The organism is Candidatus Poriferisodalis sp. (assembly GCF_965215815.1).
In the GTDB taxonomy this organism is placed as follows: Bacteria; Actinomycetota; Acidimicrobiia; order Acidimicrobiales; family Poriferisodalaceae; genus Poriferisodalis.
In genome coordinates this window covers 919,001-975,357 of the sequence record NZ_CBDCEO010000013.1, presented here as the reverse complement: position 1 = coordinate 975,357, position 56,357 = coordinate 919,001, and the positions used below count along the sequence as shown (strand labels likewise).

Below are 56,357 nucleotides of genomic sequence, written 5' to 3'. Positions count from 1 at the left end.
GGTGGGCACGGTGTTCGCCGCCGGCTACCTGCTGTGGCTCTTCCAGCGCAGCGCCTTCGGCGAGCCGCCCCCCGAGTGGGAAGGCCACGTCATCGCAGACGTGAACCGCTACGAGTGGATGGCGTGGGCGCCGCTGATCGTGGCGATGGTGCTGTTCGGCATCTTCCCGAACCTGATCTTCGGCATGGTCGATGACGTGTCGACCCGCATCGCCGAGAACATCGAAGCTGCCGTGGGACGGAGCTGACGATGGCGCTGACCATGGACCTCGGGGCGGTTCTCGCGTTTGTACGGCCGGCACTTGACTGGCACGCGCTCGCACCCGAGCTGACCCTGCTTGGCGTCGGCACGCTTGTCACGGTCGCCGACATTGCGTTCGACGACCGGGCCAAGCGCATCATGCCGATGCTGGCCGGCGTCGGACTGCTGGTCACGCTGATACCGATCCTGACCCTCGCTGCCGACGGTGCCGAGCGGCCCATGTTCGGCGGGGCGTACGTCGTCGATGACTTCTCGCTCGTGCTCAAGGCCCTGTTCATCGTGGCCGGCTACATCGTGGTGCTGATGTCCGTCGACTACGTGCGCGACGGCGACTACTACGAGAACGAGTACTACACGCTGCTGCTGACGTCACTGCTGGGCATGGTGATGATGGCCAGCTCGCGTGACCTGGTGAGCGTGTTCGTGGCGCTGGAGCTGCTGTCGATCCCCGCGTACATGCTGGCTGCGTGGCGCAAGGGCGGCCCGCGCTCCAACGAGGCCGGTTTGAAGTACTACCTGATGGGGGTTTTCGCTTCGGCGGTGATGCTCTACGGGATGTCGCTGCTGTTCGGCGTGTCCGGCGGCACTGACTTCGGGACAATTGCAGAAGCACTGAAGGGCGAGGGCTCGAGCCCGATCGTCATCGTGGCAGTTCTGTTCGTGCTGATTGGCTTTGCGTTCAAGGTGTCGGCCGTGCCCTTCCACACGTGGGCTCCCGATACCTATGAGGGCGCCCCGACGCCGGTGACGGCGTTCTTGTCGGTGGCATCCAAGGCGGCGGGCATGGTCGCGCTGCTCGGGCTGGTGTTCGTGGCGTTCGAGGGCGCTGCCGATGTCGTTCAGCCGTTCTTCTGGGCGCTGGCTGTGGTGACGATGACGGTGGGCAACCTGATCGCGCTGCGCCAGACCAACATCGTGCGCATGCTGGCGTACTCGGGTGTGGCACAGGGCGGCTTCATGCTCGTGCCGTTTGCGGTTGCCTACGAGGAGAGCACCGCGGGCACCTTGGCGAGTGCCCGCGAGGCTGTGATCGTCTACCTCATCATCTACGCCTTCATGAACCTGGGGGCGTTCAGCGTTGTGCTGGCGGTGTCACGCCGCACCCGCTCCGGCGCGATCGACAGCTACGCCGGACTGTTCAGCTATGCGCCCGGGGTAGCGGTGCTCATGACGCTGTTCCTGGCGGCCCTTGCCGGAATCCCGCCGGCGGGCGGGTGGTTCGCCAAGTTCGTCGTGTTCCGGGCACTCGCTGATGCGAGCACGCCTGCGGGCTGGGTGCTCGCCGCGATCGTGGCCGTGAACGCGGTGATTGCCTTCGGCTACTACGCCCGGGTGCTGGTGCAGATGTGGATTCAGCCGGTGCCCGAGATGGTGGAGCTCGGTGTGGACACGCGTGACGACACCGATGCCGTGCCGGCCGTCGAGTTGCCAGCCGAAGCAGGTGCCGACGAGGGAGGCCTTGTAGCCGTCGAGACACGCTCAGCCACGATGGTGAGGTTCACCCCAGGTCCCATACCGATGACCGGGGCCTTGGCGGCAGCACTTGCCATCACCGCGATCGCCACGCTGGCGCTAGGGATCTTCCCCGGGTTGGTCAGCCACTTCGGCGACATCGCAACATTCGACTTCGGCGGCTGACCCGACCGTTCGAGGGCCCACGCCGCGAGGCGCAGGCTCGTCGCGGCTCGGCAGTGATTCGTGGGTCTCGCAACGGAGCGGCGCCCGCGTGGCCTCCAGACTGGAACTGATGCCCGAACTCTTGCGCTTTGACGCATACATGGACGAGGTCTTGTACGGCGCTTCAGGCTTCTACGAACGCGGAGGCCATCCGGGCGCGCGTGACGGCGACTTCGCGACGTCGGTCGAGCTGGGCTCGCTGTTCGGTCGGTGTGTGGCGATCTACCTGGACCGGACGTGGGTCGAGATGGGCTGCCCCGATCCGTTCGTCGTCATTGAGGGCGGAGCAGGCCGGGGGACACTGTGCCGCGATGTGCTCGGAGCACTCGAGGACTGCCGTGATGCAGTTCGCTACGTGATGGTCGAGCGGACCGAGGCGCAGCGGCAAACAGCGCTGGGAATTGCTGGCGAGGCGACGGTGTTGGCTGACCTGCCCGCAGGACCGCTGGTGGGCGTCGTGGTGGCTAATGAGTTGCTCGACAATCTGCCCTTCCGTCTGCTTGAGCGATCGGAAGCCGGATGGGACGAAGTTCATGTTGAACTCGGCGGACAGCAGGCGACGGAGGTCCGCGAACCCGCGCCCGTCGACGCCAGCGCGATGGCGTCGACGCTTGCACCCGACGCACCGGTCAGCAGTCGGATGCCGCTGCAGCTACGCGCCTCAGTATGGGTGCGAAGGGCGTTGGGGCTGCTCGAAGCAGGCCGAGTTCTGATCTTCGACTACGGCACGCGCACGACGGCCCAGTTGGCAGCGCGTCCGCAAACCGAGTGGCTGCGAACCTACCGATCCCAGCGCCGCGCCCAGTCTCCGCTCGACGCCCCCGGCACCGCAGACATCACCTGCGAGGTGGCGTTCGACCAGCTGCCCGCGGGAGCGAAGATGTCCCCGCAGGCCGACTGGCTCGGCGCGCACGGCATCGAGTCGATGACAGCGGGCGCACGCGCGCTTTGGCAGGGCAGCCGCGCCAATCCCACCGCCGAGACCTTCGCTGCACGAGCGCTCCTTGACGAAGCGGAGGCGCTGGTTGACCCTCGCAGCTTTGGTGCGTTCTGGGCCGCCGAGTGGTGCACCGGCTGACAGCCTGCACCCCTGCGGTCAGGCGTCTGTGCCCGCGAGTTCGTTGACGTCGTCGTTTCTAGTCCGCCAGTTCAGGGTTGAACCATGACAGCCCCTGGAAGCGAGCGAAGCCGGCATCAGCTGTGGCGCCGAGCGGACTTCTTCGACGAATGACATCGCAGCTTGGATCGTCGCGGCGTTGGCAAAGGCCTTTCGATTTGTCACCACACGTAGGAAGCCGGTGAGGACGACATCAGCAAGGCCGATTGGCTCAGTCCTGTCGAGGGCAGCTTCGAGCCAGGGTCGAAACACCTCGTTCTGGTCCAAGTCGGCGCGGTAGGCGTAGACGAGAACGTTGACGTCGGGGAGGATCACTTCCAACCGTCGGCGTCGAGGATTTCCCAGAGAGCTTCCTTGTCTTCCAAGTCGACGAGAACGCGGTCACCTTTGTTGCCCCAGGTGGGCAATGGCGACCGAGGTGCTGGAGGTGACTCCTGCAGCACCCGATGCAGCCCCTCCACGACGAGCGCGGTGAAGGTACAGCCGCGCTTGGTGGCGCATTTCTTCGCTTCCTCGGCGAGGCCGTCGGGGAGATTGATGGTCGTCTTCATATGGCTAACCATATTCGAAGATATGCATATATGGCTACAGATTTTGACCTTCGGCACAGAGCCGCTTGGCGGGTGGCAACTACTCTGCGAATCTGGCTGAGCGGCTCAGGCGTTGCCGAAGCTGACCGCTTGGATGCAGCACGACGAGACAGGGGTACCGATGGCTGACGCAACGACCGAAGCGACGATCGAGGACTACTACGTCGAGGACCGCATCTTTGAGCCCTCAGACGAATTCCGGTCGTCGGCGCTGGTGGCAGATCAATCGCTGTACGACGAAGCAGCCGCTGACCGGCTGGCGTTCTGGGCGCGACAGGCCCGCGAGCACGTCACCTGGTTCCGCGACTTCGACACGGTGCTCGAGTGGGACCTGCCTTTCGCCAAGTGGTTCTTGGGCGGCACGCTGAACGTCTCGTACAACTGCCTGGACCGTCACGTCACCGCCGGCCGCGGCGACAAGGTGGCGTACTGGTGGGAGGGCGAGCCCGGCGACACCCGCACCATCACCTATTCCGACCTGCTCGACGAGGTGTGCAAGTTCGCCAACGTGATCAAGGGCCTCGGCGTCGAGCGAGGCGACCGGGTGTGCATCTACATGCCGATGATCCCCGAGCTGCCCGTGGCGATGCTGGCGTGCGCCCGCATCGGCGCCGCCCACTCGGTGGTCTTCGGCGGGTTCTCGGCTGACTCGCTGTCGGACCGGATCGACGACGCCTCGGCGAAGCTGCTGATCACCGCCGACGGCGGCTACCGCCGCGGCGATCCATTCGGCCTCAAGGACACCGCCGACGCCTCAGTAGCGGCCACTTCAACCATCGAGAACGTCGTCGTCGTGCGCCGCACCGGCCAGGACGTCGCGTGGAACGACAGCGTCGACCACTGGTACCACGACCTGATGGCCGACGCTTCGGCCGACTGCCCGCCCGAGCACATGGACTCAGAGGATCTTCTGTACCTGCTGTACACCTCGGGCACCACGGCCAAGCCCAAGGGCATCATGCACACCACCGGCGGGTACCTCACGCAGGTGGCGTTCACGCATCGCTACGTGTTCGACCTCAAGCCCGACGCCGACGTGTTCTGGTGCGCGGCCGACATCGGCTGGGTGACCGGCCACAGCTACATCGTCTACGGGCCGCTCGCCAACGGCGCCTCGTCGGTGATGTACGAGGGAACGCCTGATACGCCGCGCCCGGAGTTCCGAGCGGCCGACCGGGCAAGCTGGCCGAAGGACCGGCTGTGGGACATCATCGAGCGTTACGGGGTGACGCAGCTCTACACGGCACCCACGGCGATCCGCACGTTCATGAAGTGGGGCGCGGCCGCCCTCGAGCACCACGACCTGTCCAGCCTGCGAGTGCTGGGCACCGTCGGCGAGCCGATCAACCCCGAGGCCTGGATGTGGTACCACACCCACATCGGCGGTGGCACCTGCCCGATCGTGGACACCTGGTGGCAGACCGAGACCGGCGGCCACATGATCACCCCGCTGCCCGGTGTCACCACCACCAAGCCAGGTTCGGCCACCCATGCGCTGCCGGGCATCTCGGTGGAGTTGGTGGACGACGCCGGCAACACGGTGGAGCGGGGCGGCGGCTACCTCACCGTCACCGAGCCATGGCCGTCGATGCTGCGCGGCATCTGGGGAGACCCCGAGCGCTACCGGGAGACGTACTGGAGCGCCTATGAGGGCCGCTACTTCGCCGGCGACGGCGCGAAGATCGACGCCGATGGCTACCTGTGGCTGCTCGGTCGGGTGGACGACGTGATGAACGTGTCCGGCCACCGCATCTCGACGACCGAGGTGGAGTCGGCGCTGGTCGACCATCCGTCGGTGGCCGAGGCAGCGGTCGTCGGGGCGACCGACGCCACCACCGGCCAGGCCATCGTGGGCTACGTGATCCTGCGCAGCAGCCATGAGGCCTCCGATGCGTTGCGCGAGGAAGTGCGCCAGCACGTCTCCACCAAGCTGGGGGCCATTGCCCGGCCCAAGGCCGTGGTGCTGGTGCCAGACCTGCCCAAGACCCGCTCGGGTAAGATCATGCGCCGCCTGCTGCGCGACGTGGCTGAGGGACGCCAGCTGGGCGACACCACCACGCTCGCCGATGCTGGCGTGGTGGACGAGATCCGCACCCGCGCAGCCGAATCCCCGAGCGAAGACTGAGGCGGCGGAGACGAGCGGCCCGAGGCGTCGGCGAGCCTCCGCCGTGGCGGATTCCGACAGAGATTGGCCGTCGTACTGGTGGTGGCGGGCCGGGCCGGTACCGCCCGGCGACTGCGTCATCGTCGACATCGACGGCGTGCTGGCCGATGCTGCCCACCGCCAGCATCACCTCGACGGCCCCTGGCGCGACTGGGACTCGTTCTTCGCCGACGTGGGCGACGACGATGTCCTCGAAGAGGTGGCCGAGCTGCTGGTGCTGCTTGCCCCCGAGATGGTCGTAGTGGCGCTCACCTCGCGGCCGACATGGGTGTCCGACGCGACCCTCACCTGGCTGGTCAAGCACGGGCTCCGCTGGGACCTGCTCATCATGCGGCCGATGGGCGATTTCCGGCCGTCGCCCATGTTCAAGAGCGACCAGACCATCGCGTTGCAAGAACAGGGCTTCAACCCCCGACTCGCCATCGACGACGACATGCGCAACGTCCGCATGTACCGCGACCTCGATCTGCCGACCCTCTACATCGACAGCGGCTACCACCCCCACTGACCCCGGTGCAACAGCGCCGGACCTGACAGCATGAGCCGATGGCATCTACGGCGTTGGTGATCGGAGGCACGGGGCCGACGGGTCCCGGTGTGGTGAACGGGCTGATCGAACGCGGCTTCGAGACCAAGATCCTGCACACCGGGCGCCACGAGGTGGACACCATCCCGCCGAGCGTGGAGCACATCCACACGAACCCATTCCGCATCGCCGAAGTCGAAGAAGCCCTCGACGGCGCCACCTTCGATGTCGTCTACGCCATGTATGGCCGGCTGCGCGACTTGGCGCCCTTCTTTGCCGGCCGCTGCGGGCAGTTCATTGCCGTTGGGGGAGTGCCGGCTTACAAGGGTTTTGCCCGCCCCAAGCTCAACTGGCCGCCCGGCATGCTCGTACCGATCCGTGAGACCGCCGAGCGAGCCGTCGACGACTCCAACGACAAGGTGGCCAAGATCGTCGCCACCGAGGACATCGTCTTCGACCACCACCCCAGCGCCACCATCTTCCGCTACCCGTTGATCTACGGGCCGGGCCAGATCAACCCTCGCGAGTGGCTGATTGTTCGGCGCATCATCGACGGTCGCAGGCGGGTCATCATCGCCGATGGCGGTCTCACCCTGCGCACGGCCGCTTACGGCCCGAACGCCGGGCATGCGCTCACCCTGGCCGTGGACCGTGCCGAGGTGGCTGCCGGCAAGTCGTACAACATCAGCGACGAGCACGTCCTCACGGCCCGCCAGACCATCGAGATCATCGCCGCCGCGCTCGATGTCGAACTCGACATCGTGAACCTGCCCGAAGAACTCGCCACTCCCGTGCGCCCATTCCTGGGCGGAGAGCATTCGCTTCACCAGATGACCGGGCCCGATCTGCTCATCAGCGACCTCGGGTACCGAGACCGGGTGCCTGCCGTCGAAGCGATCGGCGTGACGGCCCGGTACCTGCGCGACAACCCCATCGAGCGAGGCAGCATCACCGAGATGCGCCTGCAGGACCCGTTCGACTACGACGCCGAGGACGCTCTGATCGATGCCTACCGGGTTGCGATCGGACGAGCCAGTGAACTCGCGGCCAACTATGACCCCGAGTTCCGGGACCGCTATGCCCCTGGCTCGGACGACTGGCGCCTGGTCGAAGCGAAGAACTGACGAGTACCCGCAGCGGCTCCGGCACTGTTGCTCGCGACCACCATGAAGCTGGTCGTCATTAGCCTGAATCCCGATCGGTACATCCACCGCTGAGCGACGGAAAAGGGCAGCGAACAAAGTGCGCAACACTGCTAAGACCACCGTCTTGCTGGCAGGCCTCGCCGGTCTGATCCTGTGGATCGGCAGCTTCTGGGGCCAAAGCGGCCTCACCATCGCCGTGATCATCGCTTTGGTCATGGTGGGCGGCAGCTACTGGTTCAGCGACAAGCTGGCGATCCGCTCCGCCCGGGCTCAGGAAGTCCAGCCGCACCAGCTCCCTGAGTACTGGACAATCATGCGGGAGCTCACCGAGCTGTCCAGCCTGCCCATGCCCCGGCTCTTCGTCTCGCCCGACCCCCAGCCCAACGCCTTCGCCACCGGCCGCAATCCGAAGAACGCGGCGGTGTGCGTCACTGAAGGGCTCATCCGCCACCTCAGCTGGTACGAGATCCGCGGCGTGCTGGCCCACGAGATGGCCCACATCCGCAACCGCGACATCCTCATCGGCTCGGTGGCCGCAGCAGTCGCCACTGCAATCACGTTCGCAGCCCGGATGGCGTCATTCGCTCTGATATTCGGAGGCGGCGGGCGCGACAACGACCGCAACCCGTTCGGTGAGATCCTGCTCATCATCCTGGCGCCGATCGCCGCGATGCTGCTGCAGATGGCCATCAGCCGCAGCCGCGAGTACCAGGCAGATCGCACCGCAGCCCGGCTCATCGGCGACGGCGAACCGCTCGCGCAAGCCCTGCAGAAGCTGGAAGTGGCATCGAAGACGATCCCCAGCCTGGCCGACCCCAATCAGGCCCAGATGTACATCGCCAACCCGCTGGCCAGTCGCCGGATGGGCTTCAAGGGCCTGTTCACGACGCACCCGCCGATGGAAGAGCGCATCCGCCGCCTGCGTGACGGCTCCTGGCAGGAAGCGATCTAGACCGGGGATCTGAGCCGGGGATCTGAGCTCGGGCGTCAGTCGCGGAAGTTCTCGAACTGCAGTGGCACGTCGAAGTCGCCGTCGGTCAGCTCCGCAATGACTGCCTGCAGGTCGTCACGCTTCTTGGACATCACCCGCAGCTGATCGCCTTGGGTCTGCGACTGCACGCCTTTGATGCCGAGACCCTTGATGAACTTGTTCAGCTCGCGGGCCCGGTCAGACGAGATGCCTGCCTGCAGGGCGGCCACCTGGCGCACCGTGCCGCCGGATGCTTCCTCGACGTTGCCGTAGTTCACGGCTTTGAGGCTGATCTGGCGGCGCACGAGCTTCTCTTCGAGCACGACACGCAACGCTGCCAGCCGATCATCAGTGCTCGAGCGCATGTTGATGGCGTCCTCGCCGAGCTCCACGCTGCTGCCGGTGTCGCGGAAGTCGTACCGGTTGGCGACCTCGCGGGAAGCCTGATCCACGGCGTTGCGGATCTCCTGCATGTCCACTTTGGAAACGACGTCGAATGAAGGCATAAGCGCAAGCTACCGACGCGAAACAGGCAGCAGACCGTGGGTCTTGTGGTGCTCTGGGCCGTACCGACGGTGTCGCGTGCGCCGGTAGCCTGCCCACCTCTGGGGTCGGTGCCCGAGCGGACACAGTGTCTGTTGTCTTTGCCCGCTCGGTCTAGTTGTTGTGACGCCGGGACGCTTTAGGCTTCGAGGCTCACCTGGGTCGGTGCCCGAGCGGACAAAGGGAGCGGGCTGTAAACCCGTCGGCTACGCCTACGGAGGTTCGAATCCTCCCCGGCCCACCAGCGTGATTCAGCGACCCGCGGTGAAGCCGCCGTCGATGGGGTAGAGGCTGCCGGTGATGTAGCTGGCTTCGTCGGAAGCCAGGAACGCCACTAGCGCAGCGACTTCGTGCGGTTCGCCGTAGCGCTGCACCGGCAGGCGTTCGGCGAATCTCTTGCGGATGTCGTCGGCGTCGTCGCCACCGATGTAGGCCTCCAGCGACCGCATCATGCGCGTCTCAATGGGCGCAGGGCACACGGCGTTGACCCGTACACCAGAGGTCGCCAGCTCCAGCGCTGCGGATTTCGTGAGCCCGGCGACAGCGTGCTTGCTCGCCGAGTATGGAGAGATGCCGCGGGAGCCGAGCAGGCCAGCCACTGATGCCGTGTTCACGATGGACCCGCCGCCGCTTGCGATCATGGCCGGGGCGGCGTACTTGATTCCGAGCCACACGCCTCGCACGTTGACCGCGATGACCTGGTCAAAGGACTCTTCGGGGTACTCGATCATCGGGGCGTAGGTGCCCTCGATGCCTGCGTTGTTGAACAGCACGTCGACGCGTCCGAAAGCCTCACGGGCAGCGTCGACGTAGCCGGCGACTTGGGCGGAATTGGTGACGTCGGCAGGCACGGCCAGCGCAGCGCCACCCGCGCCTTCGATCGCCGCCACCGCGGCGCCAAGGTCGGCAGAGGCCAAGTCGACTGCCACCACCGACGCCCCCTCCGAGGCAAACCGGGCGCAAGCCGCCAGTCCAATCCCCCCGGCCGCCCCCGTCACGATCGCCACTCGCCCCGTAAACCTGCTCATCGGTTCGCTCCCTGTCGTCGATTCAAGAATCCCGCCGACCGTACTGCGGTGCAGGTAAACTCGCCGAACCGCCACGCCATTCCTGAGTTCCAAAATTCCCTGAAGACATCGACGTCCACGGGGCTAGTTTCACGCCCGTCATGGAATTGTGATTCAAGCCCTACCCGGAAGCGCACAGTCTCTTGAGCCGCGTGGACGATGACTCAAACCAGCTGACGCTCGACTTGAGCGAGGTGCGATTCGTCAAGCCGTCCGTGCTCGTCGCAGTAGCTGCGATGGCTTCGGCGCATCGTGCGCAACTCGGCCCTCCATCTCGTTTCGTGCCGCCGGCCGAGCGCGGCCCCTTAGTTTCTAGTTGGATACCTTGCTAAACACAGCACAGGCAGGAGGGGCCACGGCGATGGTTACGACGCTGGGGGCACCGCCTCGGATTGGCGGGCGAGAACTGCCGCGCGAACTGTTTGAAGCCAGCGGCCTGCCGGGGGATCTCTCGGGCAGCTCACTCGTCATTGAATCGAGCCGCGTACCTTGTACACAATCTCGTTTATTGACGAACTCGTGTTCGAAGCACTCGTGAATCGCAAGTGCGAGCAGCTCACGTTGCGCGGCCTGTCCGAACGACTGGAGCGGGTAGCGACTGATGCCGCTAACTATCACGGCGTCAGCGAACGGATGACTCTTACGTCCTAGCGACCACGCGGGCAAGCTAGCGAAACCCGAGAATCGAAATCCCTTCTAGCAATCCGCATCCTCGCACCGCTGTTCCGGGGACGGGCCGCCAAGCCTGTCAACAGCCTCCTTAGCTCGCAATTGCCTAGTCGGCGTGGCGGCACAGGACCATGCGGGTGGGGGAGTAGACCATCACGAGCTTGCCGTGCTGGTTGAAGACCTCGTTGCGGGTGGTCACAATGCCGCGGTCGCCCCGTGAGGTGAGCCGGGACGCCGTGACCTCGGCCACCACCTGCAGGGTGTCATTGACGAACGTGGGCCCCTTCACCTCGACCGTGGCGCCGAGGTAGGCCACGCCGGTACCGGCAATGGCGCCGCCGCTGATGGTCAGGCCCTCGGCTAGCGACATCACCAGACTGCCCGGCACCAGCCGTCCGCTGTATCCAGCCCGCTCAGCGGCGGTGGCATCCAGGAAGAGACCTTCGGAGAAGCCGAACTGGGTCGCGTAGACCACCAAGTCGGTCTCGGTGATGGTGCGCCGGGAGGTGCTCCAGCGCTTGCCGACCGGCTGCTCGTCGAACGTCCAGCCCCGGTGCGGTCGGGGCGGCAGACCCGGAATCGCTCCTGCATCGCTGCCGTCGCTGCCCTGTTCGTCGCTCATGTCGCCTCCCAGTCCTGAGTCTGGCAGTGCGATGTGTCGCAATGCAGTGTCTGCCGGTGCTGCGTCTGGCAATGCAGTGCATCCATCGTGTTGACTTGGCACCGTTGACTTTACGTTGGCGACAGGGGACGACGATGAGCGACACGGTTCTTGATCGACCGGCACAAGAGATCGTCGACGACGACACGATCGAGCGGTTCCGCGCTGACGGCGTGGTTGCGCTTCGCAACGTGGTGGACGCCGAGTGGGTGGAACGGCTGCGCGGCGGCGTTGCCGCCGAGATGGCGAACCCCAGTCCGACTGCACATGCCTACGAGTCGACCGGCTTCTTCGGTTCGCTGGATCTGTGGCGCCTCCACCCGCTCTTCTCCGAATTTGTCACCCAATCCCGGCTCGGCGAGCTGGCCGCAGCAATGTTCGGCTCGCCCGTCGTGCGCATGTACTACGACCAGCTGTTCGTCAAGGAACCCGGATCCAGCCAGCCGGTGCCGTGGCACAACGATCAGCCCTACTGGCCGATCTCGGGACGTCAGGTGATGTCGTTCTGGATCGCCCTCGACGAGGTGGACGCCACCAGCGGCCGGGTCGAGTACGTGCGGGGTTCGCATGCCTGGGACCGCTGGTTCCAACCGCGCACCTTCGCACCGACCAACGCTCACGACTACAAGCGGAACCCTGACTACGAGCCCGCGCCCGATGTCGAGGCCGACCGCGACGCCTACGACATCGTGTCGTTCGATCTCCAGCCGGGTGACGCCGTCGCGTTCTGGGCGATGATCCTGCACGGTTCGCGGGGCAATTCGAATCGAGGTCGAGCACGGCGCGGCTACGCGGTGCGTTACATCGGCACCGACGTTCGTTACGACCCCCGGGTCGGCACGGCCGAAGCGCTGCACTACGCCGAATTGGAGCCGGGCGCGCCGATGGAAACCGACCACTACCCGATCGTCTGGCCCCGGCCCACCTGAGCTTCCGCACAGCAGCGGTGGCGCTCGATAAGCCGCCGGACTCAACCCTTTCCACGAACCAAACAGGAGCTCTCGTGCACAAACACGCTTCGACCGCCCAGATTGATGCCGTTGCCGAAGGCGACCTAGACGAGCCGGTCGTGATGCTCAATCTGCTGCGCTACCGCGAGACCGCCGAGTCGGGCTTTGGCGTCGACGGCATGTCCGGCGAGGCCGCCTACCGCGAGTACGGCCGCCGCTTCGCAGAGCTGCACCCTCGATTCGGGGGCGCGCCGATCTGGATGGGGCGCGCCGGCCACACAGCAATCGGCCCGACCGACGAGCGCTGGGACATCGCCATCCTCGTCCGCTATCCCACCCGGGCCCAGTTCGTCGCGATGTTCCGCGACCCCGACTACCTGGCCATCGCGCCCATCCGCGCGGCAGCGCTGGAAGATTCCCGCATCATCGAGACCACCCAGCTGCTGCCGAAGACCTGACGCCCGCGGCAGCTCCGCCGAACCGGGGCTGTCAGTCGGTGCCGATTGCTACGCGTTGACTGATGTGTTGTTGTGGCTGCCGATCGTGCCGGACTGCATTGTGCGGCCCAGCATCATCAGCCAGATCAGGGCAATGACGGACCCGACACCGTTGATGGCATTCCACCCCTCGAAGTCGAAGATCGAGGCGATCACCCAGAACAGGGCCGCCCACACGACACCGACAACGGAAACAACAAGGGCAGCAGCACGCTGAATGCCTGCGGGCAGGATCGGTCGAAGGCCGATCGACACAGAGCTCGCGCCCAGCATCACCAGCGGCAAGGCCACGATCGCGATTCCGGCCTTGACGGAGTGCATCGACACAGCAACCTGCATCGCCTCGGGCCTCCCAGCCGCAAAGGCCCCTCCGAGGCCGACATTAGTTCGGCCGCGAAGTGGCTCAGCATGTCCTCAGCACGTGTGGTCCCCAGAGTCCAGAATGTCCGAATGGATCGAGCGGTTGAATCGGATGAAGCGACGAGCAGTGCCGTGACGGATTCCGATCTGGCGCTGATCGACGGGCTGGGCGCCGGCGGCATCGAGGCCATGGAGCCGATTATCGCCAGGGTCGCCGTGGCGGCCGCACCGGCCGATGTCTGGGCGGCGATCAGCGAGTCCGGCAACCTCACCAACATCCACCCGTTCTGCGAGCGCAACGAGGTGAAGCGCTGGGACGGTGCACGCAGCCGCGATCACGTCTACTACTACAGCGGCGTCCACTACCAGCGCGAGTTCCTCGACTGGTTCGATGGCACCGGTTACGACTTGGTGCTCGGCCCGCCCGAAGCCCGCACTGCACTCGTCCGTTGGCGCATCACCAAGCCTGCAAAGAGTAGGGCGTCGGCGGGCAGCGCCGGATCACCCGCGTGCGAGTTCAGCATCAAGGTCGTGGCACTGCTGCGTGACGACGTACCGACCGCGCAGCGTGAGCACTATGCCGAGCACATGATCCGGCGAGCGCTGCCGCCATATCTCGACTCGGTCGTGCGCGGCACCGCGTTCTATGCCGAAACCGGCACACCCGTCACGAAGAACCAATTCGGCGCCCACCCCATCTACTCGCCGACCGACTGATTGCGCCTGTTCCCCGCAGCGCCACCAAACCGACCCGCGCCGAGAACGCGCAGGACAACGCTGAGCGAAGCCGAGAGGGGACTACTAAGTTCGCCCGACATGGGTGAATTCTGTTATTCGGAGCGCGACGGGAACCTGTTCGTCGTGACGATCAACCGGCCGGAGCGAATGAATGCACTGCATCCGCCGGGCAATGCCGAGATGTCGGACGTGTTCGACGAATTCCAGAACGACCCGGACCTGTGGGTCGCGATTGTGACCGGCGAGGGTGACCGGGCGTTCTCTGCAGGCAACGACTTGAGGTACCAGGCCGAGGGCGGCGATCGTTCGGCTATGCCGTCGTCGGGCTTCGGAGGTCTGACCTCGCGCTGGGATCTGGACAAGCCCGTCATTGCAGCCGTGAATGGCGTGGCGATGGGCGGCGGCTTCGAGATCGCGCTGGCCTGCGACATCATCGTCGCCTCGGAGAACGCGCTGCTGGCGCTGCCCGAGCCCAAGGTCGGTCTCGCTGCGCTTGCGGGCGGCGTGCACCGCCTGCCGCGTCACATCGGGCTGAAGCGGGCCATGAGCATGATGCTGACTGGCCGACACGTGCCTGCAGCTGAGGCCAAGGATTTGGGAATCGCCTCCGAGGTGGTCCCCCGAGGCGAGGCGTTGGCATGCGCCCGTCGCTGGGCCGAGATGATTCTCGAATGCTCGCCGATGTCGATTCGGGCCACCAAGCAGGCTGCGATGCAGGGTCTCAACGAGGCCAGCGTGCGAGCCGCGCACGAAGATCGGTACGAGGCGGTGCGCGACATGAACAACAGCGCCGACTACATCGAGGGCCCCCGCGCATTCTCCGAGAAGCGCCCGCCCCAGTGGCAGGGCCGCTAGCGGAGTTCTTCAGGCCCGGACCTCCCAGCCCGGACCTCTCAGTCAGTGCCGGGCACCCAACTCGTGCCAGCCAGTGGCACCTTGGCCATCGCTGCGGCCTCCACAGTGAGCGCGGCCAGGTCTTCGGGTTCAAGGTTCAGCACGTGCGACTTGCCGTTGGCCCGGGCCAGGATCTGGGTCTCGATGGTGAGCACCTGCAGGTAGTTGGCCAGGCGCCGACCAGCCAGAACAGGGTCCAATCGGGCCGACAGGTCCGAGTCCTGCGTGGTGATGCCGGCCGGATCGGTGCCGGCCTGAAAGTCTTCCCAGAAACCGGCTGAGGTCCCCAATGCCCGGTACTCGTCCTCATAGGCGGGGTCGTTGTCGCCGATGGCGATCAGCGCGGCCGTGCCGATCGAGGCAGCATCGGCGCCCAGCGCCAGCGCCTTCGCCACGTCTGCGCCCGAACGAAAGCCGCCTGCCGCGATGAGCTTCACCTCTCGCCGGTGCACGCCAAGCTCGTGCAGAGCCCGCACGGCTTCGGGAATGGCGGCCAACGTCGGGATGCCGACATGCTCGATGAACACGTCCTGGGTGGCGGCAGTGCCGCCTTGCATGCCGTCGACCACCACCGCATCAGCGCCGGCTTTCACCGCCAGCGCCGTGTCGTAGTACGGACGGGCCGCGCCCACCTTCACGTAGATCGGCACCTGCCAGTCGGTGATCTCGCGCAGCTCGATGATCTTGATCTCGAGGTCGTCGGGGCCGGTCCAGTCAGGATGGCGGCACGCCGAGCGCTGGTCGATGCCGGTGGGCAGGGTGCGCATCTCGGCTACCCGCTCGGTGATCTTCTGCCCGAGCAGCATCCCGCCGCCGCCCGGCTTGGCGCCTTGACCCACCACTACCTCGATGGCGTCCGCCGCTCGCAGATCGTCCGGGTTCATGCCATAACGAGACGGCAGGTATTGGTAGACGAGCACCGAGGAGTGCTGGCGTTCCTCGGTGGTCATGCCGCCGTCGCCGGTGGTGGTGGACGTCCCCGCAGCCGATGCACCCCGGCCGAGCGCTTCTTTGGCCTGGGCCGACAGCGAGCCGAAGCTCATTCCAGCGATGGTGACCGGGATCTTCAGATGCACCGGACGCTTGGCCCGGCTCTCGCCAATCACCACGTCGGTGCCACAGGCCTCGCGGTATCCCTCCAGCGGGTAGCGCGACATCGACGCCCCCAGGAACACCAGGTCGTCGAGGGTGGGCAGGCGGCGCTTTGCCCCCCATCCCCGGATGCGGTAGATGCCGGTGTTGGCGGCCCGGCGGATTTCGGCGATCACGTTGCGGTCGAACGTGTAGGACTCGCGCAGGTGCCAGTTGTCAGGGTCGGTGGCGGCGAGAGGCACCGAGTTGCTGGATGGTGTGGGGCCGCCGATTGGCGTCCCAGCCGGTGTCTCAGTCATCGGCCGGCAGCCTCCGTCCCAGCTTCGACAGCGTCCACGTCGTCGATGGTGAAGTTGTAGAGGCGCCGGGCCGAGCCGTAGCGGCGGAAGTCGCCAGCGTCAGCCCCATCGGCCGCCCCGCCAGCCGCGGCTAGCAGTCGCCCCACCAGGTCGAGATGTTCGGGCCGCACTTCCTTCTCCACACAATCGGCACCCAGCGACTCCACATCGCCCCGCACGAAGATCTGCGCTTCGTAGATGGAGTCGCCCAAGTCCGCTGCGGCATCGCCGCACACCACCAGGTTCCCGGCCTGGGCCATGAACGCGCTCATATGGCCGACGTTGCCGCCCACCACGATGTCGACGCCTTTCATGGAGATGCCGCACCGGGCGCCCGCGTTGCCTCCCACCACCAGGAGGCCACCGCAGCCCGTCGCGCCCGCTGACATGGTGGCGTTGCCAGTGATGTGCACCACCCCGGACATGATGTTCTCGGCCAGCCCAGTGCTGGCATTGCCCTCCACCAGCACCTGGCCCCGCTGGTGCATGCCGGCGCAGTAGTAGCCAACCGAGCCGCGCACCACGACGTCGATCGCGGCAGTTATTCCGCACGCCGCCGCATGAGCCCCGCGGGGGTTGACAATCTCGAAGGACTCGCCGTCGGGGGCGTTGTGCAGCGCCTGGTTGAGTTCTCGTCGGCTCAACTCGGCCAGATCGAAGACGCGCGCAGCCCCGCTCATGGGGCCCGGCCCCTCATGTGGCCAGGCTCCACGCGTAGATGCGGGCTGGCTCCGGTTCCCATATCTCGGCGTCGCCCGCGCCGGGCAGGCGCGCAATGGCCCGATATTCCGACGACATGGCCACCCAATCGTCGGTCTCGGCCACCACCGCAGGCTTGCAGGCGATGGGGTCGCGCAGGATGGCGAACCCGTCGGCGACGCCAATCGCAAACGTGTAGAAGCCGTCCAGTTCGCCCAGCGCACCCTCGAGTGCTTCGGAGATGGTGTCGCCCGAGTTCATCCGCCATGACAGGTAGCCGGCGGCCACCTCGGAGTCGTTCTCGGTCTGGAACGATTCGCCCCGGGCCTCCAGGAACCGCCGCAGCCGGTTGTGATTCGACAGCGACCCGTTGTGCACCAGGCAGGTATCGGCGCCTGTGACGAATGGGTGCGATCCGTTGGTGGTCACGGCCGACTCGGTGGCCATCCGGGTGTGGGCCAGCGCATGGGTGCCGGCGCGCCCCGCCAGGTCGTAGCGCTCAGCCACCAGATCCGGGTCGCCCACCGCCTTGTACAGCTCGATCTGGTCGCCGTAGCTCAGCACTGATGCCCCTGCCACGTTGTCGATGATCCACTGGCGAACGGTGCGTCCGTCGCCGCCGGTGGAGAACACGGCGTGGTCATGCACCGCTCGCGCCGTCACTTCCGCGCCCAGCACCTCCTCCAGCGCGGCAGCCACCTGTCCCCAGTCCACCTCTACGCCCTCCGCCAGCACGGTGATGCGCGTTCGACCTTCGATGCCCGGGTCGTACACGGCGAACCCGGCGCTGTCGGGACCGCGGTCGCGCATCTCGCGCAGCATGACTGCCGTCAGTCGGCCCAGCTCGTGCCGGTGGGTCTCGGTCTTGCAGAACAGGCCCACGATCCCGCACATGGCGCACCTCCAGCCGGTCATCTTCGCCACCGACGATCCAGCCCCGCACCGTAGCGCTCAGCCTTGCCCCGTCTTCGCTACCGGGATCGTTGACTACTGTCGGCGCGGGGCCGTCCCGAGCGGCACGACATCAAGGGGGGCGACATGGATGCAGTCGACGAGATCCGTAGCCGGGCCGAGGCCGACGGCGTGGAGTTCATCTACGCCATGTTCGTGGAGATGCACGGAAAACCGTGCGCCAAGCTGGTGCCGATCGGCGCGTTGGACGGCCTGATGAGCGACGGGGCCGGCTTCGCGGGCTTTGCGGCCGGCCCGATGGGCCAGGACCCCTCCAGCCCCGACATCCTGGCCCTGCCCGATCCGGCCTCGTACACACAGCTGCCATGGCAGCCGAACGTGGCCGCAATGCAGTGCGACCCCACCGTGGAGGGCGAGCTGTGGCCATTCGCGCCCCGGGTGATCCTGCGCCGAGCGCTGGAAGCGTTGGCCGAGCGCAACCTCGTGCTCAAGTGCGGCGTGGAGGCCGAATACTCGCTGGTGGTGCGCAACGACGACGGCTCCATCTCGGTGGCCGACGAACGCGACAACATGAGGCTGCCGTGCTACGACGCCAAGGGTCTCACCCGGATGCTGCCGCACCTGGTGGCGGTGTCGAAGAACCTCGACGCCATGGGCTGGGGCAACTACGCCAACGACCACGAAGACGCCAACGGCCAGTATGAGCAGAACTGGCTGTACTCCGACGCGCTCACCACTGCCGACCGGTTGATCCTGTTCCGGCTGATGGTGCACACCCTGGCTCAGCGCGACGGCCGCTACGCCACGTTCATGCCCAAGCCCTTTGCTGACAAGACTGGCAACGGACTGCACACGCACCTCAGCCTGTGGACCGCCGACACTGACGAACCGCTGTTCATCGGCGGCAGCGGTGGCGGGCCCGACACCAAGGGTCTGGGCCTGAGCGACCTCGCCTACAAGTTCGTTGGCGGGATCATCCGCCACGCCCGCTCGCTGGTGGCGGTGGTCTGCCCGATCGTCAACTCCTACAAGCGCATGGGGGTGGGCGCGCCCACCTCAGGAGCGACTTGGGCACCGGCGTACGCGGCCTACGGCGGAAACAACCGCACCCAGATGATTCGCATCCCCGAACCCGACCGGATCGAGCTACGGCTGGGCGACGGTGCCGCCAACCCGTACCTGATGTTCGCCACCTACTTGGCCTGCGGGCTCGACGGCATCGACAACGACATCGACCCAGGCGATCCGAACACCGACAACCTGCATGCCCTGTCTGCCGAGGAGGTGGCAGCCAAGGGGATCGAGGTGCTGCCGCCCACCCTGCTGCACGCCGCCGAGGAGCTCGCTTCCTGCGACGTCATCGGAGCCGGGCTGGGGGACACCGCCGAGGGTCCCTATCGCGACTATTTCGTGAAGGTGAAGCGGGAGGAATTCCTGGCTCACCACAGCGTGGTCACTGCCGGAGAGGTCGACCAGTACCTCACGTTGTTCTGAGGGGGAGTCATGAGTGCAACAGATGCGACGACGAAGCGAGCCGAGCAGCGTGCCGCGGCGGTCGCCGACGCGATGGACGACATCGCCAAGATCAACGCACACGGCCGTGAGCACGGGGGCATCGACCGCGACGGTGTCGAGCGCATCCGCGAACGTCTGCTGCAGCTAGCCGAGCGCGACGATCTCTTCCCGCTCGAGGACTTCCCGCCGCCCGCCGAAGGGCGCAGCGCCAGCATGTACCGGATCGCACAGAACCACGACGACGAGCTGGCGCTGTACGTGCAAAGCGTGCTCGACGGCACCGCCGCGCCGCCGCACGAGCACACCACGTGGGCGGTGATCGTGGGCATGCGCGGTCAGGAGCTGAACCGTTTCTACGACCGGTGCGCAGGCGAGGGGGAACCGCAGGCCGTCCGTGAGGTCATGGTCGCGCGCGGCACCGGCGTGGCAATGCTGGGCCACGACCTGCACTCGATCCACATCGAGGGCGCGTCGACCAACTTCCACTGCTACGGCTTGGCGCTGGAACGGCTCAAGGGGCGACGGTTCTGGCACGCCGACGAGGGCGAGTGGCGTGAGTACTACGACGTGGGTCACATCGTCGAAGCCCGCCCGGGCTACGCCACATCACCGGCCTGAGCCTCGGTCCGCCGCGCCGGCACGCAGGATGCACCCGCACGCCGCCACTCCGGTCAGCGAGCGGCAGCCAAGGACCCTTCAATCAGGTACCGGACCAGCGAACATGGGGGCGTGATGGCCGATCTGCACACGACCAGCGCGACCGAGTTGATGGAGCGGCACCGTGGGCTGCTGCGCCGCGATGGCACCGAGTTGGCGCTGCTGGACGCCCGCGAGCCGACCGAGTTCACCCGTCGGCACCTGCTCTATGCCGCCAACCTGCCGCCGACGCATGTGGGCCTCGAAGCGTCGGCACGCATTCCGCGGCTTGGCACACCGGTGGTGGTGTGCGACGACGGAGGCGGCGAGGCCGCAGCGGTTGCGCTGGAGCTCACCGTGCTCGGTTACACCGACACTGCAGTGCTTGAAGGCGGCATCGACGCGTGGGCGGCTGCGGGCGGCGAGCTGTACTCGGGCATCAACGTGCCGTCGAAGCTGTTTGGCGAGTTGGTCGAAGCGCACTTCGGCACGCCGCATGTGACGGCGACCGAGCTGGCGGGCTGGCTGGCCGACGGTCGGGATGTGGTGGTGGTCGATTCGCGCACCCGCCGGGAGTTCAACCGCATGAGCATCCCGACGGGCCGGTCGTGCCCGGGCGGCGAATTGGTGCGCCGGGTGCACGAGTTGGTCGACGACGCCACCACTGTGGTCGTGAACTGCGCGGGGCGGACCCGCAGCATCATGGGTGCGCAGTCGCTGCGCTCGGCTGGGATGGAGCGGGTTGTTGCCCTGAAGGACGGCACGATGGGCTGGGAGCTCGCCGGGCTGGAGCTCCAACATGGCTGCGACGAACTGGTTCCCGAACCGGGCGTTGACGGGCGACAGCAGTCGCTCGCGGCGGCCCGAGCAGTCGCTCAACGTTGCGGCGTGAAGACCATTGGTCGCGATCAGCTGGCGGGCTGGCTCGCGCAGAGCGACCGCACGACGTATTTCATGGACGTGCGCACGCCCGAGGCCTACGCCGCCGGACACCTGGCGGACGCCGTGTGTGCCCCAGGCGGCCAGCTCGTGCAGGCCACCGACGAGTACCTCGCTACCCGTGGAGCGCGGGTCGTTCTGGCCGATCACGACGGTATCGGCGCCACGATGACGGCCTCGTGGCTCATTCAGATGGGCTGGGATGCTTGGGTTCTCGAGCCAAATTGGCTGGCCGAAACGGGGCTGGTGACCGGCGGCAACGACGACGCCGAGGCGGCTCGCCGATCACGCCAGCCGGCGCTGCCCTACGACCCCGAAGACGCCGAGGTGGCCCGGGCCGCCATGCAGGCCTACCTCGATTGGGAAATCGCCCTACCCGACCAGTACGCCCGCGACGACCTGGTCGGATTTCAGTTTCGCTAGCGAGCACACCGCGTCTACGCTGACGTCATCGCGCGATGCGAGCGCAACGGACCCGGGCGCACGGCTTCATACGGATAGCCCGGGTCCGTCCCGCCGATTGCGCACCGTAGTTGTGGTGTGACTTCGGTGGATCTTGATTTATTTCAATCCACTACAGCCTGAGATTTCGCTACAGATCGGCGTAGCGCTCGATGGTCTCGGCCCAGGCGCTGGCGTCATCGGGCGTGGCAATCACGGTTTGCAGCCCGGCCATCGGTGACACTGGCACCGCTATTCGACTCACCCCGCGGCGGGCCAACTCACCGATCTCGTCGAGGTCCGCAGGCACCGCCACGGTGATCTCGAGCGCATCGGGATCCCGGCCATGCTCCGTGGCCGTCTGGCGGGCCAGATCGATCAGATCCCACGGAGCACCCCGGGCGGGGAAGTAGCCGTCGCCGAGTCGCCCGGCCCGCCGCGCAGCAACCCTCGAATCGCCGCCCACGATGATCGGCACCGACCCGTTCACCGGCTGGGGCCGGCAATACGCCGCGTCGAAGTTGACGAACTCGCCATGGAATGTGGGCCGGTCGGCCGACCACAGCTCACGCATGGCAGCCACATACTCGTCTGTGCGGCGCCCGCGATCGTCGAATGGCACACCGATGGCTTCGAATTCCTCACGCATCCAGCCCACGCCGATGCCCAACAGGACGCGCCCACCGGACATGTGGTCGAGGGTGGCGATCTGCTTGGCACATACGACCGGGCTGTGCTGGGGCACGATCAGGATGCCGGTGGCGAAATTGATGGTGGACGTAACCCCGGCCATGTAGGCCATCCACATCAGCGGATCAGGCAGCAGCAGGTCCTCAACGCCCCCTGCCATTTTGCCGTCAGGGCTGTAGGGATACTGCGACTGGTAGCCAGATGGGATGACGGTGTGTTCCACCGTCCACGCCGATTCGAAACCGGCGGCCTCGCCGGCCTGCACGAGCTCTGCCGCCAGCGCTGTGTCGGTGGCGAACTTGCCGGTGTTGCAGTACCTGAGGGCGAATTTCATGTTGCTGTCCCATGTCTCGGTTGCGGCCCGCAGTTTCGCATGCAGCCATGTTCGGGGGCCGTTCCGATCCAATACCGTGCCCTCACGCCACCCGCCTTGGAGCACCCATGCCGTTCTTGCCTCATGTCTCGGACACCTTCGACTCGTCGCGCTGGGCGGCAGTCGACGGGTTCGACTTCACCGACATCACGTACCACCGCAGCACCGAACACGGGACGGTTCGCATCGCATTCGACCGCCCCGATGTTCGCAATGCCTTCCGCCCGCACACGGTGGACGAGCTGTACCGAGCGCTCGACCATGCCCGCATGACGCCCGATGTGGGCTGCATCCTGCTGACCGGGAACGGTCCGGCGCCGGCCGACGGGGGTTGGTCGTTCTGTTCGGGAGGCGACCAGCGCATCCGCGGCCGGGACGGGTATCGCTACGCCGATGGCGAGACCGCAGCAGACATTGACCCGGCCCGCACCGGGCGCCTGCACATCCTGGAGTGCCAGCGCCTCATCCGGATGATGCCCAAGGTGGTGATCTGCGTGGCCAGCGGCTGGGCGGCGGGCGGCGGCCACAGCCTGCACGTCGTGTGCGATTTGACCATTGCCTCGGCCGAGCATGCCCGCTTCCGCCAGACCGACACCAACGTCGCCAGCTTCGACGGCGGCTTCGGCTCGGCCTACCTAGCCCGCCAGATCGGCCAGAAGAAGGCCCGAGAGATCTTCTTCCTCGGCCGCACGTACTCCGCCCAAGAGCGTTTCGACATGGGCGATGTGAATGCGGTGGTGCTCCACTCCGAACTGGAGTCGGTGGCGCTGGAGTGGGCGGCAGAGATCGTGTCCCGTTCGCCGACGGCACAGCGGATGGCCAAGTTCGCGTTCAACCTCATCGACGACGGGCTCATCGGCCAGCAGGTGTTCGCGGGGGAGGCCACCCGGCTGGCCTACGGCACTGACGAAGCCGCCGAGGGCCGTGACGCCTTCTTGGAGAAGCGAGATCCCGAATTCGAGCAGTTCCCCTGGCACTTCTGAGCTGGTTGGGCTCCAAACGCGCTTCAGGCGGGGCGCAGGCGTTGCATGAGCGTCACGTCGAGCCAGCGGCCGAACTTGCGACCCACTTCTCGCTCCACGCCGATGAGCTCGAAGTCGTGCTTGGCGTGCAGTGTTACTGAGGCCGCGCCGGCATCGGCGATGCGGGCAAAGATTGCGTGAAACCCGTGCTCGTCGGCGAGGGCGACGAGGTTGCCGAGCAGCAGGCCGCCCACGCCGCGTCCCTGGTGGTCGCGATGGACGTAGATGGAGTCTTCGACGCTGGTCGAGTACGCCGGCCGAGTCCGGTACGGCGACAGGCACGCCCAGCCCAGCACGGTGTCGCCAGTTGTTGTGTCGTCAGTTGTATCGGGGACTGCCACGATGCACGGGTAGGCACCCGAATGGTCTCGCATCCAGGCTGCCTGCTCGGCAGTCGTGCGGGGCAGCATGTCGAACGTCGCAGTGCCCTCGGTGACCTCGCGGTTGTAGATCTCCGCGATCGCATCGGCATCGGCCATCGTGGCCAGCCGGATTTGCATGGCAGCGAAGCTATCGGGGGTCCACAGCTACACTCCGGACCCCACAAACTTCCGCGCACATCGCTCGGCATGCGCACGGACGTCGCCCCGTTAGCTCAGTAGGTAGAGCACAGCCATGGTAAGGCTGGTGTCGCCGGTTCGATTCCGGCACGGGGCTCGCCGCGTGAGGTCCCGGCTAGGGCGCCTATTGGTGCTATCAGTAGGCTTCGCAAGACATTTTGGCGGGATAGCTCAGTTGGTCAGAGCGCACGGCTCATAATCGTGAGGTCCCGGGTTCGAGCCCCGGTCCCGCTACCACCGGCTCATAGTTGTGAGGTCCCTCGCCGCAGCTTCGCTGCGGGCATCGGGCACAGTGAGCCCCGGTCCCGCTACTGGATCTGGACGCGACCCAGATTGCTGCCGGTAGCGTGTTGCGGCGGACATTCTCCCAGAAGGCCCGCATCCTCGCTGAGGGCAGTAGCTCAATTTGGTAGAGCACCGGTCTCCAAAACCGGCGGTTGCGGGTTCAAGTCCCTCCTGCCCTGCGCTTCCGCCAACCTGTGACCGTCAGCCGGGCGGACCGAACATGCCCAAGCCCCTGAAATTCTGAGCCGGAGACTTTCCCGATGGCCATGAACCGACGGACACGCCGTCACCTGCAGCGTCAGGGCGAGATGACGGCTGACGGCGCGCCGGCGGCGAGGCGCGAACGGCGTCAGCCCGCCTCGGCGTCGCCGACCACCGAACGGGCCGGGCCTGCGCAGTTCGTGGGCGAGGTTCGTTCCGAGCTCAAGAAGGTGATCTGGCCGACTCGGGCCGAGATTGTCAACTACTCGATCGTTGTGTTCATCACCATCGTGATCCTGACCGCGATCATTGCCGGCCTCGATTGGATTCTGGGTGAAGGCGTCCTCCGACTCTTTGACGTGAACTGACGAAGAACTGAACTGACGAACATGAGTGACCCGACCGATACCTCCGCAAAGCCCGACACCGACCCGATGGCGACCGCTCGCCGGTTGCTGAGCTCACAGACGGCCACGACCCTGATGGGACCGGGCCCCGGAACCGCCGAGGCAACTGAGACCGCAGACACCGTCGAGGGAGCCACCGCTGAGGCAGGCCTTGCGGTCGTGCTCACAGAGGACGAGCTGCTCGCTGCCGACGAGCCCGAGGAGAAGCATGTCTCGCCCTATGACCGGCCGGGCCGCTGGTTCGTCGTGCACACGCAGTCGGGCTACGAGAAGAAGGTCAAGCAGAACCTCGAAGCCCGGATCGGCACATTCGACATGGAGGAACAGATCCTCGAGGTCGCGATCCCGATGGAGGACGTGATCGAGTTCAAGGCCGGCCGCAAGGTTGTCGCCAAGAAGAAGGTTTTCCCCGGCTACCTGCTCATCCGTTGCCGCCCCAGCGACGAGGCGCACCACATGATCCGCAGCACGCCGGGCGTCACTGGGTATGCGGGCCCAGGCGGCAAGCCGTCGTCGCTTCGCCGCAGGGAAGTCGAGGCCTTCCTCGCCGACCCCGACGACGGTCCCGAGATGCCTCGCCGCACCAAGCCGTCGATGATCTTCGAAATCGACGAGAGCGTGCGCATCAAGGAAGGTCCGTTCTCGGACTTCCAGGGTCAAGTGATCGAGATCAACGAGGAGCAGCTGAAGGTGAAGGTGTTGGTGAACATCTTCGGCCGCGAGACTCCCGTCGAACTCGACTTCGTCCAAGTCGCAAAGATCTGAGCCGCGCCAGCGGCCATCAAAGACCTGAGCATCTGTGCAGGCAATTTCCCAGGAGCACCCCATGGCAGAAAAACCAGCAAGGTCATCGAGGCGCAAGAGAGTCGCGGCAGTCGTGAAGATCCAGATTCCCGCCGGGCAGGCTTCGCCGGCACCGCCGGTGGGCACTGCGCTGGGCCCGCACGGCGTGGCGATCATGGACTTCTGCAAGGAGTACAACTCCAAGACCGAGAGCCAGCGCGGCACGATCGTGCCCGTCGAGATCACGATCTTCGAGGACCGGACCTTCACGTTCGTGACCAAGACGCCGCCGACATCGGTACTGCTGCGTCAAGCGGCTGGGCTCGAGAAGGCGGCGGACAATCCCGGTCGGGAGACGGTGGCAAAGGTCACCGAGGCGCAGGTCGCCGCGATCGCCACAACGAAAATGCCGGACCTCAACGCCCGTGACCTCGAGGCCGCCAAGCTGCAGGTGATCGGCACCGCGCAGTCCATGGGCATCGAAGTCACCGGCTGAGGCGAACCACAGGAGACCCCCACATGTCAGGGAAGAAGTACACCGACACCGTCCGTCGCTTTGACCGGCAGATGATGCACGAGCCGAGCCAGGCAATCGACATGGTGCGAAGCTTCGCCACTGCGAAGTTCGACGAGTCGGTTGAGTTGTCGATCCGGCTCGGCGTCGATCCGCGCAAGGCCGACCAGATGGTTCGGGGCACAGTTGCGCTGCCGTCGGGCACAGGCGGCGATGTGCGAGTTGCAGTGTTCGCGCAAGGTGATGCGGCCGCGGAAGCCTCCGATGCAGGTGCTGACGTGGTGGGCGGCGCCGATCTGGCGGAGCGTGTGGAGGGCGGCTTCACCGATTTCGACGTGGCGATTGCGACGCCCGACATGATGGGCGTGGTCGGTCGCCTGGGCAAGGTGCTGGGTCCGCGTGGCCTCATGCCGAACCCCAAGTCCGGCACGGTGACCCCCGACGTCGGCAAGGCCGTGGGCGAGTTCAAGGGCGGCAAGGTCGAGTACCGCACCGACCGCTACGGCAACGTGCACCTGGCGATCGGCAAGGTCAGCTTCAGCGCCGAGGATCTGAACGCCAATTTTGATGCAGTCATGGACGAACTGGCCCGGGCAAGGCCGGCCAGCGCCAAGGGTCGTTACGTCCGCAAGATGGTGGTCTCATCGACGATGGGCCCCGGCATCCGCGTCGACCCCACCACTTTCAACTAGTCGCTGGCAGTTGGACGCGTCCGGGGCTCCCGGTAGCGTCTGGGGCTCTACAACCTGCTCGCCGTAGAACTCCGGTGGCTTCGGCCTGAAATCGGCCCCGTCTGAACGTGTTTCAGGGGCTTGCTCAACACGGGCAAGCCACACGGGTCGTGCCTGATGAGGCGGACTGTCTTCCTGTGCGTGTATGCGCTGGGGCGCGGTTCTGTCTGGTCTGCGGACCGGTGCCCGATCCGGGGCCGGGAGCGATCCACCAGCCCTACGACAGCGAATCCGCCCAGCACAGGAGGTCCCCACAGTGCCTACAGCAACGAGCGGGCCCACAGCAACGGCGGCTGGCCAACGTACGCCGCGGGCCGACAAGGTCGCCGTGGTGGACGAGGTTCGCGAGCGATTCGGTGAGGCCGAAGCGGTGCTGTTCACCGGGTACCGGGGTCTCGACGTGGCCGCGATGGCCGACTTGCGCGGCCGTCTCATCGATGCCGACTGCCGCTACAAGATCTACAAGAACACCTTGGTTCGCCGGGCGCTGTCTGAGAATGCGCCCCCCGGCACGCTCGACCTGCTCGGGGGACCCACAGCCCTTGCCTTCTGTGGCAAGGATCCCTCAGCCGCCGCCAAGGCTCTCCGCACATTCGCGACCGATCATGAAGCGCTCGTCATCAAGGGCGGCGTGCTTGCAGGCACCCTGCTCAGCGACGCCCAGGTGCGCGAACTTGCCGACCTGCCGTCACGCGACGAGCTGATGGCACAGATGCTCGGCGCATTCGGTGCGCCGCTCAGCGCACTCGCCTCGATGATGAACAACCTGATCGGCGAAGTGTCCGGTCTTGTCCAGGCGCTGATTGACCGCAACTCCACGGAGAACTCAACAGAAACGGAGAACAACCAGTGAGTACATCCACCGAAGAGATCCTCGATGCCATCGGCAACATGACGGTGCTCGAGTTGGTCGAGCTGAAGAAGGCGTTCGAAGAGCGCTTCGACGTCACTGCTGCTATGGCCGCACCGATGATGGTGGCTGCTGGTGCCGCCGGATCCGACGGCGACGGCGAAGCCGACGAGGAAGCCGTCGACGAGGTCACCGTCATGCTGACTGCCATCGGCGACAAGAAGGTGCAGGTCATCAAGGAGGTGCGTTCGCTCACGAGCCTAGGTCTCAAGGAGGCCAAGGATCTCGTGGAGGCCGCTCCGAAGGCCGTGCTCGAGGGCGTGCCGAAGGTAGACGCCGACAAGGCCAAAGAGGCCCTCGAAGCTGTCGGCGCCACTGTCGAGCTGTCATAGTCGCGCGCTGCCATCAACTCGCCGCGAATTCGGCGTCACGGTTGTGGCGCACGCTAGGGCTGGGTAGCCTCGTTCTAGCCGTGGCACAGGTGGCCTCTCCCTTCGCGCACCCCACCAGTCCCCAGCATCGAGGCCAAGGATTGAGGTCACCGTTTGCTGCGGACACCTGCGGCTGCGCGCGCTTGCGTCCAATCGTCAACGGCCGTCGGCAGTCGCCTGCGACCCATCCCGCACAACTGAACCGCTAGGAGAGTCCGTTGTCGTCTCTTGTCGGCCGCGAACGCTATTCGTTCGGCAACCTCGACGAAGTCCTGGAACTCCCAGACCTCGTTTCCATCCAGAAGGACTCCTTCCAACGCTTCCTCGACCTCGGCCTCGCTGAGACGTTCGCTGACATCAGCCCCATCAGCGACTTCGGTGGGCACCTGCAGTTGGTCTTCTCTTTTGACCCGCACGACGAGGATCTTCGTCCGCCGCCCAAGTTCTCCGTGGAGGAGTGCAAGGAACGCGACATGACCTACTCGGCGCCGATCTTCGTGCGCGCCGAGTTCAAGAACGCCCACACCGGTGAGGTCAAGGCCCAGACCGTGTTCATGGGCGACTTCCCGATGATGACCCCCAAGGGGACGTTCATCATCAATGGCACCGAACGGGTCGTGGTCAGTCAGCTTGTCCGTTCGCCCGGGGTCATCTTTCAGCCCGGTGAGCGTTACCGGCTGCGGAACATGTCCAAGCACCAGCTGGTGACCGCAACCATTCACCCCTACCGCGGCGAGTGGATCGAGTTCGACGTCGAGCACAAGCCCGGCAAGGACCCGACCGCCGGCAGCCGTGTGGCTCGAAAGCGCCGGCTCAGCATCTTCTCGCTGCTGCGAGCCCTGGGCTACGGCGAAGACCGCTATCCCGGCCTGCTCGAACGCTTCGTCGAGCACTTCGACTTTCTCGAGCCGCAGTGGGAGAAGGACCGCAACGTCGCGGTCTCCCAGGAAGAGTCGGTCATCGAGCTGTACAAGCGGGTGCGCCCTGGCGAGATGGCCACGGCCGATGCCGCCAACAACTACTTCCAGAACGCCTTCTTCGACGATCGCCGGTATTCGCTGTCCAAGGTCGGCCGTTACAAGCTGAACCGCAAGCTCGGCCCCGAGCTGGATCGCGTATCGGAGCTGTTCGGCCTCGACTTCGTCGATCGAGACGACCCGCGGGCGGTCGATCATCCCGAACTCATCCGGCCCAACCCAGAGTCCACGGTGCTCACCCGCAGCGAGGTCCTGGCCACAGCGAGCTACCTGCTGCACCTGGCAAACGCCGAGCCCGGCTACCGGCTCGACGACCAGGACCACTTCGCTAACCGCCGCATCCGCTCGGTCGGCGAGCTGATTCAGAACCAGGTTCGCATCGGGCTCAGCCGTATGGAGCGGGTCGTGCGCGAGCGCATGACCACCCAGGACGTCGAGGCGATCACGCCGCAGACGCTCATCAACATCCGCCCGGTCGTGGCTGCCACCAAGGAATTCTTCGGCACCAGCCAGCTCAGCCAGTTCATGGACCAGGTGAACCCGCTGTCTGGCCTCACCCACCGCCGCCGCCTGTCCGCGCTCGGCCCCGGTGGTCTGTCACGCGAGCGAGCCGGTTTCGAGGTACGTGACGTCCACTTCAGCCACTACGGGCGCATGTGCCCCATTGAGACGCCGGAGGGCCCGAACATCGGCCTGATCGGCGCGCTGGCGACGTTCGCCCGCGTCAACGAGTTCGGCTTCATCGAGTCGCCGTACCGGGTCGTCCGCGATGGCGTCTCCACTCGCGAGGTGCGTTACCTGACCGCGGACGAGGAAGAGGAATACGTCGTTGCGCAGGCCAACGCGCCGCTGCATCCCGACGGTTCGTTCCGCAATCCCCGCGTGCTTGTCCGCAAGAGTCCCCAGGGCGCCAGCCTGGAAGACCTGCGCCTGCAGATGGAGCGCGACACCTACTTCGCTGCCACCACCGAGATCAGCTACGTGCCGGCGTCCGAAGTCCAGCTCATGGACGTGTCGCCCAAGCAGATCGTGTCGGTGGCCACAGCGCTGATCCCGTTCCTCGAGCACGACGACGCAAACCGAGCGCTCATGGGCGCCAACATGCAGCGCCAGGCTGTTCCCCTGCTGCGGGCCGAAGCCCCCTACATCGGGACCGGCATCGAGGGCCTGGCCATGGCCGACGCTGCCGAGATGGTCCTGTCCGACGTCGACGGCGTCGCGACCGAGGTGAACGGCGACCAGATCGTCCTGGAATCCGACGACGGCTATGAGCACGTGTTCCCGCTGCTCAAGTTCCGACGCTCCAACCAGGACACCTGTATCAACCAGAAGGCGCTCGTGCGCCCCGGTGACAAGGTGTCCGCCGGTCAGGTGATTGCCGACGGGCCCTCAACCGATCACGGCGAGCTGGCGCTGGGCAAGAACCTCCTCGTGACCTACATGGCCTGGGAGGGCTACAACTTCGAGGACGCCATCATCCTGTCCGAGCGCCTCGTCAAGGACGACGTGCTCACGTCGATCCACATTCACGAGTACGAGATCGACGCCCGCGACACCAAGCTGGGGCCCGAGGAGATCACCCGGGACATTCCCAATCTGGCCGACGACATCCTCGCCGACCTCGACGAGCAGGGCATCGTGCGCATCGGTGCCGAAGTGGAGCCAGGCGCTGTGCTGGTGGGCAAGGTCACCCCCAAGGGCGAGACCGAGCTCACGCCTGAGGAACGGCTCCTGCGTGCCATCTTCGGCGAGAAGGCCCGTGAGGTACGCGACACGTCGCTCAAGGTGCCTCACGGCGAGAATGGCGTCGTCACCGACATCCGGGTGTTCAGCCGCGACAACGACGACGAGCTGCCACCTGGCGTGAACCAGCTGGTGCGTGTCTACGTGGCCCAGAAGCGCAAGATCAGCGTGGGCGACAAGCTCGCTGGCCGCCACGGCAACAAGGGCGTGATCTCGAAGATCCTCCCAGTCGAGGACATGCCGTACATGGCCGATGGCACGCCTGTCGACATCATCTTGAGCCCACTCGGCGTGCCGAGCCGCATGAACGTCGGCCAGGTGCTCGAGGCGCACTTGGGCTACGCGGCCCGCTGGGGCTGGAAGTCCACCGATAAGGGCGGCAATGGGCAGATGATCGGCTCCGAGCCGGTCAGCAACACCGCCCGTAAGACTCGCCCCACCACCGAGCCGTCGGTGTTCATCGCCACCCCGGTGTTCGACGGCGCACGCTGGGACGAAAAGGAGGCTGCTGGACGGCATCCCACGATCCAGCAGACGCTCGAGAACCTGCGGCCGGAGTCGATCACCGGCGAACGGCTCATGACCCGTACGGGCAAGACGACGCTCTTCAACGGGCGCACTGGCGTGCCCTACGACGAGCCGATCATGGTGGGCTACAGCTACATCTTGAAGCTGGCGCACCTCGTCGACGACAAGATCCACGCCCGCTCCACCGGCCCGTACTCGATGATCACCCAGCAGCCGCTGGGCGGCAAGGCACAGTTCGGCGGCCAGCGATTCGGCGAGATGGAAGTGTGGGCGCTCGAGGCCTATGGCGCCGCCTACTGCCTGCAGGAGCTCCTCACGATCAAGTCCGACGACGTGCTGGGCCGGGTTCGGGTGTACGAGGCGATCGTCAAGGGCGAGAACATTCCAGAGCCCGGAATCCCTGAGAGCTTCAAGGTGCTCATCAAGGAGATGCAGGCGCTCTGCCTCAACGTCGAGGTCATGTCGACAGCAGGGCATCAGATCGACATCCAGGGTCTCGACGAAGACGTCTTCCGTGCCGAGGAATCGCTGGGCATCGACATCAGCCGGCCCGAGCGCGGCACCGACGAAGAAGACGAACTGCGCCGTCAGCGCATCTGACCGGGCGCAACCGAACAGCAAGAACTCGCACGACACATAGGGCCTGACACACAACATGATCGACGTCAACGACTTCTCTGACATCCGGATCGGCTTAGCGACTGCCGACGCCATCCGCACATGGTCCAACGGCGAGGTCCGCAAGCCGGAAACCATCAACTACCGCACGCTCAAGCCCGAGAAAGACGGCTTGTTCTGCGAGAAGATCTTCGGTCCCACCAAGGACTGGGAGTGCGGTTGCGGCAAGTACAAGCGCGTCCGATTCAAGGGAATCATCTGCGAGCGCTGTGGCGTGGAGGTCACCCGCTCCAAGGTGCGACGTGAGCGCATGGGCCACATCGAGCTGGCAGCGCCGGTGGTGCACATCTGGTACCTGCGCGGCACTCGCTCGTGGCTGGCGTACTTCCTGACCGGCCTCGATCCCCGCCAGGAGCTCAAGGCCAAGGCGCTCGAACGCGTCATCTACTTTGCTGCGAACCTCGTCACCAAGGTCGAGAGCGAGAAGCTGCACACCGACGTGCCGCGGCTCGAGGCCGAGAAGGCCGAGGAGATCGCCGTCATTGACGAGGAACTCGCTGAGCGGCGGGCCGAACGGCTTGGCGAGCTCGAAGGCGAGCTGGCATCGCTGGAGACCGATGGCGCTCGTGAGCGCGACTTGCGGTCGGCCCAGCGTGAGTCCGAACGCGATCTCGAGGCGCTCGACGAAGAAGCCGCTGAAGAAAAGGACCTCGTTGAGCGCGCGTTTGCCGCGCTCAAAGATCTGCACGAGCGGATGATCATCGACGACGAGGATCTCTGGCGCGAGCTGCAGGATCGCTACGGCCAGTACTTCGAAGGCGGCATGGGCGCCGAGTCCATTGCGCAACTCATGGCCAACATGGACTTCGACACAGAAGAGGCCGAGCTTCGCGTCGCCATCGAGGCCTCGGACGGGCGCCGTCCGCTGTCCGCGCAGCGCAAGCAGAAGGCGATCAAGCGTCTCAAGATCCTGAGCGCCTTCAACCGGCGTGACGAGCACGGTCGTCGCATCAACGATCCTCGGGCGATGATTCTCGATGCCGTGCCGTGCATCCCGCCGGACCTGCGGCCGATGGTCCAGCTTGACGGCGGCCGCTTCGCGACGTCCGATCTCAACGACCTGTACCGCCGGGTCATCAACCGGAACAACCGGCTCAAGCGTTTGCTGGATCTGCGGGCACCCGAGATCATCGTCAACAACGAGAAGCGCATGCTGCAAGAGGCGGTGGATGCGCTGTTCGATAACGGTCGAAGGGGCCGTCCTGTGACAGGTCCCGGCAACCGGGCGCTGAAGTCGCTGTCGGACATGTTGAAGGGCAAGCAGGGCCGTTTCCGCCAGAACCTGCTCGGCAAGCGAGTGGACTACTCGGGCCGGTCGGTCATCGTTGCGGGACCCACGCTGCGCCTGCACCAGTGCGGGCTGCCCAAGCTGATGGCGTTGGAGCTGTTCAAGCCGTTCGTCATGAAGCGGCTGGTCGACTCAGAGATCGCCCAGAACATCAAGTCGGCCAAGCGGATGGTGGAGCGCCGACGCGCTGACGTCTGGGACGTGCTCGAGGACGTCATCAAGGAACACCCGGTGCTGCTGAACCGGGCACCCACGCTGCACCGGCTTGGCATCCAGGCATTCGAACCGCTGCTGGTGGAAGGCAAGGCAGTCCAGATCCACCCACTGGTGTGCGCCGCGTTCAACGCCGACTTCGACGGCGACCAGATGGCCGTTCACCTGCCGCTGTCCTCGGAGGCCCAAGCTGAAGCCCGGGTCCTGATGCTGTCGGCCAACAACATTCTGAGCCCGGCCGACGGCCGGCCGATGACCGTGCCCAGCCAGGACATGCTGATCGGCAGCTATTACCTGACCGAGTTGCCCATGCGCGGCGATAAGCAAGATCTCAACAATCCCGACGCTGACAAGCCCATCTTCCGTCACCTGCACCAGATCGAGCGGGCGCTCGAGGGGTCCCAGGTTGTATTGCACCAGCTCATCGAGTGGCGTATCCCGCAGCTCAGCGACGGCGACGGCGGGTTCATCCCGACCACGCCCGGTCGTGCGCTGTTCAACGCCACATTGCCCGACGACTTTGAGTACATCAATCGCGCTGTCCGCAAGAGCGAAATGGGCCAGATCGTCCGCACGCTCTCGGACAACTACACCACCAGCGACATTGCGACGAGCCTGGACCACATCAAGGACCTCTGCTACTCCTACGCCAGCCGCTCAGGTCTGACGATCTCGGTCGACGACGTGCGTACGCCGCCGGACAAGGCCGAGATCCTCGAGCGACACGAAGGCGAGGCGGAGCGAGTCGAGACCCAATTCCGACGCGGCATCATCACCGACGGTGAGCGGCGTCAGAAGGAAGTGGAGATCTGGACCGACGCCACCGACGAGGTGCGGCGTTCGCTCGAGGCGGAACTGGCCAAGACCACCTTCAACCCGATCGACATGATGGTCGCCTCAGGTGCCCGCGGAAACATGATGCAGGTGCGCCAGATCGCGGCGATACGCGGGCTGGTGGCCAACCCTCGTGGCGACATCATCCCGCGCCCGATCAAGTCCTCGTACCGGGAAGGCCTCGCCACACTGGAGTACTTCATCTCCACGCCAGGCGCCCGCAAGGGTTTGGTCGACACGGCGCTGCGAACCGCAGACTCGGGCTATCTCACGCGCCGTCTTGTCGATGTGGCTCAAGAGCTCATCATCAACAGCGAGAATCCTTTCGACCGCCCTGGTCCGGTGAACGGGCTGTGGATCGATGACATCGGCGCTGACAGGCCGGACAAGCGCACGCACCTTGACACGCGGCTGTTCAGCCGCTGCCTCGCGGCGGAGGTGACGCTCAGTGATGGCACTGTGTTCGAAGCCGGGAGGCTGATCGGCGATGACGAGCTGATTGCGCTGCGCGACGATCCTGAGGTCACGGGAGTACGTGTGCTGTCCCCCCTCACCGACGACTCCGAGTTCGGCGTGTCGACCACGGCCTATGGCGGATCACTGGCAACGGGCAAGCTGATCGAGGTGGGCGAGGCGGTCGGCGTCATTGCCGCGCAGTCCATTGGTGAGCCCGGCACGCAGCTGACCATGCGGACCTTCCACACCGGCGGTGTCATCGGCGGCGAGAACATCGCTGGCGGTCTGCCCCGCGTCGTGGAGCTGTTCGAGGCGCGTACCCCGCGCGGCAAGGCTGTCTTGGCCCGCCGCTCGGGCGTGGTGCGCATCGGCGAGGACGACGGCCGGGGCCGCCAAATCGACGTCATCGGTGACGACGGCTCCGAGGACACCTACACCGTCCCGTCGATGTCACGCCTAGCGGTCGTCGACGGTCAGGACATCCGCGCTGGCGACCCGCTCGTGGACGGACCACGCGATCCCAAGGAGCTCATTGAGATCCGTGGTGTGCGCGAGACCCAGCAGTACCTCGTTTCCGAGGTCCAGAAGGTGTACCGCGAGCAGGGCGTGTCGATCCACGACAAGCACATCGAGTTGATCATCCGCCAGATGACCCGGCGAGTGCTCGTAGGCGACCAGGGCGATTCGCCGTTCTTGCCCGGCGAACAGGTCGACCAGCGGATCTATCGCGAGGCCAACCGCGAGCTGGTGGCCCAAAGCAGCCGCCCCGCTGAGGGCCGCCCGATCATCATGGGCATCACGAAGGCGTCGTTGGCGACCGAGTCGTGGTTGTCGGCTGCGTCCTTCCAGGAGACGACCCGCGTGCTGACCGAGGCCGCCATCGAGTCGCGCCGCGACGGCTTGAAGGGCCTCAAGGAGAACATCATTATCGGCAAGCTCATTCCTGCGGGAACGGGCCAGGAGTGCTACCGCAACATCGAGACGGTCGCCCCCGAGTACGAACCGATGGAGTTCTGGTCGTCCGAAGACGCCGAGGATCCGGCCGCATGGCTGGCCTCGATCGGCGACGAGACCGATTTCGACGAGACCGGACTCGACGCGAAGGTGGCGTCGGTCACCGACGCCAGCTGAGCGGCCTGGTCGTTCCGTCGCTGGCGGTTGTCGTGTCGGGACGCGCTGCCTAGCCTGCTTTCTCAGTCAGGTGCGCTGCCGGTGGGGCTCCTCTCAGACTTGCCCAGCACTGTCCGCAAAACTGTCCCACTTACAGCTTCCCCAGCCATAGAGGTCTTGGTGCCCACGATCCAGCAACTGGTCCGCAAGGGCCGCAAGTCGAAATCGACGAAGGTTCGCACGCCTGCGTTGAAGGGATCGCCGCAGCGGCGCGGGGTCTGCACGCGCGTGTACACGCACACGCCGAAGAAGCCGAACTCCGCCTTGCGCAAGGTTGCCCGAGTGCGCCTCACTAGTGGTGTCGAGGTGACCGCCTACATCCCGGGCGAGGGCCACAACCTCCAAGAGCACAGCATCGTTCTGGTTCGCGGCGGCCGGGTGAAGGATCTGCCCGGCGTCCGCTACAAGATCATCCGCGGTGCGCTGGATGCCTCGGGTGTGAGCGCCCGCCGGCAGGCGCGCTCGCGCTACGGCGCCAAGCGGGAGTCCTGATATGCCCCGCCGAGGTGCAGCGCCCCGCCGCGATATCGCTCCCGACCCCGTGTACGACTCCACGCTGGTCACCCAATTCATCAACAAGGTGCTGCGGCGCGGCAAGCGGTCACTGGCCGAACGCATCGTGTACCAGGCGATGGATCTCGTCGGCGAGCGGACGGGCGGCGAGCCGCTCGAGATTCTGAAGCGAGCGGTCGACAACACCCGCCCGCAAGTCGAGGTGAAGAGTCGCCGTGTCGGCGGCGCCACCTACCAAGTGCCCGTCGAAGTACGACCCCGCCGTGCCACCGCGCTGGCGATCCGCTGGATCGTGGGCTTTTCCCGCGAACGTCGGGAGCGCACGATGTCGGAGCGTCTCGCGAACGAGCTGATGGATGCCTCCAACGGCACCGGCTCGGCTGCCAAGCGGCGTGAGGACACGCACCGCATGGCAGAGGCCAACAAGGCCTTCGCGCACTATCGCTGGTGATCTGAGCTACCGGGGCAGCGCTGCAATGGCTCGAATACAACCTCTCGACCGCGTCCGCAACATCGGGATCATGGCCCATATCGACGCGGGCAAGACAACGGTGACAGAGCGGATCCTCTACTACACCGGCGTCAACTACAAGATCGGTGAGGTCCACGATGGCGCCGCCACGATGGACTGGATGGAGCAGGAGCAGGAGCGGGGAATCACCATCACCTCGGCTGCCACCACCTGCCACTGGAACGATCACATCATCAACATCATCGACACGCCGGGCCACGTCGACTTCACCGTCGAGGTGGAGCGCTCGCTGCGGGTGCTCGACGGCGCCGTCGCCGTGTTCGACGGCGTGGCGGGCGTGGAACCGCAGACCGAGACGGTGTGGCGGCAAGCCGACCGCTATGGCGTGCCGCGGATGTGCTTCATCAACAAGCTGGACCGCACGGGCGCTTCGTTCTTCGGCTCCCTGGCCAGCATCGAGGACCGGCTGACTCCCAACACCGCCGTGCTGCAGCTGCCGATCGGAATTGAGGCCGGTTTCGAAGGGGTGGTGGACCTCGTCGAGATGAACGCCGTGGTGTGGAAGGGCGAGGATCTCGGCGCCACCTACGACACCGTCGACATACCTGCCGATCTTGCCGACCAGGCGCAGGAGTACCGCAGCAAGCTACTCGAGCGTCTAGCGGATGTCGACGAAGACATCATGCTGGCCTATCTCGAAGGCGACGATGTCGACACTGCCACGGTGCGGCGGGCGATCCGGCAGGGCACCATCGAGGGCCAGATCGTCCCGGTGCTCACCGGCAGCGCCTTCAAGAACAAGGGAGTTCAGCCACTGCTCGACGCAGTGACGATGTACTTGCCTTCGCCGGTGGACATCCCCGCGATCTCGGGCAGCTCTCTCAATGGCAACGATGAGCTGGAGCGCAAGCCCGACGACAGCGAGCCATTCTCGGCGCTGGCGTTCAAGATCATGACCGACCCCCACGTCGGCAAGCTCATCTACTTCCGGGTATACAGCGGCCGCCTGGAACGTGGCGGCCAGGTGCTCAACACTACGACGGGCAATCGCGAGCGCATCGGGCGCATCCTGCAGATGCACGCCAACAATCGCGAGGACCGTGACGACATCGCAACCGGCGACATCGTCGCTGGCATCGGTTTGAAGAACACCCGCACTGGCGACACGCTGTGCGATTCTTCGAAGCCGATCGTGCTCGAACAGCTCAAGTTCCCCGATCCAGTCGTGCACGTCGCTGTCGAGCCGAAGTCCAAGGGCGACCAGGACAAGCTGGGCAGGGCGCTCACAGCTCTCAGCGAGGAAGATCCCACCTTCCAGGTCAAGTCCGACCTCGAGACCGGCCAGACGGTGATCTCGGGCATGGGCGAGCTGCATCTCGAGGTGCTCGTCGACCGGATGCTGCGGGAATTCAAGGTTGACGCCTCGATCGGCAAGCCGCAGGTGGCCTACCGAGAGACAATCACCGCGCCGGTCAACAAGTTCGAGTACCGCCACATCAAGCAGACCGGCGGTTCGGGCCAGTACGCGGTGGTGGTCATCAATCTGCGACCGTCCGAGCCGGGCGAGGGATACGTCTTCGACGACCGCATTCGCGGCGGCGCCATCCCGCGCGAGTACATCAACTCAGTCAACGCGGGCTTGCAGTCGTCGCTGGAGAACGGCCCGCTGGCAGGCTTTCCGCTGGTGGACGTGGCCGTCGATCTTGTCGACGGCAACCATCACGACGTGGACTCCTCGGAAATGGCGTTCAAGATCGCCGGTACGATGGCCATGCGTGACGCAGCCAGGCTGGCGCGGCCGGTCCTGCTCGAACCGGTCATGTCGGTGGAGGTCGTGACGCCCGAGGACTACATGGGAGATGTCATCGGCGACCTGAACTCCCGGCGCGGCCGTGTCGGGCAGATGGAGCTGCGTGGCGTCAACCAGGTGATCGACGCCAAGGTGCCGCTGTCAGACATGTTCGGCTACGCCAACGATCTGCGGTCCCGTACCCAAGGCCGAGCCACGTACAGCATGCAGTTCGACAAGTACGAACAGGTGCCTCGCAACATTGCCGACGAGATCATCAAGCGCATCCGCGGCGAATGATCCGGCCCGCCGTTGGCGGGCAAAACAGCCGTCCCTCTCCTGAGTTATTTGGCCGGGTTTATTGGAACTGGGCCACAGCGTCTCTAACCTCTCACCGTTCAATACGGTGAAGAAACAAAGACATCCCCTGCACCTCACTCTCCCCCGATAGGCGAGCAGAACCCCGAAAGGTGGGTAAGACATGGCCAAAGAGCGTTTTGAGCGGACGAAGCCTCACGTCAACGTGGGCACGATGGGACACATCGACCACGGCAAGACAACCCTGACGGCCGCCATCACACGAGTTCTTGCTGAACAGGTCGGCGGCCAGGCAACGGCCTTCGACGAGATCGACAAGGCACCCGAAGAGCGCGAGCGCGGCATCACCATCTCGATTGCTCACGTGGAGTACGAGACGGCGAACCGGCACTACGCACACGTCGACATGCCCGGCCACGCCGACTACATCAAGAACATGATCACCGGCGCCGCCCAGGTGGACGGGGCCATCCTGGTCGTGTCTGCTGCCGACGGCCCGATGCCCCAGACCCGTGAGCATGTGCTGCTGGCCCGCCAGGTCGGCGTGCCTTTCATCGTGGTCGCACTCAACAAGGTCGACATGGTCGACGATGAGGAGCTGCTCGAGCTCGTCGAGCTGGAGGTGCGCGAGCTCCTCAGCGAGTACGAATTCCCCGGCGAGGACGTGCCGGTAATTCGGGTCTCGGCGCTCAACGCGCTGGAAGGCGACGCGGCCGCTGGCGAGCAAGTCATCGAGCTGATGAATGCGGTGGACGACTACGTACCGGAACCCGAGCGCGACAACGCCCGCCCGTTCCTGATGCCGATCGAAGACGTGTTCTCGATCACTGGCCGCGGCACCGTGGTGACCGGCAAGATCGAGCAGGGCATCATCAATACCGGCGAAGAGATCGAGATCGTCGGCATCCGCAACACGCAGACCACGACGGTCACCGGTGTCGAAATGTTCCGCAAGATCCTCGATCACGGCCAGGCGGGCGACAACGTCGGACTGCTGCTGCGAGGCACCGGCAAGGATGATGTCGAGCGCGGTCAGGTCTGCACCAAGAAGGGCGCGATCACGCCGCACACCAAGTTCGAGGCACAGGTGTACATTCTCGACAAGAACGAGGGCGGTCGTCACAAGCCGTTCTTCTCGAACTACCGGCCGCAGTTCTACTTCCGCACCACCGACATCACCGGGGTCGTCGAGCTTCCTGAAGGCACCGAGATGTGCATGCCGGGCGACAACACCGAGATGACGGTTGAGCTCATCAATCCGATCGCGATGGACGAGGGCTTGCGCTTCGCCATCCGCGAGGGCGGCCGCACCGTCGGTGCCGGCCGAGTCACCAAGATCATTCAGTAACAGAAGCGACCAGTCAGGCGTTCACATGGCAGCACCTCGGATCCGTATGCGGCTTAAGGCCTATGACCACGAGATCGTGGACCAGTCCGCACAGAAGATCACCGAAACGGTGCTGCGTACCAACGCGAAGGTCCGCGGGCCTATACCGCTGCCGACGGAAAAGCACCGCTACACCGTCGTGCGGTCACCCCACAAGGACAAGGACTCGCGCGAGCACTTCGAGATGCGCATCCACAAGCGCCTCATCGACGTGATCGACCCCACCGACAAGACGGTCGACTCGCTCCAGCGTCTCGACCTCCCCGCCGGCGTCGAGATCGAGCTCAAGGTCCAGCCCTAGCTGGACGCAACGCCCTCGTGGCGGGCGTGGGTGCTTCGCTGGCAAGCGTTCCGGCAAGGGCGCAACCCTGGACATTTGCCGAAGCGCGGATGTTTCCGGGGCTTTCGTCTGCAGGCGTAGCGCTGCATAGTCTGCCTCGCGTGAGAGAGCTTTAGGTGCCGTCGCGCCTGACTTCTGAACTTGTTCAGGTAAGGTAGCGGCATGCAGGTGATCGAGCGGACGTTCTCTGAGTTCTTGCGCCACCCCAAGGAGGTCGTGGCCGAACTCGCCAATAGCGATGTAGTGCTGCGCCGCCGGAATGCTCCAGCGCTTCGCTTGTGCCGTGTCGACCGAGAAAACGCGCGCGACGAGGTGTTTGGCAGTGTGGCTCGGATGTTGCGCAACCTGGCGGCGAACCATCCGGCTGCTCTGGAAGAAGTGCTCAGCGATGCCTACCCCTGGGTGAAGTTCCTGCCGCCCGATGAACGCGAGCTCTTTGCTGTGGACTTGACGAAGCAATTGCTGGCGGTTGATTCGATTGGCGACTTTGCTCCGGTTGGTCTGCTCGTGGATGCGTGGAAGGCCACTGCCGAGGTTCATGCCAGCCCTGAATTGTCGCGCCGGTTGTCAGGCCCGTTCGAGGTGACGCACGCCGGTCGTGTCCCACGCCCGGCCCTCTGAAGGCACCGCAGTCGATACATGCCGAAGCGACGTGAGAGGGTCGCGCCTCCGCAGCGTCCAGATGGGTGGGACATGCGCTTCGGGAACAACGTCGCGGCGCGCGGCTGGGACGACCTTTGCTCAAGTGCGCCGAACAATGCCCGTTCAGCTTGGGAGCGGATCACGGAGGATCCTCGTCGCTGGGACGGCCGCCAGAAGCCGCTTCAAAGTTCGTACGAGCGTGCCCATATCAATGGCATCCAGATGGAGCACTGGCAGTACGAAGTCACCTCCGGTGGTCGCATTTGGTACTGCATCGACGACGCCAAGCAAACGGTCTGGGTCACCCACGCGGGCACCGGCCATCCAAAGGCCACGGAGTAGACGGCTCTTGTTCAGTGCCAATCCATGCGGCAAGCGCTCCCGGTATGGAGCGCCTGCAGCGTTGCGGTCGAATGGCTCGGGCACCTGCTGAGGTCAGTATTCTCCTCGGACCTCTTTGATATCGGGAGTGTCACTCTTCGGCGGCCGCGGTTTCGGCCTACGGGGTGTGTCATCTGGCTGACCGGCTTTCTTGGGAGGCTTGACCTCCAACTCGATGGTGCTGACAAACTCAAGGGTCTCATGGTTGTCGTCGACGACCGTGAACTCGAAGCGCAGCACGTCCCCCTCCGCGGCTGAGTCGGGTAGCCGGAACTGCATCTCAGCTATGCCTGCGCTGAGGTGCCATCCGTCCACGTGATGGTCTGCGTCACTCCAAGCGCCATTGACGGAGGCGATATCCGGGAATCTCGCAGCCGCAAGTGTGGCACTGCTCGCCAGCCACGGGCGGCGGTCGCTGGATGGCGTCGTGTGCGGCCTGCGGGTGGTGTCCGGCGCAGTCAAGGCACCGGGTGCACCACACGATCCGTGCTCGTGCGACCCGTGCTTGTGCGCCGTCCATGCGGCGGGCGAGACCCGGGAACAGGGCACTGGCGTCGTGGGTGAGCAAGGCGTCCGCGATGCGCCGCAGCAGCGGGTCTTCGGGAGGCGTGCGCGCGTAGGGCGGTGGCTCGCGGTCGGGCGGCGGTGCGGGGCGAGGGCGGGTCACGCGCTCAGGAACGTACTGGGTGGACATCGGACATCGCGCAACAGCTCACGTTGGGATCATGCCATTCGTCGTCGTCACTCCGGTCGGTGATGCGCCAGCGGCAATCCTGTCGCCGTGGGTGCGCTCCACGGTAGGGCGGCCTACTCGGGGGCGCGGACGCATTGACGCATTCTCTCAGTGCCGATTTCGACAAGCCCCGCCAACCATGGCGAATGTCTCGGTCTGATCTCTGCACCACAGTCCCACGCAGATGCCGTCTTCGCTGATCTCTCCCGCGAAGACGACATACGCGTAATCCAAGTTCACTTCGTTGCCGTTCAAGTCCACAACGCACTCGACGTCGTCCGGCACGTAGGAGCGTCCGCAGGATGATTCCCAACCTGCTCTTTCCCCGAGCCCGGGAAGTGTGACGATTCCGTCGGCGCAGTTGCGATGTTGGATGGTCTCGCTCGCTGCTGTCTGCCGCGGGTCGGTCTCCGACCATCCTCGGCAGTCATTGCCAGCATCACACTCGACGCCGTAGCAGGTCTTGAGGATGGTCTGTTCGTTGTCGGACGGCAAGGTCAACGCGTAGGGGCCTTGGTTGGCTTCGTATACGTCAAGGGCGTGATCCGACTCGCAGTCGAACGTGGCTGCGTAGATCGCATTGAGGAGAGCTGGATCGGGTACTCGCGAGTCGGCGAGGCAGCCGTCGAAGCCGCCGGTGCGGAAATAGCCGTAGTCGAGTTCTGCAAGGGCGGGCGTCTTGATGAGACTCGAGAGACTCAATCCTGACGGATCCTCGGTTGCCCGCATAGCCGCAATCGCCATCGTGTCGGCCAACAACTCCTCGGCCAGCCGATCCGTGCTGAGGCCATCTCGATCGCTGCGGCACCCTGCGTAATGGATGATGAACTGATTCAGGAGCTGATTGCCGTTGGAAGTGGAACGCGTGTACGCGTGAGCGAGTTCGTGCAGCACGATGTCGCTGCTGCTGGGACCCTCGTAGGGGCTGTACGACTCGTGCTCCCTTCGTAGCGCGTCCAAACTGAGCCACGCCTCGCCTGTGCGATGGTTGTAGCAGCCGAGAGCACTTGCGCAGCTGCCAGACAGGTCCTCGAAAAAGCTGAACTGGGCGGCAGCCAGCGCCGGTCCCAACCACATCCAAGAGTCGGTGTGCTCGTTGATGATGACTTGAACAATTTCCATGCCCTGCGCTTGAACCTGCGGATGCAGCGCAGGCACGGCGACCCCCTCTTGGGGGGCCGCGGTCGTGATTCGACTATTGAGATCTCCGGTGCGAGGATCGAGCTGGTGAGCTGCGGCAGGAGCGGAGGGAAGTGTGGGAACACCGACCGTGCGGACAGGGGCATCGCCATCCGCGCGCCACTGTTCCCACGCATTGACCGCGAGGACTCCGCCCACGGCACCGATGAGCGCGATCAGGGTGCCCAGAACGAACTTCCTCAACACGGCGAGCAATCTAATCGCGTGCCTATGTGCAAGATCGTGGGCACAGGAATGACTTGCGCTGTCAACTCGAAGCCGTCTGCGAGCGGGCGCTGTGCTGGTCTATCCGCCGGCAAGCGGGCGGACTAAGTGCACCTCTGATGACTCGGTGAGTTCTTCGAGCATCGGGTCGGGGATGAGCTCGCCGTCGATGGCGACCGCGGTGGACGAGGTCTCGGCGAGGTGCGCGTTCAGCGAGGGGTAGAGGTCGGTGAGCCTGCGAACGAGCTCGCGCACGTTCGCAGCATCTATGGCGACTTCGGCAACACCGGTGTGTTTGCGCTGTTCGGTCGAGAAGTGAACGACCGCCATGAAGTCTCAGATCAGCTGTCGTTCGCGGTCAGTGCTTCCAGCACCCGCGGCGGCGAGAGCGGCAAATCGCTGATGCGGCAGCCGGTGGCGTCGGCCACGGCGTTCGCCAGCACTGGCAGCGGCGGCACGATGCCCACCTCGCCGACGCCGCGCACACCGTAGGGATGCGACGGGTTCGGCACCTCCACGATGACCGTCTCGATCATGGGCAGGTCGGAGGTCACCGGGATGCGGTAATCCAGGAAGCCTGGGTTCTCGAGCGTGCCGTCGTCGGAGTAGATGTACTCCTCGTTGAGCGCCCAGCCGATGCCCTGCGCGACGCCGCCCTGCATCTGACCCTCGACGTAGCTCGGGTGGATGGCTGTGCCGGCATCCTGGGCCGTGGTGTAACGCTCGACGGTGATGCGGCCGGTCTCGGAATCGACGGAGATGTCTGCCACCTGGACCGAGAACGCCGGGCCTGCGCCGCGGGCATTCAACGACGCAGTCGTACCCAGCGGGCCGCCGGTGCGCTTCGCGTTGCCGGTAATGGCAGCCAGCGTCAACGGTTCTTGTTCGCCGGTTCCATGCACAGCCGAACCGTCCACCCAGTCGACCTCTTCGAGGTCGCAGTCCCAGGTCTTGGCCGCGCGCTTGCGCAGCTGCAGCTTGAGGTCTCGGCAGGCTTCCACCACGGCCATGCCGGTGGCGAACGTGGCACGGCTGCCTTCGGTGACGTCGGTGAAGCCGACGACCTCGGTGTCTCCCACGACCGGCTGGATCAAGTGCACATCCAAACCGAGTTCCTCCGCGGCCATGATCGCCATGGATGCCCGGCTGCCCCCGATGTCGGGGCTGCCGGTGATCACCGTGGCCGTGCCGTTCTCGTTCAGGTTGACGGTTGCGCTCGACGCCTCGCCGATGTTGAACCAGAAACCGGTGGCCACGCCGCGGCCGTATTGCTTGACGGCGGTCGATCCGCCGCTGGGCCCGGCGGGAGGCTCCGACTGGTAGTGATCGCTGTCGCGGATCGCTTCGAGGCAGTCCCGCAGGCCGATCATCGGCCACTTCGGCCCATACGGCGTCGGGTCGCCCTGAGACGGGCAGTTGTGGAGCCGCAGATCGATCGGATCCATGCCGAGCTGGCTGGCGATCTCATCGACAACCGATTCCATGGCGAACGCTGCGGCAGGGGCCGACGGTGCGCGGTACGCCACGTTGACCGGCCGGTTCATCACCACATCGAAGCCTTCGACGTAGAGGTGGTCGAGGGTGTACGACGACACGACGCACATGCAGCCGAGCATCGCGGCGATGCCCTGAAATGCGCCGTTCTCGTACGCCAGCCAGGCCTTCGCTGTAGTGATCGTGCCGTCATTGCGGGCGCCGACCTTCATCTTGATGATCGAGCCTGGCGCGGGTCCGGTGGCGCAGAAGACGTCCTCGCGGCTCATCACGATCTTGACCGGTCGGCCCGCCTTCGTCGACAGCAGCGCTGCGACCGGCTCGATGTAGATGGTGGTCTTGCCGCCGAAACCGCCGCCGATCTCGGCCGGGATGACCTTGATGCGCGACGTGTCCCAACCCAGCACGCTCGCCGTGGATGAGCGCACCATGAAGTGGCCCTGCGAAGAGCACCAGATGACGGCTTTGCCCTCCTGATCGCAGTCCACGACGCAAGCGTGGGGCTCGATATAGCCCTGATGCACGGCCTGAGTCGAGAACTCCCGCTCGATCACGATGTCGGCTTCGGAAAAGCCCTGCTCGGTGTCGCCGCGCTCGTACACCGTGCGAGCTGCGATGTTGGACGGCTCTGTGGGCCGGGGCTCGACGCCGCGGGTGAACAGGTTGTCGTGCAGGATCGGAGCGTCGTCAGCCATCGCGTCGGCCAGGTTGAGCACGTGGGGGAGCAACTCGTAGGTGACCTCGATGGCCTCGGCCGCTGCCTTGGCTTCGTGACGGGTCGACGCTGCCACCGCCGCTACTGCATGGCCGGTGTAGAGCACCTTGTCGCGGGCGATGACCGTGCACATCAGATTGCGGGCGGCGCCCTTGGGGGGTGCGGAGGGGAAGTCGGCGCCGGTGATCACGGCCTTCACGCCCGGCATCGCCGCTGCGGCAGAAGTGTCGATGGAGGTGATCCGAGCGTGGGGGTGCGGCGAGCGCAGGATATGCCCATACAGCATTCCCGGAAGGATCAGGTCGGCCGCGTAGCGCGCCTTTCCGACGACCTTGTCGAGACCGTCGTGGCGGACCGGGCGGGTGCCGACCCAGCGGTACCCGGAGTCGCTGCTGGTACCAGTGCTTGGGGTTGCTTCGGTGGTGCTCATGTTCAGGTGTCCTTGTGCGTTCTTCGGCGGGCTGTTCTAAGCGGCGGTACGGATCTCGACGGCGGCGTCGAGCACCGATCGCACGATCTTGTCGTACCCGGTGCAGCGGCACAGATTGCCGGCCAGCGCGTAGCGCACTTCGGTCTCGGTGGGGTCAGGGTTCTCGTCGAGCAGCGCCTTGGCGGCCACGAGGAACCCGGGGGTGCAGATGCCGCACTGCAGCGCGGCGCCTTCGAGGAAGCACTGCTGCAGCGGGTGCAGCCCCTCGGCGTTGGCGAGGCCTTCGCAGGTGGTGATGGCCGCGCCGTCGGCTTCGGGGGCGAAGATCAGGCACGAGCACTGCAGGCGCCCGTTCATGATGATCGAGCAGGCACCGCAGTCGCCGGTGCCGCAGCCTTCCTTGGCCCCGGTGAGTCCCAGCTCGTCCCGCAAGGAATTGAGCAGCGATTCGCCGTCGTCAGTGAGGAAGTCGACGGTGTCGCCGTTGACCTCGCAGGTCACATGGGTGCGGCTCATTGGGAGTCCCCTTGCTGTTGATTGGCGGGCTGTCCGTTGCGGGTGCGGATCCGGTCGGCGGCGATGCGTGCGGCTCGACGGGTGAGCACACCGGTGACCTGGCGCCGGTAGTTGATCGTGCCCCGCTTGTCGTCGATGGGATTGCAGGCGTCGCTGGCTGCTGCGGCTGCTGCGGCCAGCGACGCGTCGTCGAGGCGGCTGCCAACCAGTGCCGTTTCTGCCGCGGGCACCCGCACGACGGTGGGGGCCACCGCACCGAGTGCAACAGCGGCCCCGCTCACGGTGCCGTCGTCGTCCAGCGTGAGTCGGACGCCGGCGCCCACCACGGCGATGTCCATCTCGGTTCGCGGGATGAGCCGCAGGTAAGCGTCCGCAGTGTTGGCGGCCGAACGGGTGAGCTCGAAGCACACCACGATCTCATCGTGGGCTAGCGACGTCTGGCCGGGGCCCGTCACCACGTCGGCCACGGGCACTCGCCGCTCGCCCTGTGCCCCTGCGATCACCGCGACCGCATCGTTCACTACCAGAGCCGGCACAGAGTCGGCGGCGGGAGAGGCGTTGCACAGGTTCCCGCCGAGGCTCGAGCGGTTCTGGATCTGGTCCGACCCGATGAGGCCGGCGGCCTCGCTCAGGCCCGGGAAATCGGCACTGAAGGCGGCATTGCCGGTCAGCGACGACGAGGGCGCTGCGGCTCCGACGTGCCAGGTGTCGCCCTCGAGGCTTACCGACATGAGACGGTCGATCTTCTTGAGGTCGATCACCATCGACGGCTCGGGCCGGCCACCGCGCATCTGCGGCACGACGTCGGTGGCGCCCGCGAACACGATGGCGTCGGTATCGCCAGCGAGCAGCGCCCGGGCCTCATCGATGGTGGTCGGCGCGGCATATTTCATGCGGGTAGCTCCCGATCCGGTGTGTGGCGGATGTATAGACGGCACCGCCTTTCGGCGGCCGTGTCCAATGCACCGCCTTTCGGCGGTCGTGAGTACACGGCAGCGGACGATAGTTGCGCTGGGCCGTGCTTGTGGCGTTAGCGAGCATTGTGGGCCGCAGGGGCGATCGCGACCCGGCGGCGAGCGGACGAAGAATGGTCGCCGGAAACCGGCAATCATGGCGGGTGCTGGGCGAGACCCAAGGAGCGAGTCATGGCTGAACAACAGGGTGCAGCGCGGGTGTCCGACTGCGTCGTGCTGGCGAAGGTGCCCGACGGGCCGCTGCGCAGCGAGCACTTCGCGATGCAGAACGAAGAGGTGCCCGAACCGGGACCAGGCGAGGTGCTGATGCGGGTGCAGGCGATCACGATCGGCGCGGGACAACGGGCCGGCCTGCAGGGCAGTGCCAGCTACGCCGGCGCTCCGGAGGTGGGCGTCGTGATGCGAGGCACTGGTGCCGGCGTAGTGGAGGCATCGAACGCCGAGGGGATCAACGTGGGCGACACGGTGGTGGGCTGGACCGGCTGGCGCCGCCATGCAGTGATGGCCGGAGGCGAGCTCCGCGTTGCCGATGGCTCGCTCGATCCCGCCTTGCACCTGGGTGTGCTGGGTACGAACGGGCTCACTGCCTACTTCGGCTTGCTGGACGTCGGCCGACCCCAAGCAGGCGAGACCGTGGTGGTGTCCGCAGCGGCCGGCTCGGTGGGACACATCGTCGGACAGATCGCCAAGTCGCTCGGCGCCAGGGTGGTGGGCGTGGCCGGTTCGGACGAGAAATGCGCACTGTTGACCGACGAGATCGGCTTCGACGCTGCCCTCAACCGGCACTCGCCCGATTTCCGGGCCGAGTTCCGGGCTGCCACACCCGACCGCATCAACGTGTACTTCGACAACACCGGCGGCGAGATCCTGGGCTCCGCCCTGTTCCGCATGGCCACCTTCGGCCGCATCGTGTGCTGCGGAGCCGTATCGGCCTACGACACCGCCACTCCCGACCCGAGCCCGCGCGGCATCCCAGGCTTGCTAGTGAACAATCAAGTGCGCATGCAGGGCTTCATCGTGTTTTCCTACGCCGGCCGCTACGACGAGGCCCGTGCACAGATGCGCGAATGGATCGATGCCGGCTCGCTCGTGCCCCGCCACGTCACCTACGACGGCCTCGAGGCCGCTGGCGGGGCCTTCGTCGACCTGCTCGGCGGCCGTACGATCGGCACCACCATCGTCCGCCTCGGCGACTGAGCCACCTGAATCGCGCATTCGGCTGCTGTGTCGCCTGCACCGCCGACAGGGCGGCTGCGCGCGGCGGAACCTAGGCTCAGCCCATGGCGGCCGCCCCCCAGCCGGAGCGAGCGGATACTGAGCCGTACGCCGCTGGCGGGGGCCGATCGTCCGGTCTCGCAAGGCTCACAGTTCGAGGCTCGTATCCCGTCGTGATTCTGCTGGGGATCGGCATCTACACCACGCTGGGATCGCTCGGCGTGCCCGCCGTGGTTGGGTCGTACATGGCGGTGCTGGTGGGGGCCGGGCTGGTCACGGTGCACGAGGTCGCCCTGCCGTACCGCATCCAATGGCGACCGCACGGTTCCGACCTACGCGCCGATGTGGCCTTCATGGTGGCAGTGCAGGTTGTGCTGCCGTTGCTGCTCTCACTTGCGGCAGTGACGGCGTTTGCCGGCTGGTTGCGAGAAGGCGACCTCACGCTCGGGGGCCTGTGGCCGCACACGTGGCCAGTCGCGCTGCAGGCGGTCTTGATGATGGCCGTGGCTGACTTCTTCCGGTACTGGATGCACCGGGCGTTTCACGGCTCAGCGTTCATGTGGCGCTGGCACGCCGTGCACCATTCGCCGCACCGGCTGTACTGGCTCAACGTCGGGCGCTTCCATCCAGGAGAGAAGGCGGTCCAGTTCTGCGTTGACGCGTTGCCGTTTGTGCTTGTGGGCGTGGGAAGCGAGGTGCTTGCGGCATATTTCGTCTTCTACGCGCTGAACGGCTTCTACCAGCACTCCAATTGCGATGTGCGCCTTGGTTGGCTCAACTACCTCATCAGCGGCCCCGAGCTGCACCGTTGGCACCACTCTGAGCTTCCGGCGGAGTCCGATCACAATTTCGGCAACAACCTGATCATCTGGGACGTGCTGTTCGGGACCCGGTACCTGCCCGCCGACGCAGCCGTGGGACGGCTCGGACTGCTGAACCGGGAATATCCGACGGGCTTTGTGGCTCAGATGCGCACCCCTTTGATTCGAGGACTCGACAAACGGGCGGTCGAGGCGGCGACGTCTTCGTGACCGACGGCTTCAGCTACCGCCTGCTTCGAGCCGGCCTGGCCGCGGCCAGCGGGCGAACACACCGTCGACTCCTCGATGCGTGCGCCCATCCGCGGGCGGCTCAGGATGAGGTGCTGCAACGCATCCTGTCCGACAATGCCGGCACGGTGTTCGGCGCCGATCATCGCTTCGGCGCCGTCGCAGGATTCGAGGACTACCAGCGTGCCGTGCCGGTGCAGACTTATGAGGACCTGCGGGACGGGATCGAGCGGCAGGAGGCCACCGGCGAGCCCTGCCTCACCGCGGAACAGCCGATCTATTACAACCAGACCAGCGGCACCGTCGCAGCGCCCAAGAACATCCCGCTGACCAAGGCCGGCTTGGCCCGCATCCAACGTTTGCAGCGACTCGCCGCATACGCGTTGTCGAGGAGGACATCGGCACTCGGCGGCAAGGTCTTCGTCGTGAGCGGCGCTGCGCACGAAGGCACGATGCCGGCAGGCACGCCGTTCGGCTCGGCATCGGGCCAGATCTACGCGAGCCAGGGTGCGCTGCTTCGCCGTCGGTACGTGCTGCCCGCGTCGGTATCGGACATTGCTGACTACGACGCCCGCTACTTGACGATGGCGGTGCTAGGTGCCGCTGACAGCTCCATCACGGCGATGGCAACCGCGAACCCGTCGACGTTCGTCCGGCTGATGGATGTGCTCAACACGCACGCCGAAATGGTGCTCAACGCAGTGGCTACAGGGAGATTGCCGGCGGACTGCGCTGTCGAGAATCGCAGCGACCAGCTCGGGCTCCGTGCGGACCCGAAGCGAGCCGCAGCGCTGGGCCAATGCCTCGAAACTGCCGGCGAGTTCACCTATGCCGACATCTGGAGCGATCTGCGGGCGGTGGTGACGTGGACCGGAGGGAGCTGCGGCCTGGCCGTCGAGCGCCTCCGGCCAATGTTGACGAACGGTTGCCCGGTGTTCGAATTGGGCTATCTCGCCAGCGAGGTGAGCGGCACCGTCAACATCGATCCCATCGAGGGCTCATGCGTGGCGACCCTGGCCGACAACTTCTTCGAGTTCGCGGATCGCGACGCGTGGGAGGACGCCGCCGATGAAGCGGACCGAGGCCTGCAGACCTGCACGCTCGCCGACCTCGAGACCGGACGCGACTACTACATCATCGTGACCACAGCCGACGGTCTGTACCGCTACGACATGAACGACATCGTGCGAGTGACGGGCTGGGTGGATCGCACGCCGATCCTGTCCTTTGTCCAGAAGGGCAAGGGAGTCACGAGCATCACTGGCGAGAAGCTCTATGAGTCCCAGGCGATCTCGGCCGTAACCGCTGCGGTCGCGGAGCTCGGGACCGTAGCGCCGTTCTTCATCATGCTCGCCGACGAGGCCGAGGCGACCTACACGTTGTACGTGGAACTGACGAGCACACGCGACGCCGTGTCGGAGGCCAGCGTGGCGGGCGACTTGGCGAACCGCATCGAGCGGTCGCTGCGACACGCCAATGTCGAGTACGGCGCGAAACGAGCGAGCGGTCGGCTCGCTCCGCTGCGCGTCCGGTTCCTTGCTGCGGGCACCGGCGACGCCTACCGGCGGCAGCGCGTCGCCGACGGCCAACGCGATGTGCAGTTCAAGTACCTCCACTTGCAGTACAGCGCCGAGTGCTCGTTCGGCTTCGACGACTTCCTCACCTCCGCCTGAGCGAGATTCGACGGGTCACCGCGTGCAGATCCGCCACCTGAAAGCGTTCACGTTCCCGGTGCCGTTCAAGCGTGTGTTCCGGCATGCCTCCGCAAGCCGCCGCCAAGCCGAGAACGTCATCGTGGCGGCTCACGCTGCCGACGGGAAGATCGGTTACGGCGAGGGGTGTCCGCGGCTGTACGTGACTGGGGAAACGGTCCCTGACTGCGCTGCATTCGTCAGCCGGTACGCCCATTCGTTCTGCGCGGATGTCGGGAGCGTGAACGATCTGCGGGCGTGGGCCGATGCCCATCGCAGCGTCATTGACGAGAATCCAGCCGCGTTCTGTGCGATGGAGATCGCTGCGCTGGATCTTCTGGGCAAGGAAAGCAGTTGCACTATCGAACAATTGCTTGGTGTCGCGGCGGGCCCGCCCGACGTGGCGTACACAGCGGTCGTGGGCGACATGCCGTTGCCGCTGTATCGATGGCAGCTCCGTGGTTACCGGGCGCGGGGTTTCATCGACTTCAAGGTGAAGCTCTCGGGCTCGCCCCGGCGTGACCGCGCCAAGCTGGCCCCGTTTGCCTCTCGAGGTTCAGGCCCGGGCACCGTTCGCCTCGATGCGAACAACCTCTGGGAGACGCCCATTGCGTGCATCGAGCACTTGGACGCACTGGACGACGTCGCGTTCGCCATCGAGGAACCGCTGCAGGCGGGTGACATCGAGGGGTGCGCGCAGATCGCCCGTGAGTGCCGCATCAAGATCATCGCCGACGAGAGCGTGTGGCTCGCCGACCAGCTGGAGGCGTTGGCGGAGCCGTTCCGGTGGATCGTCAACGTGCGGGTGTCGAAGATGGGTGGCGTCGTCAGGTCGCTCGACGTCGTGGCCGCCGCAGCGAGCGCAGGCATCGATGTCATCGTCGGATGCCAGGTGGGGGAGACGAGCCTGCTCACGCGGGCAGCGCTTCCAGTCATCGCGAGCGCCCCGGGCTCAATCGTCGGGGCGGAAGGTGCATTCGGCACGCACCTGCTGTCGCGTGATCTCACTGATCGGATCATCATGTTCGGTCACGGCGGCGTGCTGCGGGGACGCGACGTGCCCGATTGCAGCGGCGGCGGGCTGGGCCTTCGGATTGATCCTGCAGCCGTTCTCGTGCCGCTGAGGGCCACGTGAGCGATGACCGCTTCGCCGCGGCGAGCCTGGCGCTGGGCGTGGCGTTCTTGGCCCGCGTCGCGGGTCAAGCCACTCAGCGCTGGTGGAGTGTCGGCTTCCTGCCCTCGCAGGACGCATGGCAGGGCAGCAGCCTGCCGTTTCCGGCATTGTTCGTGTCCCAGATCGTGATCCTGGTGATCATTGCGGTAGCGACGCTCCGGATCCGAGCAGGCCGGAGTCTCTTCGGGCGGCGCTGGGTGACGCCGATCGCTTGGTTCGGGATCCTGTACTTCGTCGTGATGTCGGCCCGCTTGGTCCTCGGCCTCGGGGGCAACGCCGGCGTACTCGGCGAGGACAGCTTTGCCGCCGGAAGGTGGTTCACTGCCTACCTGCCGACGGTGTTTCACCTGGTCCTGGCGGGTGAAGTGCTGCTGTTCGCGGCATACCAACGAGGTCACCTGAGACAGACCAGCTGAGCGCCAGCGGGGTTGGCGCGGCTTCAGTCGAAGATCACTCCGGCGTTACGCTTGAAGCATGTCTCGGCGTGACGTGATTCTCGACCGTCACCGTGAAGCGATCCGAGCCGTGGCTGCCAAGCACAACGCCTCCTCGATAGCTCTGGCTGGCTCAGTGGCGCGTGGCGCCGATGGGCCAGACAGCGACTGCGATTTCGTGTGCGAATTCGCCCCGGGAACAACCGTGATCGACGTGATCGGGCTTGAGATGGACCTCGTCGAAATGCTCGGCTGTCATGTCGAGGTGTGCTCCGCACGAGCGCTCCAAGCCCCATACACATCGATGCTCGACGACGCGATACGTCTATGAGCCGAAGCGCTGGCGAGCTACCTTCCATCACTCGTTCGCGATCTGGTGACGGAACCCAAACGCGAGACCCCGTAGGGGTAGTTCTCGGGCGTCGCATTCGAACCTGGTCTCCGCCGGTCAAGCTGAGGTGGGCCAGTCTCGTTCGTCGATGTCGGCCATGAGGCGGCGCTTCAGCTTGTGCTCGGTACGGACCTGCTCCAAGAGCGTCGCGAAGCGCTCGGGCTCACCGGCGGAGTTGGCCAGGCGGCGGATGCGCTCCATGAGGTCGACGGCACCGCGATAGAGGTCCGGTCGCTTGAGTCCGATGATCGACAGCGCTTCTGATTCGTAGACGGCGATTGCGTCGAGCGGGTGGGTCTGCTCGCGGACGCGGGCGAGTGTGAGTCTCAGCACCGGTCCGCAGCCGAATTCGGCTGCTGCATCCCACGCTGCGCCGCTGTGCCCTTCGAAGAGCAATATCTCCACCAGCACTGTCGCAGCGCGAGGCACTGGGGGCCTTGCCCGCGTGGGTGGGCTGTTGCACGCCGACGGCGGCCAGTCTGATGGTGGTCGTGGCGTGCGGGCCAGTTTCGAGCGCAGTTCGCCGATGCAGCGTTCGAGCCAGTCGTGGCCCGGGGCCTTGTCCCCAAGCTGCCGGTAGCGGTCGAGCGTCGGATCAGCAGCGAAGGCCTGCCAGAAGAGATCGACCGACGCAGCGTGCTCGCCTCGTGCGTCCAGCCGCCGGCTGAGGAACTCGCGCAGTTCGTCCGATTGGCGCGGCCGGTTCCGATTCTCGGCGATGCAGCGCTGCGCCCACGAGATCGCCTCGTCGGTTCGGCCGGCTGATTCGAGTGAAGTGGCGATCTCCAGGACGTCTCGAGGACTCGGCTCGTCCCGGCTGTGTACGTCGATGAGGGCATCAGGGTCGCCGGTGGCGAGCGCCCATCCGACCATTGCCTGGCGAACTGCGAATGCGGCACCGTACGGATCGTCTGTCGGCTTGATCTTGCGCCACCGAGGTTCGAGCCGGCGCCGGTATTCGGCCAGCCCGGCGTCGCCCAGCACGTCCGCATAGCTCGAGGCCGCTCGGTGGAAGCCGTCCAGTTCCGAACTCAGTTCCAGCTTCACCAGGCGGGCAGCGAGCTCGACGGGGTCGGCGGTTCCCTCCCGGCATGATCGAAGATGCAACTCGGAGAGCCGATCGATGATGCCGGTCAGGTGGCCGTCAGAGTCGTCCACATAGTTCATGGCCTCGTCGGCGCAGCCAAAGGCGTGCTCTGCGAGTTCGGCGACGGCATCGGGGTGGCCGGCGTCGCACAGGTTCTCGAGATGCTCGATCATGACGTGGATGCCGTCTGCCCAAGCTTCAGCCTCGTAGTAGCTCACGAAGTCGCCGTGAGCGAAGAAGGCGCGGTCGATGCGCCGCACCCAGACGCTGAGCTTGGGTGCGCTGGCACTGGAGCCGATCTGCCTTCTTGGTGAGCTGCTGCCGGTGGCCGCGCACTCGGGTCGGACATCGGGCTCATCCCTGCGGGGAAGCAGCGCCAGCGCCGTTGCCACGCAGTGCTTGCAGAAAGAGCCATCCTCCGCCGCAGGGCAAGTACACGACCAGCGGGGCCGGTCACCGTCGGCCCACAACTCCACGATGTAGGGCACCGTGCCCCGAACCATCGCCCGGACCCGTCCATCGCGCTCGACCGGCGTTTCGACCCGGCGTTCGTGCAAGTAGCCCACACCGCGCTCATACGAACGTGGCCCAGCCAGCCGTTTCACTCTGGCAGCGTCGAACAGCGTGTCCAAGGCCTCACTCCAAAATCGGTGCATCGCCAACGGCCGACGTGGCGACTTGTCCTCCCGAGGGCCGTCTCAGCCCCGAGCCGCTCGAACTGTACGACCCCGGCAAGATCCACCGTTCCCATCAGCCGGCCCGCAAGTGTGCGACGCGTCGTCGCTGAGGTTCCATGGCGAATTCACCACTATGTTCGGCGAGGAGGCATCTACTGATGGCACGCACCTCCTGACTGACGCACATGCCGTGGAAGTCGCGGGATCCGTCTGCCCAAATTTGCATATTGGTACCATAAGTGTTACCAACAAGCTATTCGCGGCAAGGACGGAGGGGATTGAGATGGCACTGACTCGAGACTTCAAAGAGACGGTTCAGGCCCGCGTTCGGCGCGACCCCGAATTCCGCGTGCGACTCCTGAAGGAAGGCGTCGACTGCATGCTCGCCGGAGACAT

The 56,357-nt window shown here is 65.7% G+C and carries 56 protein-coding genes and 4 tRNA genes (2 of these 60 running past the window's edge); 41 read left to right on the top strand and 19 right to left on the bottom strand.

The window, feature by feature from the left end:
* From ACOOHB_RS14370 to ACOOHB_RS14360, 3 genes are all read left to right on the top strand, one after another.
* Window positions 1-247 carry the 3' end of a complex I subunit 4 family protein gene (locus ACOOHB_RS14370; protein WP_420445514.1) on the top strand. 1,316 nt of this gene lie to the left of the window's left edge, so only the last 247 of its 1,563 coding nucleotides appear in the window; its start codon lies beyond the left edge, outside the window; the stop codon is at window positions 245-247.
* Window positions 248-249: 2 nt separating this feature from the next.
* A complete protein-coding gene (locus ACOOHB_RS14365; RefSeq protein WP_420445513.1) occupies window positions 250-1,899 on the top strand; it encodes an NADH-quinone oxidoreductase subunit N in 1,650 nt (549 codons plus the stop codon).
* Between the two features lie 109 nt (window positions 1,900-2,008).
* Window positions 2,009-3,016, top strand: coding sequence for an SAM-dependent methyltransferase (locus tag ACOOHB_RS14360; RefSeq protein ID WP_420445512.1), 1,008 nt, complete (start codon window positions 2,009-2,011; stop codon window positions 3,014-3,016).
* 18 nt (window positions 3,017-3,034) lie between these two features.
* Here the strand turns inward: ACOOHB_RS14360 and ACOOHB_RS14355 are convergent, their stop codons facing one another.
* Both ACOOHB_RS14355 and ACOOHB_RS14350 read right to left on the bottom strand, forming a co-directional pair.
* Window positions 3,035-3,370, bottom strand: a complete 336-nt coding sequence (locus tag ACOOHB_RS14355; protein WP_420445511.1) for a hypothetical protein — start codon at window positions 3,368-3,370, stop codon at window positions 3,035-3,037.
* Complete coding sequence (locus ACOOHB_RS14350) at window positions 3,367-3,606, bottom strand: CopG family transcriptional regulator (protein WP_420445510.1); 240 nt, start codon at window positions 3,604-3,606, stop codon at window positions 3,367-3,369. The genes ACOOHB_RS14355 and ACOOHB_RS14350 overlap by 4 nt, the downstream gene beginning before the upstream one ends.
* A gap of 160 nt (window positions 3,607-3,766) precedes the next feature.
* On the opposite strand from ACOOHB_RS14350, the gene acs reads away from it, so the two are divergent.
* The 4 genes from acs to ACOOHB_RS14330 all read left to right on the top strand — a co-directional run bounded on the left by acs (window position 3,767) and on the right by ACOOHB_RS14330 (window position 8,432).
* The gene (acs, locus tag ACOOHB_RS14345; RefSeq protein WP_420445509.1) at window positions 3,767-5,770 is read left to right on the top strand and encodes an acetate--CoA ligase; all 2,004 of its coding nucleotides are present in this window, start codon (window positions 3,767-3,769) and stop codon (window positions 5,768-5,770) included.
* Window positions 5,771-5,813: 43 nt separating this feature from the next.
* Entirely contained in the window at window positions 5,814-6,317 is a 504-nt protein-coding gene (locus tag ACOOHB_RS14340; protein WP_420445508.1) for a hypothetical protein, read from the top strand.
* Between the two features lie 38 nt (window positions 6,318-6,355).
* Entirely contained in the window at window positions 6,356-7,459 is a 1,104-nt protein-coding gene (locus tag ACOOHB_RS14335) for a hypothetical protein (protein WP_420445507.1), read from the top strand.
* 118 nt (window positions 7,460-7,577) lie between these two features.
* Window positions 7,578-8,432, top strand: coding sequence for a zinc metalloprotease HtpX (locus ACOOHB_RS14330; RefSeq protein ID WP_420445506.1), 855 nt, complete (start codon window positions 7,578-7,580; stop codon window positions 8,430-8,432).
* Between the two features lie 35 nt (window positions 8,433-8,467).
* On the opposite strand, the gene ACOOHB_RS14325 is transcribed toward ACOOHB_RS14330, so the two are convergent.
* Entirely contained in the window at window positions 8,468-8,956 is a 489-nt protein-coding gene (locus ACOOHB_RS14325) for a YajQ family cyclic di-GMP-binding protein (protein WP_420445505.1), read from the bottom strand.
* 196 nt (window positions 8,957-9,152) lie between these two features.
* Between ACOOHB_RS14325 and ACOOHB_RS14320 the strand changes: the two genes are divergently transcribed.
* A tRNA-Tyr gene (locus tag ACOOHB_RS14320) sits at window positions 9,153-9,237 on the top strand.
* 7 nt (window positions 9,238-9,244) lie between these two features.
* On the opposite strand, the gene ACOOHB_RS14315 is transcribed toward ACOOHB_RS14320, so the two are convergent.
* Entirely contained in the window at window positions 9,245-10,021 is a 777-nt protein-coding gene (locus ACOOHB_RS14315) for an SDR family NAD(P)-dependent oxidoreductase (protein WP_420445504.1), read from the bottom strand.
* A gap of 814 nt (window positions 10,022-10,835) precedes the next feature.
* The gene (locus ACOOHB_RS14310) at window positions 10,836-11,351 is read right to left on the bottom strand and encodes a MaoC family dehydratase (RefSeq protein ID WP_420445503.1); all 516 of its coding nucleotides are present in this window, start codon (window positions 11,349-11,351) and stop codon (window positions 10,836-10,838) included.
* A 134-nt stretch (window positions 11,352-11,485) separates the two neighbouring features.
* On the opposite strand from ACOOHB_RS14310, the gene ACOOHB_RS14305 reads away from it, so the two are divergent.
* A complete protein-coding gene (locus ACOOHB_RS14305) occupies window positions 11,486-12,319 on the top strand; it encodes a phytanoyl-CoA dioxygenase family protein (protein ID WP_420445502.1) in 834 nt (277 codons plus the stop codon).
* A 74-nt stretch (window positions 12,320-12,393) separates the two neighbouring features.
* The gene (locus ACOOHB_RS14300) at window positions 12,394-12,798 is read left to right on the top strand and encodes a DUF1330 domain-containing protein (RefSeq protein ID WP_420445501.1); all 405 of its coding nucleotides are present in this window, start codon (window positions 12,394-12,396) and stop codon (window positions 12,796-12,798) included.
* A 48-nt stretch (window positions 12,799-12,846) separates the two neighbouring features.
* On the opposite strand, the gene ACOOHB_RS14295 is transcribed toward ACOOHB_RS14300, so the two are convergent.
* Window positions 12,847-13,176, bottom strand: a complete 330-nt coding sequence (locus ACOOHB_RS14295) for a hypothetical protein (protein ID WP_420445500.1) — start codon at window positions 13,174-13,176, stop codon at window positions 12,847-12,849.
* A gap of 153 nt (window positions 13,177-13,329) precedes the next feature.
* Between ACOOHB_RS14295 and ACOOHB_RS14290 the strand changes: the two genes are divergently transcribed.
* Window positions 13,330-13,914, top strand: a complete 585-nt coding sequence (locus ACOOHB_RS14290; protein WP_420445499.1) for a hypothetical protein — start codon at window positions 13,330-13,332, stop codon at window positions 13,912-13,914.
* Window positions 13,915-14,013: 99 nt separating this feature from the next.
* The gene (locus ACOOHB_RS14285) at window positions 14,014-14,790 is read left to right on the top strand and encodes an enoyl-CoA hydratase-related protein (RefSeq protein ID WP_420445498.1); all 777 of its coding nucleotides are present in this window, start codon (window positions 14,014-14,016) and stop codon (window positions 14,788-14,790) included.
* Window positions 14,791-14,828: 38 nt separating this feature from the next.
* Here the strand turns inward: ACOOHB_RS14285 and ACOOHB_RS14280 are convergent, their stop codons facing one another.
* The 3 genes from ACOOHB_RS14280 to ACOOHB_RS14270 are packed head-to-tail and all read right to left on the bottom strand — an operon-like array spanning window position 14,829 to window position 17,852.
* Window positions 14,829-16,220: an FMN-binding glutamate synthase family protein gene (locus ACOOHB_RS14280; protein ID WP_420445497.1), complete on the bottom strand. Its 1,392-nt coding sequence runs from the start codon at window positions 16,218-16,220 to the stop codon at window positions 14,829-14,831.
* Entirely contained in the window at window positions 16,217-16,939 is a 723-nt protein-coding gene (locus tag ACOOHB_RS14275) for a hypothetical protein (protein ID WP_420445496.1), read from the bottom strand. Before ACOOHB_RS14275 ends, ACOOHB_RS14280 begins: the two co-directional genes overlap by 4 nt.
* 13 nt (window positions 16,940-16,952) lie before the next feature.
* Window positions 16,953-17,852, bottom strand: a complete 900-nt coding sequence (locus tag ACOOHB_RS14270) for a hypothetical protein (RefSeq protein ID WP_420446913.1) — start codon at window positions 17,850-17,852, stop codon at window positions 16,953-16,955.
* A 144-nt stretch (window positions 17,853-17,996) separates the two neighbouring features.
* On the opposite strand from ACOOHB_RS14270, the gene glnT reads away from it, so the two are divergent.
* The 3 genes from glnT to ACOOHB_RS14255 all read left to right on the top strand — a co-directional run bounded on the left by glnT (window position 17,997) and on the right by ACOOHB_RS14255 (window position 21,383).
* Window positions 17,997-19,364, top strand: coding sequence for a type III glutamate--ammonia ligase (glnT, locus tag ACOOHB_RS14265; RefSeq protein WP_420445495.1), 1,368 nt, complete (start codon window positions 17,997-17,999; stop codon window positions 19,362-19,364).
* Between the two features lie 9 nt (window positions 19,365-19,373).
* Complete coding sequence (locus ACOOHB_RS14260; RefSeq protein ID WP_420445494.1) at window positions 19,374-20,003, top strand: cysteine dioxygenase; 630 nt, start codon at window positions 19,374-19,376, stop codon at window positions 20,001-20,003.
* A gap of 114 nt (window positions 20,004-20,117) precedes the next feature.
* Window positions 20,118-21,383 (top strand): rhodanese-like domain-containing protein, encoded by a 1,266-nt coding sequence (locus ACOOHB_RS14255; protein WP_420445493.1) that lies wholly within the window; start codon window positions 20,118-20,120, stop codon window positions 21,381-21,383.
* Between the two features lie 169 nt (window positions 21,384-21,552).
* Here the strand turns inward: ACOOHB_RS14255 and ACOOHB_RS14250 are convergent, their stop codons facing one another.
* Entirely contained in the window at window positions 21,553-22,425 is an 873-nt protein-coding gene (locus ACOOHB_RS14250; protein ID WP_420445492.1) for an LLM class F420-dependent oxidoreductase, read from the bottom strand.
* A 107-nt stretch (window positions 22,426-22,532) separates the two neighbouring features.
* On the opposite strand from ACOOHB_RS14250, the gene ACOOHB_RS14245 reads away from it, so the two are divergent.
* On the top strand, window positions 22,533-23,447 hold the full coding sequence (locus ACOOHB_RS14245) for a 1,4-dihydroxy-2-naphthoyl-CoA synthase (protein WP_420445491.1): 915 nt from the start codon (window positions 22,533-22,535) through the stop codon (window positions 23,445-23,447).
* A gap of 23 nt (window positions 23,448-23,470) precedes the next feature.
* Here ACOOHB_RS14245 and ACOOHB_RS14240 read toward each other — a convergent pair whose 3' ends face one another.
* Window positions 23,471-23,986 (bottom strand): GNAT family N-acetyltransferase, encoded by a 516-nt coding sequence (locus ACOOHB_RS14240; RefSeq protein ID WP_420445490.1) that lies wholly within the window; start codon window positions 23,984-23,986, stop codon window positions 23,471-23,473.
* An 84-nt stretch (window positions 23,987-24,070) separates the two neighbouring features.
* On the opposite strand from ACOOHB_RS14240, the gene ACOOHB_RS14235 reads away from it, so the two are divergent.
* The 18 genes from ACOOHB_RS14235 (at window position 24,071) to ACOOHB_RS14150 (ending at window position 41,938) form a co-directional block, all read left to right on the top strand.
* Window positions 24,071-24,143 (top strand) — tRNA-Thr (locus tag ACOOHB_RS14235).
* 63 nt (window positions 24,144-24,206) lie between these two features.
* Window positions 24,207-24,283: transfer RNA gene (locus ACOOHB_RS14230), tRNA-Met, on the top strand.
* Window positions 24,284-24,436: 153 nt separating this feature from the next.
* A tRNA-Trp gene (locus ACOOHB_RS14225) sits at window positions 24,437-24,510 on the top strand.
* Between the two features lie 81 nt (window positions 24,511-24,591).
* The gene (secE, locus tag ACOOHB_RS14220; RefSeq protein ID WP_420445489.1) at window positions 24,592-24,900 is read left to right on the top strand and encodes a preprotein translocase subunit SecE; all 309 of its coding nucleotides are present in this window, start codon (window positions 24,592-24,594) and stop codon (window positions 24,898-24,900) included.
* Between the two features lie 21 nt (window positions 24,901-24,921).
* Window positions 24,922-25,704, top strand: coding sequence for a transcription termination/antitermination protein NusG (nusG, locus tag ACOOHB_RS14215; RefSeq protein WP_420445488.1), 783 nt, complete (start codon window positions 24,922-24,924; stop codon window positions 25,702-25,704).
* 61 nt (window positions 25,705-25,765) lie between these two features.
* A complete protein-coding gene (gene rplK / locus ACOOHB_RS14210; RefSeq protein WP_420445487.1) occupies window positions 25,766-26,218 on the top strand; it encodes a 50S ribosomal protein L11 in 453 nt (150 codons plus the stop codon).
* A gap of 23 nt (window positions 26,219-26,241) precedes the next feature.
* Complete coding sequence (gene rplA / locus ACOOHB_RS14205) at window positions 26,242-26,928, top strand: 50S ribosomal protein L1 (RefSeq protein WP_420445486.1); 687 nt, start codon at window positions 26,242-26,244, stop codon at window positions 26,926-26,928.
* Window positions 26,929-27,223: 295 nt separating this feature from the next.
* Complete coding sequence (gene rplJ, locus ACOOHB_RS14200; RefSeq protein WP_420445485.1) at window positions 27,224-27,820, top strand: 50S ribosomal protein L10; 597 nt, start codon at window positions 27,224-27,226, stop codon at window positions 27,818-27,820.
* A complete protein-coding gene (gene rplL / locus ACOOHB_RS14195) occupies window positions 27,817-28,209 on the top strand; it encodes a 50S ribosomal protein L7/L12 (RefSeq protein ID WP_420445484.1) in 393 nt (130 codons plus the stop codon). The genes rplJ and rplL overlap by 4 nt, the downstream gene beginning before the upstream one ends.
* Before the next feature lie 257 nt (window positions 28,210-28,466).
* Window positions 28,467-32,096, top strand: a complete 3,630-nt coding sequence (locus tag ACOOHB_RS14190; RefSeq protein WP_420445483.1) for a DNA-directed RNA polymerase subunit beta — start codon at window positions 28,467-28,469, stop codon at window positions 32,094-32,096.
* 55 nt (window positions 32,097-32,151) lie between these two features.
* Window positions 32,152-36,096, top strand: a complete 3,945-nt coding sequence (gene rpoC / locus ACOOHB_RS14185) for a DNA-directed RNA polymerase subunit beta' (protein ID WP_420445482.1) — start codon at window positions 32,152-32,154, stop codon at window positions 36,094-36,096.
* Between the two features lie 159 nt (window positions 36,097-36,255).
* Window positions 36,256-36,627, top strand: a complete 372-nt coding sequence (gene rpsL / locus ACOOHB_RS14180; protein ID WP_419554762.1) for a 30S ribosomal protein S12 — start codon at window positions 36,256-36,258, stop codon at window positions 36,625-36,627.
* A 1-nt stretch (window position 36,628) separates the two neighbouring features.
* A complete protein-coding gene (rpsG, locus tag ACOOHB_RS14175; protein WP_420445481.1) occupies window positions 36,629-37,099 on the top strand; it encodes a 30S ribosomal protein S7 in 471 nt (156 codons plus the stop codon).
* Window positions 37,100-37,124: 25 nt separating this feature from the next.
* Window positions 37,125-39,209 carry an elongation factor G gene (gene fusA, locus ACOOHB_RS14170; protein ID WP_420445480.1) on the top strand — a complete coding sequence of 695 codons (2,085 nt, stop codon included), beginning with the start codon at window positions 37,125-37,127 and terminating at the stop codon, window positions 39,207-39,209.
* A 181-nt stretch (window positions 39,210-39,390) separates the two neighbouring features.
* Window positions 39,391-40,575 (top strand): elongation factor Tu, encoded by a 1,185-nt coding sequence (tuf, locus tag ACOOHB_RS14165; protein ID WP_420445479.1) that lies wholly within the window; start codon window positions 39,391-39,393, stop codon window positions 40,573-40,575.
* Window positions 40,576-40,600: 25 nt separating this feature from the next.
* A complete protein-coding gene (gene rpsJ / locus ACOOHB_RS14160) occupies window positions 40,601-40,915 on the top strand; it encodes a 30S ribosomal protein S10 (protein ID WP_419554758.1) in 315 nt (104 codons plus the stop codon).
* Between the two features lie 201 nt (window positions 40,916-41,116).
* On the top strand, window positions 41,117-41,575 hold the full coding sequence (locus ACOOHB_RS14155) for a hypothetical protein (RefSeq protein WP_420445478.1): 459 nt from the start codon (window positions 41,117-41,119) through the stop codon (window positions 41,573-41,575).
* A gap of 72 nt (window positions 41,576-41,647) precedes the next feature.
* Window positions 41,648-41,938, top strand: a complete 291-nt coding sequence (locus ACOOHB_RS14150) for a hypothetical protein (protein WP_420445477.1) — start codon at window positions 41,648-41,650, stop codon at window positions 41,936-41,938.
* A gap of 93 nt (window positions 41,939-42,031) precedes the next feature.
* Here ACOOHB_RS14150 and ACOOHB_RS14145 read toward each other — a convergent pair whose 3' ends face one another.
* From ACOOHB_RS14145 to ACOOHB_RS14115, 7 genes are all read right to left on the bottom strand, one after another.
* The gene (locus tag ACOOHB_RS14145) at window positions 42,032-42,292 is read right to left on the bottom strand and encodes a hypothetical protein (RefSeq protein WP_420445476.1); all 261 of its coding nucleotides are present in this window, start codon (window positions 42,290-42,292) and stop codon (window positions 42,032-42,034) included.
* Between the two features lie 13 nt (window positions 42,293-42,305).
* Window positions 42,306-42,644, bottom strand: a complete 339-nt coding sequence (locus tag ACOOHB_RS14140) for a hypothetical protein (protein WP_420445475.1) — start codon at window positions 42,642-42,644, stop codon at window positions 42,306-42,308.
* Between the two features lie 174 nt (window positions 42,645-42,818).
* A complete protein-coding gene (locus tag ACOOHB_RS14135; protein ID WP_420445474.1) occupies window positions 42,819-44,096 on the bottom strand; it encodes a hypothetical protein in 1,278 nt (425 codons plus the stop codon).
* A gap of 99 nt (window positions 44,097-44,195) precedes the next feature.
* Window positions 44,196-44,444: a MoaD/ThiS family protein gene (locus ACOOHB_RS14130; RefSeq protein ID WP_420445473.1), complete on the bottom strand. Its 249-nt coding sequence runs from the start codon at window positions 44,442-44,444 to the stop codon at window positions 44,196-44,198.
* A gap of 11 nt (window positions 44,445-44,455) precedes the next feature.
* Complete coding sequence (locus ACOOHB_RS14125) at window positions 44,456-46,753, bottom strand: xanthine dehydrogenase family protein molybdopterin-binding subunit (protein ID WP_420445472.1); 2,298 nt, start codon at window positions 46,751-46,753, stop codon at window positions 44,456-44,458.
* A 36-nt stretch (window positions 46,754-46,789) separates the two neighbouring features.
* On the bottom strand, window positions 46,790-47,269 hold the full coding sequence (locus tag ACOOHB_RS14120; RefSeq protein WP_420445471.1) for a (2Fe-2S)-binding protein: 480 nt from the start codon (window positions 47,267-47,269) through the stop codon (window positions 46,790-46,792).
* Window positions 47,266-48,162, bottom strand: a complete 897-nt coding sequence (locus ACOOHB_RS14115; protein ID WP_420445470.1) for an FAD binding domain-containing protein — start codon at window positions 48,160-48,162, stop codon at window positions 47,266-47,268. Before ACOOHB_RS14115 ends, ACOOHB_RS14120 begins: the two co-directional genes overlap by 4 nt.
* 252 nt (window positions 48,163-48,414) lie before the next feature.
* On the opposite strand from ACOOHB_RS14115, the gene ACOOHB_RS14110 reads away from it, so the two are divergent.
* From ACOOHB_RS14110 to ACOOHB_RS14085, 6 genes are all read left to right on the top strand, one after another.
* A complete protein-coding gene (locus ACOOHB_RS14110) occupies window positions 48,415-49,440 on the top strand; it encodes an NADP-dependent oxidoreductase (protein WP_420445469.1) in 1,026 nt (341 codons plus the stop codon).
* Window positions 49,441-49,523: 83 nt separating this feature from the next.
* A complete protein-coding gene (locus ACOOHB_RS14105) occupies window positions 49,524-50,489 on the top strand; it encodes a sterol desaturase family protein (RefSeq protein WP_420445468.1) in 966 nt (321 codons plus the stop codon).
* Window positions 50,486-52,180, top strand: a complete 1,695-nt coding sequence (locus ACOOHB_RS14100; RefSeq protein WP_420445467.1) for a GH3 auxin-responsive promoter family protein — start codon at window positions 50,486-50,488, stop codon at window positions 52,178-52,180. Before ACOOHB_RS14105 ends, ACOOHB_RS14100 begins: the two co-directional genes overlap by 4 nt.
* A 22-nt stretch (window positions 52,181-52,202) precedes the next feature.
* The gene (locus ACOOHB_RS14095) at window positions 52,203-53,333 is read left to right on the top strand and encodes a mandelate racemase/muconate lactonizing enzyme family protein (RefSeq protein ID WP_420445466.1); all 1,131 of its coding nucleotides are present in this window, start codon (window positions 52,203-52,205) and stop codon (window positions 53,331-53,333) included.
* Window positions 53,330-53,788, top strand: a complete 459-nt coding sequence (locus ACOOHB_RS14090; protein WP_420445465.1) for a hypothetical protein — start codon at window positions 53,330-53,332, stop codon at window positions 53,786-53,788. The genes ACOOHB_RS14095 and ACOOHB_RS14090 overlap by 4 nt, the downstream gene beginning before the upstream one ends.
* 58 nt (window positions 53,789-53,846) lie before the next feature.
* A complete protein-coding gene (locus ACOOHB_RS14085; RefSeq protein ID WP_420445464.1) occupies window positions 53,847-54,137 on the top strand; it encodes a nucleotidyltransferase family protein in 291 nt (96 codons plus the stop codon).
* A gap of 117 nt (window positions 54,138-54,254) precedes the next feature.
* Here ACOOHB_RS14085 and ACOOHB_RS14080 read toward each other — a convergent pair whose 3' ends face one another.
* Window positions 54,255-55,889 carry a DUF6880 family protein gene (locus ACOOHB_RS14080; RefSeq protein WP_420445463.1) on the bottom strand — a complete coding sequence of 545 codons (1,635 nt, stop codon included), beginning with the start codon at window positions 55,887-55,889 and terminating at the stop codon, window positions 54,255-54,257.
* Between the two features lie 355 nt (window positions 55,890-56,244).
* On the opposite strand from ACOOHB_RS14080, the gene ACOOHB_RS14075 reads away from it, so the two are divergent.
* On the top strand, window positions 56,245-56,357 hold the 5' portion of the coding sequence (locus ACOOHB_RS14075) for a DNA-binding protein (protein ID WP_420445462.1). 205 nt of this gene lie beyond the right edge of the window; the window shows 113 of its 318 coding nt (coding positions 1-113); the start codon lies at window positions 56,245-56,247; its stop codon lies beyond the right edge, outside the window.

Excerpts from the sequence above, each read along its gene's own strand:
- rplK (WP_420445487.1), top strand. The coding sequence starts at position 25,766 with ATGGCAGAAAAACCAGCAAGGTCATCGAGGCGCAAGAGAGTCGCGGCA.
- nusG (WP_420445488.1), top strand. The coding sequence starts at position 24,922 with ATGAGTGACCCGACCGATACCTCCGCAAAGCCCGACACCGACCCGATG.
- ACOOHB_RS14275 (WP_420445496.1), bottom strand. The coding sequence starts at position 16,939 with ATGAGCGGGGCTGCGCGCGTCTTCGATCTGGCCGAGTTGAGCCGACGA.
- ACOOHB_RS14115 (WP_420445470.1), bottom strand. The coding sequence starts at position 48,162 with ATGAAATATGCCGCGCCGACCACCATCGATGAGGCCCGGGCGCTGCTC.
- ACOOHB_RS14310 (WP_420445503.1), bottom strand. The coding sequence starts at position 11,351 with ATGAGCGACGAACAGGGCAGCGACGGCAGCGATGCAGGAGCGATTCCG.
- ACOOHB_RS14155 (WP_420445478.1), top strand. The coding sequence starts at position 41,117 with ATGCAGGTGATCGAGCGGACGTTCTCTGAGTTCTTGCGCCACCCCAAG.
- rpsG (WP_420445481.1), top strand. The coding sequence starts at position 36,629 with ATGCCCCGCCGAGGTGCAGCGCCCCGCCGCGATATCGCTCCCGACCCC.
- ACOOHB_RS14305 (WP_420445502.1), top strand. The coding sequence starts at position 11,486 with ATGAGCGACACGGTTCTTGATCGACCGGCACAAGAGATCGTCGACGAC.
- ACOOHB_RS14335 (WP_420445507.1), top strand. The coding sequence starts at position 6,356 with ATGGCATCTACGGCGTTGGTGATCGGAGGCACGGGGCCGACGGGTCCC.
- ACOOHB_RS14130 (WP_420445473.1), bottom strand. The coding sequence starts at position 44,444 with ATGGCGGTCGTTCACTTCTCGACCGAACAGCGCAAACACACCGGTGTT.
- ACOOHB_RS14325 (WP_420445505.1), bottom strand. The coding sequence starts at position 8,956 with ATGCCTTCATTCGACGTCGTTTCCAAAGTGGACATGCAGGAGATCCGC.
- ACOOHB_RS14105 (WP_420445468.1), top strand. The coding sequence starts at position 49,524 with ATGGCGGCCGCCCCCCAGCCGGAGCGAGCGGATACTGAGCCGTACGCC.
- ACOOHB_RS14150 (WP_420445477.1), top strand. The coding sequence starts at position 41,648 with ATGCGCTTCGGGAACAACGTCGCGGCGCGCGGCTGGGACGACCTTTGC.
- ACOOHB_RS14110 (WP_420445469.1), top strand. The coding sequence starts at position 48,415 with ATGGCTGAACAACAGGGTGCAGCGCGGGTGTCCGACTGCGTCGTGCTG.
- ACOOHB_RS14350 (WP_420445510.1), bottom strand. The coding sequence starts at position 3,606 with ATGAAGACGACCATCAATCTCCCCGACGGCCTCGCCGAGGAAGCGAAG.
- ACOOHB_RS14270 (WP_420446913.1), bottom strand. The coding sequence starts at position 17,852 with ATGTGCGGGATCGTGGGCCTGTTCTGCAAGACCGAGACCCACCGGCAC.
- rpoC (WP_420445482.1), top strand. The coding sequence starts at position 32,152 with ATGATCGACGTCAACGACTTCTCTGACATCCGGATCGGCTTAGCGACT.
- ACOOHB_RS14255 (WP_420445493.1), top strand. The coding sequence starts at position 20,118 with ATGGCCGATCTGCACACGACCAGCGCGACCGAGTTGATGGAGCGGCAC.
- ACOOHB_RS14360 (WP_420445512.1), top strand. The coding sequence starts at position 2,009 with ATGCCCGAACTCTTGCGCTTTGACGCATACATGGACGAGGTCTTGTAC.
- ACOOHB_RS14260 (WP_420445494.1), top strand. The coding sequence starts at position 19,374 with ATGAGTGCAACAGATGCGACGACGAAGCGAGCCGAGCAGCGTGCCGCG.
- ACOOHB_RS14125 (WP_420445472.1), bottom strand. The coding sequence starts at position 46,753 with ATGAGCACCACCGAAGCAACCCCAAGCACTGGTACCAGCAGCGACTCC.
- fusA (WP_420445480.1), top strand. The coding sequence starts at position 37,125 with ATGGCTCGAATACAACCTCTCGACCGCGTCCGCAACATCGGGATCATG.
- ACOOHB_RS14295 (WP_420445500.1), bottom strand. The coding sequence starts at position 13,176 with ATGCAGGTTGCTGTGTCGATGCACTCCGTCAAGGCCGGAATCGCGATC.
- tuf (WP_420445479.1), top strand. The coding sequence starts at position 39,391 with ATGGCCAAAGAGCGTTTTGAGCGGACGAAGCCTCACGTCAACGTGGGC.
- rplA (WP_420445486.1), top strand. The coding sequence starts at position 26,242 with ATGTCAGGGAAGAAGTACACCGACACCGTCCGTCGCTTTGACCGGCAG.
- ACOOHB_RS14245 (WP_420445491.1), top strand. The coding sequence starts at position 22,533 with ATGCCGTTCTTGCCTCATGTCTCGGACACCTTCGACTCGTCGCGCTGG.
- ACOOHB_RS14085 (WP_420445464.1), top strand. The coding sequence starts at position 53,847 with ATGTCTCGGCGTGACGTGATTCTCGACCGTCACCGTGAAGCGATCCGA.
- ACOOHB_RS14120 (WP_420445471.1), bottom strand. The coding sequence starts at position 47,269 with ATGAGCCGCACCCATGTGACCTGCGAGGTCAACGGCGACACCGTCGAC.
- rpsJ (WP_419554758.1), top strand. The coding sequence starts at position 40,601 with ATGGCAGCACCTCGGATCCGTATGCGGCTTAAGGCCTATGACCACGAG.
- ACOOHB_RS14285 (WP_420445498.1), top strand. The coding sequence starts at position 14,014 with ATGGGTGAATTCTGTTATTCGGAGCGCGACGGGAACCTGTTCGTCGTG.
- glnT (WP_420445495.1), top strand. The coding sequence starts at position 17,997 with ATGGATGCAGTCGACGAGATCCGTAGCCGGGCCGAGGCCGACGGCGTG.
- ACOOHB_RS14315 (WP_420445504.1), bottom strand. The coding sequence starts at position 10,021 with ATGAGCAGGTTTACGGGGCGAGTGGCGATCGTGACGGGGGCGGCCGGG.
- ACOOHB_RS14280 (WP_420445497.1), bottom strand. The coding sequence starts at position 16,220 with ATGACTGAGACACCGGCTGGGACGCCAATCGGCGGCCCCACACCATCC.
- secE (WP_420445489.1), top strand. The coding sequence starts at position 24,592 with ATGGCCATGAACCGACGGACACGCCGTCACCTGCAGCGTCAGGGCGAG.
- ACOOHB_RS14250 (WP_420445492.1), bottom strand. The coding sequence starts at position 22,425 with ATGAAATTCGCCCTCAGGTACTGCAACACCGGCAAGTTCGCCACCGAC.
- ACOOHB_RS14240 (WP_420445490.1), bottom strand. The coding sequence starts at position 23,986 with ATGCAAATCCGGCTGGCCACGATGGCCGATGCCGATGCGATCGCGGAG.
- ACOOHB_RS14365 (WP_420445513.1), top strand. The coding sequence starts at position 250 with ATGGCGCTGACCATGGACCTCGGGGCGGTTCTCGCGTTTGTACGGCCG.
- acs (WP_420445509.1), top strand. The coding sequence starts at position 3,767 with ATGGCTGACGCAACGACCGAAGCGACGATCGAGGACTACTACGTCGAG.